At 68.5% G+C, this 56065-nt stretch carries 52 protein-coding genes (1 of these 52 cut by a window edge); 10 read left to right on the forward strand and 42 right to left on the reverse strand.

Going from position 1 to position 56065, the window contains the following annotated elements; all coding sequences use genetic code 11:
* From AVJ23_RS14365 to AVJ23_RS14400, 8 genes are all read right to left on the reverse strand, one after another.
* Window positions 1-185: FCD domain-containing protein (locus AVJ23_RS14365; RefSeq protein WP_240484657.1), on the reverse strand; the 185-nt coding region annotated here is incomplete at its 3' end.
* 517 nt (window positions 186-702) lie between these two features.
* Window positions 703-1455 carry an ABC transporter ATP-binding protein gene (locus AVJ23_RS14370; RefSeq protein WP_058862905.1) on the reverse strand — a complete coding sequence of 251 codons (753 nt, stop codon included), beginning with the start codon at window positions 1453-1455 and terminating at the stop codon, window positions 703-705.
* Window positions 1452-2318, reverse strand: a complete 867-nt coding sequence (locus AVJ23_RS14375; RefSeq protein ID WP_058862906.1) for an ABC transporter ATP-binding protein — start codon at window positions 2316-2318, stop codon at window positions 1452-1454. The genes AVJ23_RS14370 and AVJ23_RS14375 overlap by 4 nt, the downstream gene beginning before the upstream one ends.
* Window positions 2315-3229 (reverse strand): ABC transporter permease, encoded by a 915-nt coding sequence (locus tag AVJ23_RS14380; RefSeq protein WP_058862907.1) that lies wholly within the window; start codon window positions 3227-3229, stop codon window positions 2315-2317. Before AVJ23_RS14380 ends, AVJ23_RS14375 begins: the two co-directional genes overlap by 4 nt.
* The gene (locus tag AVJ23_RS14385) at window positions 3226-4287 is read right to left on the reverse strand and encodes an ABC transporter permease (protein ID WP_058862908.1); all 1062 of its coding nucleotides are present in this window, start codon (window positions 4285-4287) and stop codon (window positions 3226-3228) included. Before AVJ23_RS14385 ends, AVJ23_RS14380 begins: the two co-directional genes overlap by 4 nt.
* Window positions 4288-5883 (reverse strand): ABC transporter substrate-binding protein, encoded by a 1596-nt coding sequence (locus AVJ23_RS14390; protein WP_058862909.1) that lies wholly within the window; start codon window positions 5881-5883, stop codon window positions 4288-4290.
* 20 nt (window positions 5884-5903) lie between these two features.
* Window positions 5904-6956: a dipeptidase gene (locus AVJ23_RS14395; RefSeq protein WP_058862910.1), complete on the reverse strand. Its 1053-nt coding sequence runs from the start codon at window positions 6954-6956 to the stop codon at window positions 5904-5906.
* Window positions 6953-7420 (reverse strand): GNAT family N-acetyltransferase, encoded by a 468-nt coding sequence (locus tag AVJ23_RS14400; RefSeq protein ID WP_058862911.1) that lies wholly within the window; start codon window positions 7418-7420, stop codon window positions 6953-6955. Before AVJ23_RS14400 ends, AVJ23_RS14395 begins: the two co-directional genes overlap by 4 nt.
* Window positions 7421-7588: 168 nt before the next feature.
* On the opposite strand from AVJ23_RS14400, the gene AVJ23_RS14405 reads away from it, so the two are divergent.
* Window positions 7589-9643: a DEAD/DEAH box helicase gene (locus AVJ23_RS14405; RefSeq protein WP_058862912.1), complete on the forward strand. Its 2055-nt coding sequence runs from the start codon at window positions 7589-7591 to the stop codon at window positions 9641-9643.
* 6 nt (window positions 9644-9649) lie between these two features.
* Here AVJ23_RS14405 and AVJ23_RS14410 read toward each other — a convergent pair whose 3' ends face one another.
* The 13 genes from AVJ23_RS14410 to AVJ23_RS14470 form a co-directional block, all read right to left on the reverse strand.
* Window positions 9650-11140 (reverse strand): tripartite tricarboxylate transporter permease, encoded by a 1491-nt coding sequence (locus AVJ23_RS14410; protein ID WP_058862913.1) that lies wholly within the window; start codon window positions 11138-11140, stop codon window positions 9650-9652.
* Window positions 11137-11613, reverse strand: a complete 477-nt coding sequence (locus tag AVJ23_RS14415; protein WP_058862914.1) for a tripartite tricarboxylate transporter TctB family protein — start codon at window positions 11611-11613, stop codon at window positions 11137-11139. Before AVJ23_RS14415 ends, AVJ23_RS14410 begins: the two co-directional genes overlap by 4 nt.
* A gap of 57 nt (window positions 11614-11670) precedes the next feature.
* On the reverse strand, window positions 11671-12663 hold the full coding sequence (locus AVJ23_RS14420) for a tripartite tricarboxylate transporter substrate binding protein (protein WP_058862915.1): 993 nt from the start codon (window positions 12661-12663) through the stop codon (window positions 11671-11673).
* A gap of 208 nt (window positions 12664-12871) precedes the next feature.
* Window positions 12872-14122 (reverse strand): peptidase T, encoded by a 1251-nt coding sequence (gene pepT, locus AVJ23_RS14425; RefSeq protein WP_240484659.1) that lies wholly within the window; start codon window positions 14120-14122, stop codon window positions 12872-12874.
* Between the two features lie 22 nt (window positions 14123-14144).
* Window positions 14145-15167, reverse strand: coding sequence for an ABC transporter ATP-binding protein (locus AVJ23_RS14430; protein ID WP_058862916.1), 1023 nt, complete (start codon window positions 15165-15167; stop codon window positions 14145-14147).
* Entirely contained in the window at window positions 15164-17077 is a 1914-nt protein-coding gene (locus tag AVJ23_RS14435) for a dipeptide/oligopeptide/nickel ABC transporter permease/ATP-binding protein (protein WP_058862917.1), read from the reverse strand. The genes AVJ23_RS14430 and AVJ23_RS14435 overlap by 4 nt, the downstream gene beginning before the upstream one ends.
* Entirely contained in the window at window positions 17074-18039 is a 966-nt protein-coding gene (locus AVJ23_RS14440) for an ABC transporter permease (RefSeq protein WP_058862918.1), read from the reverse strand. The genes AVJ23_RS14435 and AVJ23_RS14440 overlap by 4 nt, the downstream gene beginning before the upstream one ends.
* A gap of 50 nt (window positions 18040-18089) precedes the next feature.
* Window positions 18090-19661 carry an ABC transporter substrate-binding protein gene (locus tag AVJ23_RS14445; protein WP_058862919.1) on the reverse strand — a complete coding sequence of 524 codons (1572 nt, stop codon included), beginning with the start codon at window positions 19659-19661 and terminating at the stop codon, window positions 18090-18092.
* Window positions 19662-19720: 59 nt separating this feature from the next.
* On the reverse strand, window positions 19721-20650 hold the full coding sequence (locus AVJ23_RS14450; RefSeq protein ID WP_058862920.1) for a 2-hydroxyacid dehydrogenase: 930 nt from the start codon (window positions 20648-20650) through the stop codon (window positions 19721-19723).
* A gap of 312 nt (window positions 20651-20962) precedes the next feature.
* Window positions 20963-22546, reverse strand: a complete 1584-nt coding sequence (locus AVJ23_RS14455; protein WP_058862921.1) for a DUF885 family protein — start codon at window positions 22544-22546, stop codon at window positions 20963-20965.
* Window positions 22543-23652 carry a Gfo/Idh/MocA family protein gene (locus AVJ23_RS14460; protein WP_058862922.1) on the reverse strand — a complete coding sequence of 370 codons (1110 nt, stop codon included), beginning with the start codon at window positions 23650-23652 and terminating at the stop codon, window positions 22543-22545. Before AVJ23_RS14460 ends, AVJ23_RS14455 begins: the two co-directional genes overlap by 4 nt.
* Complete coding sequence (locus tag AVJ23_RS14465; RefSeq protein ID WP_058862923.1) at window positions 23649-24731, reverse strand: ketopantoate reductase family protein; 1083 nt, start codon at window positions 24729-24731, stop codon at window positions 23649-23651. Before AVJ23_RS14465 ends, AVJ23_RS14460 begins: the two co-directional genes overlap by 4 nt.
* Window positions 24732-24745: 14 nt before the next feature.
* Window positions 24746-25924 carry a hypothetical protein gene (locus AVJ23_RS14470; protein WP_205626864.1) on the reverse strand — a complete coding sequence of 393 codons (1179 nt, stop codon included), beginning with the start codon at window positions 25922-25924 and terminating at the stop codon, window positions 24746-24748.
* 115 nt (window positions 25925-26039) lie between these two features.
* On the opposite strand from AVJ23_RS14470, the gene gcvA reads away from it, so the two are divergent.
* Window positions 26040-26924 (forward strand): transcriptional regulator GcvA, encoded by an 885-nt coding sequence (gene gcvA / locus AVJ23_RS14475; protein ID WP_058862925.1) that lies wholly within the window; start codon window positions 26040-26042, stop codon window positions 26922-26924.
* Here the strand turns inward: gcvA and AVJ23_RS14480 are convergent.
* The 10 genes from AVJ23_RS14480 to glpD form a co-directional block, all read right to left on the reverse strand.
* Window positions 26908-28146 carry an aminotransferase class I/II-fold pyridoxal phosphate-dependent enzyme gene (locus AVJ23_RS14480; protein ID WP_058862926.1) on the reverse strand — a complete coding sequence of 413 codons (1239 nt, stop codon included), beginning with the start codon at window positions 28144-28146 and terminating at the stop codon, window positions 26908-26910. The genes gcvA and AVJ23_RS14480 overlap by 17 nt on opposite strands.
* Before the next feature lie 146 nt (window positions 28147-28292).
* Window positions 28293-29792, reverse strand: a complete 1500-nt coding sequence (gene glpK / locus AVJ23_RS14485; RefSeq protein ID WP_058862927.1) for a glycerol kinase GlpK — start codon at window positions 29790-29792, stop codon at window positions 28293-28295.
* Between the two features lie 115 nt (window positions 29793-29907).
* The gene (locus AVJ23_RS14490; protein WP_058862928.1) at window positions 29908-31620 is read right to left on the reverse strand and encodes an ABC transporter substrate-binding protein; all 1713 of its coding nucleotides are present in this window, start codon (window positions 31618-31620) and stop codon (window positions 29908-29910) included.
* 86 nt (window positions 31621-31706) lie between these two features.
* Window positions 31707-31979 (reverse strand): DUF2160 domain-containing protein, encoded by a 273-nt coding sequence (locus AVJ23_RS14495; protein ID WP_058862929.1) that lies wholly within the window; start codon window positions 31977-31979, stop codon window positions 31707-31709.
* Window positions 31980-32113: 134 nt separating this feature from the next.
* Window positions 32114-32410 carry a GIY-YIG nuclease family protein gene (locus tag AVJ23_RS14500; protein ID WP_058862930.1) on the reverse strand — a complete coding sequence of 99 codons (297 nt, stop codon included), beginning with the start codon at window positions 32408-32410 and terminating at the stop codon, window positions 32114-32116.
* A 69-nt stretch (window positions 32411-32479) separates the two neighbouring features.
* A complete protein-coding gene (locus tag AVJ23_RS14505) occupies window positions 32480-33370 on the reverse strand; it encodes a carbohydrate ABC transporter permease (protein WP_058862931.1) in 891 nt (296 codons plus the stop codon).
* Window position 33371: 1 nt separating this feature from the next.
* Window positions 33372-34241, reverse strand: a complete 870-nt coding sequence (locus AVJ23_RS14510) for a carbohydrate ABC transporter permease (RefSeq protein ID WP_058862932.1) — start codon at window positions 34239-34241, stop codon at window positions 33372-33374.
* Between the two features lie 55 nt (window positions 34242-34296).
* Window positions 34297-35373 (reverse strand): ABC transporter ATP-binding protein, encoded by a 1077-nt coding sequence (locus tag AVJ23_RS14515; RefSeq protein ID WP_058862933.1) that lies wholly within the window; start codon window positions 35371-35373, stop codon window positions 34297-34299.
* Window positions 35374-35384: 11 nt separating this feature from the next.
* Complete coding sequence (locus AVJ23_RS14520) at window positions 35385-36473, reverse strand: ABC transporter ATP-binding protein (protein ID WP_058862934.1); 1089 nt, start codon at window positions 36471-36473, stop codon at window positions 35385-35387.
* A gap of 13 nt (window positions 36474-36486) precedes the next feature.
* Entirely contained in the window at window positions 36487-38085 is a 1599-nt protein-coding gene (gene glpD / locus AVJ23_RS14525) for a glycerol-3-phosphate dehydrogenase (protein ID WP_058862935.1), read from the reverse strand.
* A gap of 260 nt (window positions 38086-38345) precedes the next feature.
* Between glpD and AVJ23_RS14530 the strand changes: the two genes are divergently transcribed.
* Window positions 38346-39107 carry a DeoR/GlpR family DNA-binding transcription regulator gene (locus AVJ23_RS14530; protein ID WP_058862936.1) on the forward strand — a complete coding sequence of 254 codons (762 nt, stop codon included), beginning with the start codon at window positions 38346-38348 and terminating at the stop codon, window positions 39105-39107.
* Between the two features lie 9 nt (window positions 39108-39116).
* Here AVJ23_RS14530 and AVJ23_RS14535 read toward each other — a convergent pair whose 3' ends face one another.
* The 5 genes from AVJ23_RS14535 to AVJ23_RS14555 form a co-directional block, all read right to left on the reverse strand.
* Complete coding sequence (locus tag AVJ23_RS14535) at window positions 39117-40046, reverse strand: SMP-30/gluconolactonase/LRE family protein (protein ID WP_058862937.1); 930 nt, start codon at window positions 40044-40046, stop codon at window positions 39117-39119.
* A complete protein-coding gene (locus AVJ23_RS14540; RefSeq protein WP_058862938.1) occupies window positions 40043-40987 on the reverse strand; it encodes an ABC transporter permease in 945 nt (314 codons plus the stop codon). Before AVJ23_RS14540 ends, AVJ23_RS14535 begins: the two co-directional genes overlap by 4 nt.
* Window positions 40984-41913, reverse strand: a complete 930-nt coding sequence (locus AVJ23_RS14545) for an ABC transporter permease (protein WP_058862939.1) — start codon at window positions 41911-41913, stop codon at window positions 40984-40986. Before AVJ23_RS14545 ends, AVJ23_RS14540 begins: the two co-directional genes overlap by 4 nt.
* A complete protein-coding gene (locus AVJ23_RS14550; protein WP_058862940.1) occupies window positions 41910-43322 on the reverse strand; it encodes a sugar ABC transporter ATP-binding protein in 1413 nt (470 codons plus the stop codon). Before AVJ23_RS14550 ends, AVJ23_RS14545 begins: the two co-directional genes overlap by 4 nt.
* A 71-nt stretch (window positions 43323-43393) precedes the next feature.
* Entirely contained in the window at window positions 43394-44413 is a 1020-nt protein-coding gene (locus AVJ23_RS14555) for an ABC transporter substrate-binding protein (RefSeq protein WP_058862941.1), read from the reverse strand.
* Window positions 44414-44644: 231 nt separating this feature from the next.
* Here AVJ23_RS14555 and AVJ23_RS14560 point away from each other — a divergent pair, with 231 nt between their 5' ends.
* Window positions 44645-45823, forward strand: a complete 1179-nt coding sequence (locus AVJ23_RS14560; protein WP_058862942.1) for a sensor histidine kinase — start codon at window positions 44645-44647, stop codon at window positions 45821-45823.
* On the forward strand, window positions 45820-46536 hold the full coding sequence (locus AVJ23_RS14565) for a response regulator transcription factor (RefSeq protein ID WP_058862943.1): 717 nt from the start codon (window positions 45820-45822) through the stop codon (window positions 46534-46536). The genes AVJ23_RS14560 and AVJ23_RS14565 overlap by 4 nt, the downstream gene beginning before the upstream one ends.
* Before the next feature lie 15 nt (window positions 46537-46551).
* Here AVJ23_RS14565 and AVJ23_RS14570 read toward each other — a convergent pair whose 3' ends face one another.
* The 5 genes from AVJ23_RS14570 to AVJ23_RS14590 all read right to left on the reverse strand — a co-directional run bounded on the left by AVJ23_RS14570 (window position 46552) and on the right by AVJ23_RS14590 (window position 51595).
* Window positions 46552-47823, reverse strand: coding sequence for a hydroxymethylglutaryl-CoA reductase, degradative (locus AVJ23_RS14570; protein WP_058862944.1), 1272 nt, complete (start codon window positions 47821-47823; stop codon window positions 46552-46554).
* A 28-nt stretch (window positions 47824-47851) separates the two neighbouring features.
* Complete coding sequence (locus tag AVJ23_RS14575) at window positions 47852-48616, reverse strand: SDR family NAD(P)-dependent oxidoreductase (protein WP_058862945.1); 765 nt, start codon at window positions 48614-48616, stop codon at window positions 47852-47854.
* Between the two features lie 10 nt (window positions 48617-48626).
* Window positions 48627-49970 carry a TRAP transporter large permease gene (locus tag AVJ23_RS14580; RefSeq protein WP_058862946.1) on the reverse strand — a complete coding sequence of 448 codons (1344 nt, stop codon included), beginning with the start codon at window positions 49968-49970 and terminating at the stop codon, window positions 48627-48629.
* A complete protein-coding gene (locus tag AVJ23_RS14585) occupies window positions 49963-50457 on the reverse strand; it encodes a TRAP transporter small permease subunit (protein ID WP_240484661.1) in 495 nt (164 codons plus the stop codon). Before AVJ23_RS14585 ends, AVJ23_RS14580 begins: the two co-directional genes overlap by 8 nt.
* Window positions 50458-50560: 103 nt before the next feature.
* Complete coding sequence (locus AVJ23_RS14590; protein ID WP_058862948.1) at window positions 50561-51595, reverse strand: TRAP transporter substrate-binding protein; 1035 nt, start codon at window positions 51593-51595, stop codon at window positions 50561-50563.
* A 171-nt stretch (window positions 51596-51766) separates the two neighbouring features.
* On the opposite strand from AVJ23_RS14590, the gene AVJ23_RS14595 reads away from it, so the two are divergent.
* The 5 genes from AVJ23_RS14595 (at window position 51767) to AVJ23_RS14615 (ending at window position 55957) form a co-directional block, all read left to right on the forward strand.
* A complete protein-coding gene (locus tag AVJ23_RS14595; RefSeq protein WP_058862949.1) occupies window positions 51767-52483 on the forward strand; it encodes a GntR family transcriptional regulator in 717 nt (238 codons plus the stop codon).
* Between the two features lie 64 nt (window positions 52484-52547).
* Window positions 52548-53327, forward strand: a complete 780-nt coding sequence (locus AVJ23_RS14600; RefSeq protein WP_058862950.1) for an SDR family oxidoreductase — start codon at window positions 52548-52550, stop codon at window positions 53325-53327.
* Complete coding sequence (locus tag AVJ23_RS14605; protein WP_058862951.1) at window positions 53327-54271, forward strand: 3-hydroxyacyl-CoA dehydrogenase; 945 nt, start codon at window positions 53327-53329, stop codon at window positions 54269-54271. Before AVJ23_RS14600 ends, AVJ23_RS14605 begins: the two co-directional genes overlap by 1 nt.
* 20 nt (window positions 54272-54291) lie before the next feature.
* Window positions 54292-55227 carry a 3,5-dioxohexanoate:acetyl-CoA acetone transferase gene (gene kce, locus AVJ23_RS14610; protein ID WP_058862952.1) on the forward strand — a complete coding sequence of 312 codons (936 nt, stop codon included), beginning with the start codon at window positions 54292-54294 and terminating at the stop codon, window positions 55225-55227.
* A complete protein-coding gene (locus AVJ23_RS14615) occupies window positions 55214-55957 on the forward strand; it encodes an SDR family oxidoreductase (protein ID WP_058862953.1) in 744 nt (247 codons plus the stop codon). Before kce ends, AVJ23_RS14615 begins: the two co-directional genes overlap by 14 nt.
* A gap of 18 nt (window positions 55958-55975) precedes the next feature.
* Here the strand turns inward: AVJ23_RS14615 and AVJ23_RS14620 are convergent, their stop codons facing one another.
* Window positions 55976-56065: the 3' portion of an isoaspartyl peptidase/L-asparaginase family protein gene (locus AVJ23_RS14620; protein WP_058862954.1), read on the reverse strand. Its footprint extends 849 nt past the window's final position; only the last 90 of its 939 coding nucleotides appear in the window; its start codon lies off the right edge, out of view; the stop codon is at window positions 55976-55978.

Raw genomic sequence — 56065 nt, forward strand, 5'->3', positions numbered from 1 at the left:
AGGCAGGTCTCGGCGGCGTCGGGGTCGCGCATCAGGATCGCCTCGAAGATCGCCGCATGCGCCTCGTAATTGGCGCGGTTGCGGTCGGGCAGGCGCGGCATGCGCGACCATTGCGGCGCCAGCCACGTGGTATAGGCGCGGTGGATCGCCGGCAGGACCGGGTTGCTCGGGATGTCGTAGAGCACGCCGTGAAAGGCGTTGTCGGTGCCGCAAAATTCTGCGACAGGTCCATTCAACACTGACCACCCGATGGGGTCGGTTCACAGGCCAAGGTCTCGCACCCGCACATTTGTCGGCGAGAGGAGATCATGGGGCGCTTTACGTCTCAGGCTCTGGGGCAGCGGGTCCTCTCGGGATAGGGTCAGAACGCCACCAAGTTCCGGCCTAAGCGCTATCGCTTCTCCGCGGGAACATAGAACCATGGGAGGCTCGACGAGTTTGCCCCTTTGAACCGAGGATAACGCGGATCTGGCCGCCACAAAGCCTTGATGGAGGTTCGTGGCGGGCAGGGTCAAGCAAACACGTTCGGTCGAAGGGGCCTTTGTCTTGGCGCTGATCAGCGGGTGGCGCGTGCAGGGGGGCGACCCTTTGCGACTGATCCGGCAACTTGCGCGATCGCGCGAGGGGGGCGCGTCGTTGTTGTCCGTGGACGATGCGGAGCAGGGGCGCTGGCCCATGCGGACTGAAGCGATGCGCCGGCGATCAGCGGATCGAATTGATGGAGCTTTCCAGCAGGTGGCGGGTGTAGGGGGCTTCGGCCTGCTGGCGGCGCATGGCCTCGACGCTCAGCACCTCGACGAAGCGGCCTTCCTGCATGACGCCGATGCGCTCGCAGAGATGGCCGACCACGCCGAGGTCGTGGGAGACCATGACATAGGTCAGCTTGTGCTCCTGGCGCAGGTCGGTGAGCAGGTTCAGGATCTCGGCCTGCACCGAGACGTCCAGCGCCGAGGTCGGCTCGTCCAGCAGCACGATGGCCGGGTCGCAGGCGAGGGCGCGGGCGATGGCGACACGCTGGCGCTGGCCGCCCGAGAGCTGGTGCGGGTAGCGGAATCGGAAGCCTGGCCCCAGCCCCACATCGTCCAGCAGCCGGCCGATGCGCGTGTCGATGTCGCGCACGCCGTGCAGCTGCATCGCCTCGGACAGCACGCGGTCGACCGTGTGGCGCGGGTGCAGCGAGGCATAGGGGTCCTGAAAGACCATCTGCACCTTGCGATAGAAGCTCTTGCTGCGCTTGGGGCCCAGCGTCTCGCCGGCGACGGTCATCTGCCCCGACCAGGTGGGCACCAGACCGGCGATGGCGCGCAGGATGGTGGACTTTCCCGACCCGCTCTCGCCCACCAGTCCGAAGCTCTCGCCGTCGGCGACCTCGAAGCTGACATCGCGGACGGCATCGGCGCGATCGGCCCCATGGCCGAACCAGACGGTCAGGTTGCGGATGTCGATGGCGCTCATTGGCGGGCACTCACGGAAGGGGCCTCGCGCCAGGCGGGGTCGCGTTGCAGCACCTCCAGCCGGTCACGGGGATGTTCGAGATCGGGCACCGAGTTCAGCAGGCCCAGCGTGTAGGGATGGCGGGCGTGGCGCAGTTCGCTGGCCTTGCAGGTCTCGACGATGCGGCCGGCATACATGATGACGATCCGGTCGCAGAACTTGGCCACGAGGTTCAGGTCATGGCTGATGAACATCAGCCCCATGCCACGCTCGCGCACCAGCTTGTCCATGATGTCGAGCACCTGCAGCTGGACCGAGACGTCCAGCGCGCTGGTCGGCTCGTCCGCGATCAGGATCTCGGGGTCGGGCAGCAGCATCATGGCGATCATGATGCGCTGGCCCATGCCGCCCGAGACCTCGTGCGGGTAGAGGTTCAGCACCCGTTCGGGATCGCGGATCGCCACCTCGTCAAGGGTGGCCAGCGCGCGCTTACGGGCCTCGGCGCGCGAGACGGGCTCATGCGCGCGCAGCGCCTCGACCAGCTGCTGGCCAACGGTCATCACCGGGTTCAGCGAGAACTTGGGATCCTGCATGATCATCGAGACGCGCCCGCCGCGCAGCTGGCGCATGCGCTTTTCCGAGGCGGTCAGCACGTCCTCGCCATGGATCTGCAGCCGGTCGGCCTCGATCTCGCCGGGCGGTCGGATCAGGCGGAGGACGGCGCGGCCGGTCATCGACTTGCCCGAGCCGCTTTCGCCCACGATGCCCAGCCTCTCGCGGCCCAGCGTGAAGGAGATGCCGCGCACCGCGTCGAACACGCCGGTGCGGGTCTGGAAGCGCACCCAGAGGTTCTCGACATCCAGAAGCGGGGCGTCGTCGGTCATGACTGTCCTTCCTTGGGGTCCAGCACGTCGCGCAAGCCATCGCCCAGCAGGTTGAAGGCGAGGCTGATCGAGAAGATCGCGATGCCGGGAATGGTGGCCACCCACCAGCTGTCGAGGATGTACTTGCGCCCCTCCGAGATCATGGCGCCCCATTCCGGGCTGGGCGGCTGCGCGCCGAGGCCCAGAAAGCCCAGCCCCGCCGCGGTCAGGATGATGCCGGCCATGTCCAGCGTGACGCGGATCACGAGGCTGGAGATGCAGAGCGGCCAGATATGCTGGGTGACGATGCGCAGCGGGCCCGCACCCTGCAGGCGGATGGCGTGGATGTAGTCGGAATTGCGGATGGTCAGCGTCTCGGCCCGGGCGATGCGGGCATAGGGCGGCCAGGCGGTGAGCGAGATCGCCAGCACCGCGTTCTCGATCCCGGCCCCCAGCGCGGCAACGAAGGCCAGCGCAAGGATCAGACGCGGGAAGGCCAGGAAGATGTCGGTCATCCGCATCAGCAGCACGTCGATCCAGCCGCCGGCATAGCCCGCCACGGTGCCCACGATCAGCCCCACGACCGGGGCCACCATGACCACCAGCGCGACGATGTAGATCGAGATGCGCGCGCCGTAGAGCAGGCGGGAATAGATGTCGCGGCCCAAGCTGTCGGTGCCCAGCAGGTGCCCGCCCTCGCCCGGGGCCAGCAGGCGCTGGCCCAGGTCCTGGGCGAAGGGATCATGCGTGGCCAGGAGCGGCGCGAAGATCGCCGCCAGCAGCAGCACCACCAGCACCATAAGGCCCAGCATGGCCAGCGTGTTGGACCGCAAGGTCAGCCAGCCCTTGTACCACGCGGCCATGCGGGCCTGCCGCCGCGAGGTGGGCTCTTCGGTCAGTAGCCAGGCGCGCAGCCCCTGCGATGTGCTCATTTGGCCCTCGGGTCGAAGAAGCGGTAGAGAAGGTCGGAGAAAATGTTGATCCCCACGAAGATGGTGCCGATCACGATGGTGCCGCCCAGGACCGAGTTCATGTCATTGGCCAGAAGCGAGGTCGTGATGTAGCTGCCCAGCCCCGGCCAGGCGAAGATGATCTCGGTCAGGACCGACCCTTCGAGCAGGTTGGCATAGGCCAGCGCGATCACCGTCACCAGCTGGATGCGGATGTTGCGGAAGGCATGGCCCCAGATCACGTGCCGCTCGCTCAGCCCCTTGACCCGTGCGGTGGTCACGTATTCCGAGTTCAGCTGCTCCAGCATGAAGGACCGGGTCATTCGGCTGATATAGGCCAGGCTGTAATAGCCCAGCAGCGCGGCCGGCAGGATGATGTGCGAGAAGGCGTTGCGGAAGACGGTCCATTCGCCGCGCAGCGCGGCGTCGACAAGGATCATGCCGGTGATCGGCTCGACGATGCCCTGGTAGAAGATGCCCAGCCGCCCGGGCCCGGCCACCCAGCCAAGGATTCCGTAGAAGATCAGAAGGCCCACGAGGCCCAGCCAGAAGATCGGCATGGAATACCCGATCAGCCCGACGAAACGGGCAACCTGGTCGATCCAGCTGCCGCGGCGCACCGCGGCCAGCACGCCCAGCGGCACGCCCAGGATGACGCCGATCAGCGTGCCCAGTGTGGCCAGCTCCAGCGTGGCGGGGAAGACCCGCGCGATATCGGTGGTGACCTCCTGCCCGGTGCGGATCGACTTGCCGAACTCGCCCTGCAGCACGTCGCCCACGTAGATGCCGAACTGCACCAGCAGCGGCTGGTCGAGCCCCAGCTCGCGGAAGGTGGCGTCGTATTGTTCCTGTGTCGCGCGTTCGCCGATCACGGCGAGCACGGGGTCGATCGGCATCACGCGGCCGATCATGAAGGTCACGAAGAGCAGCCCCAGCAGCGTGGCGGCGACCGTCGCGACCGTGGCCAGCGATTTCCGGGCCCACAAGGGGACGGGCGGCCCAAGCCGCCCGCCCGTCTGATTGGCGTTCTGATCCGCCATTTACTTGGTGATGACCCAGTAGGAGACCGCGGTCGTGGCGCCGCCGGCGACGAAGTTCTCGACGCTGGCGCCCATGCCGTTCTGCTCGATCTGCTGGAACATGATGCCGAACGGGCTGACCTGCTGATGCTCGCGCTGCAGCTCGATATACATCTCGCGGCGCGCATCGGTGTCGTTCTCGACCACGGCGGCCAGGGTCTCCTCGCTCATCTCGGGGATGTCCCAGGCGTTGCGCCAGGCCAGCAGGCCGGTGGCGCCGGCCTCGTCGCTGTTGTCGGGATTGAAGGCGAAGGTGCCCGCGTTGGTGTTGGGGTCGGGATAGTCCGGACCCCAGGCGCCGAGATAGATGTCATGCTCGCGCGCGCGGTAGCGGTCCAGCGTCTGCGCGCCGGTGCCCACGATCAGCTCGATCTCGCAGCCCAGCTGGCCCCAGGTGTTCTGCAGCGACTGCGCGATGTCCAGACGCTCCTGCGCGTCGCGCACCGAGATCTTGATCGGCCCGCAATCGGGGTGATCGGACTCGGCCAGCGCGGCCTTGGCGGCCTCCATGTCGAAGGTGAAAGGCGTCTCGTCCAGCGCGCCGAGGAAGGTGCGCGGCAGGAAGGCCTGGTGGACCGTGTACTGGCCCTTCAGGAACGAGCCCGACATGCCCTCGTAATCGGTGGCCAGCTTCAGCGCCTCGATCACCTTGGGATCGGCCAGCATCTCCTTCTTCTGGTTGGCGGCGAAATACATCAGCCGGCCGCGCAGCTCGTCCACGATCTTGACGCCTTCGACGCCTTCCAGGCCGGCCACGTCCTCGGGCGAGAGGTTGCGCGCCACGTCGATGTCGCCGCGCTCAAGCTGCAGGCGCTGGGTGGCGCTTTCCTGGATGTGCTGCACGATCACCCGCTGCATCGCCGGCTCGTCACCGTGATAGTTGGGGTTGAGATCCATCAGCACGCTTTCGCTGGGCTTCCAGTCCACCACCTTGTAGGGGCCCGAGCCGGCGGTGTTGGTGCGCAGCCAGGCGTTGCCCATGTCGCCGTCGACCTCATTGGCCATGACGGTTTCCATGTCGACGATGCCGCCGATCGTGGCGGTCAGGCAGTTCAGCACGAAGGACAGCGCGTAGGGCTTGTCCAACGTCAGCACCAGCGTCTTGTCATCGGTGGCGACGATGGTCTCTTCGACATTTTCGGGGGTGAAGCCGAACTGGGTCAGGATGAAGGAGGGTGTCTTGTTCAGCTGCACCGCGCGGCGCAGCGAGAATTCCGCGTCCTTGGCCGTCACCGGGTTGCCCGAGGCAAAGGTGTGCCCCTCGGCCATGGTGAAGGTGATGGTCATCCCGTCTTCCGAGATCTCCCAGCTTTCGGCCAGCTGCGGCTGGTAGCCCGCCTCGAGGTCGAGCGGGTCGAAATTGACCAGCTTCTCGTAGACGTTGCGGCTGACATCGGCGCCGGCAAACTCGAAGCTCTCGGCCGGGTCGAAGGTCTTGATGTCGTCGATCCGGTTGGCGATCACCAGCATGTTGGGCGGCGTGTCGGCCTGTACGGGCGCGGTGGCCCCCATGATCATGGTTGCGGCGACGGCGGCCGCGACAAAACAGTTTTTCATAACTTAACTCCCTGTTTTCATTATAGTTCGCCCCACGTTTTCCGCAGGACGCGCATCCAGTTGCCATGCGTGATCCGGGCCATCAGCCCGTCATCCACGCCATGCGACCGCAGTGCCTCGATCAGGTTGGGAAGGCCGGCACAGTCCCCGATGCCCGCAGGCACAAGCGCCCCGTCGAAATCGGAGCCGAGGCCGACCCGGTCCTCGCCCAGCCGTTGGACCAGATGGTCAAAATGTCGTAGCATGATGTCAAGACCAAACTCGGCATCCATGCGCCCGTCGGGCCGCAGGAAGGCGCTGGCGAAGTTGATGCCCACCATTCCATCACTGTCGCGGATCATGTCCAGCTGCCGGTCGGTCAGGTTGCGCGCATGCGGGCAGACCGCCCAGGCGTTGGAATGGGTGGCGACCAGCGGCGCGTCGCTGATCGCGGCCACGTCCTCCATGCCCGCCGCATTCAGATGCGACAGGTCCACCATGATCTTCAGCCGGTTGCATTCGCGGATCAGCGCGCGGCCGGCCTCGGTCAGCCCCGGGCCGATATCGGGGTCGGACGGGTAGCGGAAGGGCACGCCATGGCCCCAGACGGTCGGCCGGCTCCAGACCGGCCCGAGCGAGCGCAGCCCGCGCGCGTGCCAGTCATGCAGCCGGGCAAACTCGCGGTCGACACCCTCGGCGCCTTCGATGTGCGCCACGGCGGCCATCCGGGGGCCGGGCAGGGCGGTCTCGATCTCGGCCACGCTGCGGCAGAGTTGCACGGCACCCGCCGCCTCCAGCGCCTCGAGCGCGTCGAACCCCCGCCCTGTCCAGTCGGCGGCCATCGCCTCGTCCACCGGCGCGGGCAGGGGGATGTCGTAGGGCGGGTGCTTCATCTCGTCGTGGCGCAGGTCCTTGTCGTCCGGGCTGGGCACGAAGATCGCGAACATGCCGCCGCCAAACCCGCCCTTCTGCGCGCGGGGCGCGTCGATATGGCCGTCATGCAGCCCCTTGGCCACGCCATCGGCCGAGACGTCGCCGCGCAGCAGCCGCAGGACAAGGTCGTTATGGCCGTCGAAGACGGGAAAGGCGGTCATGGTGTCTCCAGTGTCATCTTGTAGCCCAGATGCGTCGCCTCGAAGCCCGCACGCTCGTAGAAGCGATGCGCTGCCGGGCGCGACCGGTCTGAGGTCAGCTGCACCAGCGCGCAGCCGCGCCGGCGCGCCTCGGCCAAGGCCCAGTCCAGCAGGAGCTGGCCCAGCCCATGGCCGCGCAGGTCCGAGGCCACGCGCATGGATTCGATCTGTGCCCGCCACGCGCCGTGCCGCGACAGGCCGGGCAGGAAGGACAGCAGCAGCGTGGCGACCGCCCGGCCGTCCTGCTCGCCCACCAGAAGCATGTGGTTGGGATCGGCGTCGATCACCGCAAAGGCGGACTGGTAGGCCGGGTCGGGCGTGCCCGCCTCGCGCGTGCGGCCAAGGTCGTCATCGGCGTATAGCGCGATCAGCGCGGGCAGATCCTCGGTCCGGGCGGGGCGGATGGACAGGGCAGGGGCGGTCATGCGCCGACTGTTGGACAAACTCGCGCGGGCTGCAATGCCTTTCGTGGCACCTGACTCGACGTGCAAAGGCAAGTTCATGGTGTACTTTCACCGCGCCGGCCGCTATGTGCGCCTTTTCCTCGAATCCGGCTTGCGCCCGATTCCCCGACAACGCCCGGAGCCGATGTCATGATACCCCCCCTCGCTGCGGCGCTTGCCGACCGCGGTTTCGACACGCTGACGGCCGTGCAGGAGGCCGTCACCGATCCCGCCCTGCAGGAGGCCGACCTGCTGGTCTCGGCGCAGACCGGTTCGGGCAAGACGGTGGGCTTCGGTCTGGCCATCGCGCCGACCCTGCTGGGAACCGAAGAGCGCTTCGGCCCCGCCGCCGCGCCGCTGGCGCTGGTCGTGGCCCCCACGCGCGAGCTGGCCTTCCAGGTCATGCAGGAGCTGCGCTGGCTCTATGCCGGGACCGGTGCGCAGGTCACAGCCTGCGTCGGCGGCATGGATATTCGGCAGGAACGCCGCGCCTTGGAGCGGGGCACGCATATCGTCGTGGGCACGCCCGGGCGGCTCTGCGACCACATCCGGCGCGAGGCGCTGGATCTCGGCGAAGTGCGGGCCGTGGTGCTGGACGAGGCAGACGAGATGCTTGACCTCGGCTTCCGCGAGGACCTGGAGTTCATCCTCGCCTCGGCGCCCGAGACGCGGCGCACGCTGCTGTTCTCCGCCACCGTCTCTCCGATGATCGCGCGGCTGGCCGAGCAGTTCCAGCGCGACGCGCGGCGGATCAACACGATCGGCGCCGGCCAGCAACATGCCGATATCGCCTACAGCGCGCTGCGCGTGGCCCATGGCGACAGCGATCATGCGATCTTCAACCTGCTGCGCTACCATGCCGGCGAAAGCGCCATCGTCTTCGCCAATACCCGCGCGCAGGTCACCCATCTGGCCGCGCGGCTGAGCAATCGCGGCCTGGCGGTGGTGTCGCTCTCGGGCGAGCTGAGCCAGTCCGAGCGCGGGCAGGCCTTGCAGGCCATGCGTGACGGGCGGGCGCGGATCTGCGTGGCCACCGATGTGGCGGCGCGCGGCATCGACCTGCCGAATCTCAACCTGGTGATCCATGCCGATCTGCCCTCCAACACCGAAAGCCTGCTGCACCGCTCGGGCCGCACCGGCCGGGCCGGGCGCAAGGGCATGTCGGCGCTGATCGTGCCGCCCAAGGCGGTGAAAAAGGCCGAGCGCCTGCTGAAATGGGCCAAGATCCGGGCCGAATGGACCGTCCCGCCCTCGGCCGACGACATCCTGCGGCAGGACGAGGCGCGGCTGTTGGACGATCCGCAATGGCAGGAGGCGCCCTCCGAGACCGAGCAGGCGCTGGCTGCAAGGCTGCTGGAGGCGCACGGGGCCGAGGCGGTCGCCGCCGCGCTGGTCCGCCTGCATCTCGCCCGCGAGGGCGCGCCCGAAGAGCTGCAAAGCCCCGACCAGCCGGTCAAGCGCGCCCCGCGCGAATTCGGGCCCAGCCGCTGGGTTGCCCTGTCGGTGGGCCGCGACAAGCGGGCCGAGCCGCGCTGGCTGCTGCCCATGCTGCTGCGCGCCGGCAACCTCGACAAAACGGCGATCGGCGCGATCCGGGTGCAGGACAGCGAGACCTTCGTCGAGATCGCAGAGCCCGCCTTTGACGGGTTCCTTGCCGCGCTCGGCCCCGAGGGCGCGCTGGACGAGGGGATCGCCGCGCGCGCACTGGACGGCGTGCCCCAGACCGGCCCGCGCCCCCGCGGTCCGGCCGGGCCCGAGGGCAAGGGGCCGCGCAAGCCCTTCAGACCCGCGACCGCCGCACCGGACGATGCCGCACCGCGCCCCAAGCCCAAGCCGTTCAGAGCCGACCGCATCGACGGCGACGGACCACGTCCGAAGGCCAAGCCCTACAAGGCCGACCGGCCGACCGGTGATGACACGCGCCCGCGGGGCAAACCCTACAAGGGCGACCGCGTCGACGGGGACGGCCCCCGCCCGAAGTCCAAGCCCTACAAGGCCGACCGGTCGACCGGTGACGACACGCGCCCGCGGGGCAAGCCTTACAAGGCCAAGCCGACCGACGGCGACGGCGCGCGGGGCAAGCCCTACAAGGGCAAGCCGGCGAAACCCGGCAAGCCGCGCGCCGAGCGTCCCGGGACCGCGGGCAAGGGCAAGCGGACCGCGGGGCAGGGCGGCGACGCCCCACCGCGCCGCCCGCGCTCCTGAGCGGGCTCAGCGCCGGCGGCGGTTGCGGATCACCGGCAACTGCGAGATCAGCATGGCCAGCAGCGCCGCGCTCAGCACAGCCGAGATCGGATGGCTGACAAGGTCGTAGAGGAAGCGGCCCACATCCTGCTGCGCGGCGATCATCGCGCGGCGGTAGTTGGAATCGATCATCGGGCCCAGGATCACGCCGAGGATGATCGGCCCCACCTGGAAGCCGTAGCGCTTGAGCAGGTAGCCCGCCACGCCGAATCCCAGCGCCCAGGTGATGTGCACCGGGTTGTTCTGGATCGCGTAGGCGCCCACCGCCGACAGCACCACGATCAGCGGGATCAGGATGGCGCGCGGGCATTCGACCACCTTGGTGAAGACCCGGATCCCGGTCAGCCCGAAGACCAGCAGGAACAGGTTGGCCAGAGTCAGGTTGCCGACGATGAACCAGAACAGGTGCGGCGTGTCCGACAGCAACAGCGGGCCGGGCTTCAGCCCGTGGATGTAGAGCGCGCCGATGATGATGGCGGTCACCGCGTCGCCGGGGATGCCCAGCGTCAGCATGGGCACGAAGGCGCCGCCCACCGCGGCATTGTTGGCCGCCTCGGGCGCGATCAGCCCCTCCTTGGCGCCTTCGCCAAAGGGCACCTCGGGGTCGCGGGTGCTGCGCTTGGCCTGGTCATAGGCCAGCAGCGCCGCGATATCGCCGCCGGTGCCGGGCAGGGCGCCGATCAACGTGCCCAGCCCCGAGGATTTCAGCGCCAGCGCGAGATAGCGCCGCACATCCGCCCAGGCGGGCACGATGCGCGAGACCGCCTGTTTCACCGGCGTGGCGGCCACATGCTCCAGCTGGACCAGCGCCTCGGCCACGCCGAAGAAGCCGATCATCGCCACGACGAAGGGCACGCCCCCCATCAGGTTGATCGAGCCATAGGTGAAGCGCGTCTCGGCGGTCATCGGGTCCAGCCCGACCATGCCGATCATCACCCCCAGCGCGCCGGCAAAGGCGCCCTTGGCAAAGCTCTCGCCCGACAGGGTGCCGACCAGCAGGATGCCGATGATGCCCAGCAGCATGTATTCGCGCGAGGTGAACTTGATCGCGAATTGCGCAATCAACGGTGCGGCGAGGGCCAGCGCCAGCACGCCCAGCAACCCGCCCATCACCGACATCACGGTGGAGAGCGCGATGGCCTCGCCGGCCTGTCCTTTCTGCGCCAGCGGGTAGCCGTCCAGCGCGGTGGCGATGGCGCTTGGCGCGCCGGGAATGTTCAGCAGGATCGCGGTGCGCGCGCCGCCATAGACGCCGCCCACATAGACCCCCGCGATCAGCGCCAGCGCGGCGTTGACCTCCCACTTGAAGGTGAAGGAGATCAGGATCGAGGCCGCCATGGTCACCGACAGGCCCGGGATGGCGCCCACGTAGATGCCCGCCAGCGTCCCCAGCGCAGTCAGCCCCAGCAGGTAGGGATCCACCCAGGAGGTGGCGAAATAGCCCAGCGTCTCGATCATGACCACAGGCTCCCGCCCGGCAGGACGACCTTGAAGACCATCCGGAACAGCACGTGGATCGCGCCCACCGAGGCCAGCGCCAGCACCAGCGCGACCAGCGGCCCGCGCGTCCACAGCATCCAGATCGCCACGAAGAGCAGCCCGCCCGAGGCCACGAGGAAGCCCAGCAGCGGGATCGCCGCGCCATAGGCTGCGACCAGCGCCGCAAACAGCACCACGCGCAACGGGAACAGGTAGGCGACCAGGCCGCGCAGGCCGCGCGTCTCGGCCTGCGGGCGGCGCAGCGTGTCCGACAGGATGACCAGCGCGGTCACCACCATCACGCCCGAGGCAAGCATCGGCATCACGCCCCCCGTGGTCAGCCCCTCGAACCCCGAGATCGCATGCGATTGGTGGAACGCGAAGCCGGCAAAGAGCACGAGAAGCAGGGCGAACAGCCGTTCACCGGGGCGCAGCGGGGCAGGGGAGGGCATGGGGGAAATCTTCGGGGTTGGCCCGCCCGCTTCTGGCGCGGGCAGGCCGGTGTCATGTCAGGGGCGTTCGATGCCCAGCTCCTCGGGGCTGACCTTGGCGGCGCCGGTATCCTGCAGCGCCCAGGTTGTGACCTGCTGCCACTTGGCCAGGAAATCCACGGCCTCCTGCCCGGTCATGTTCATCACCACGTTGCCGCGGTTGGCCATCAGGTCCAGAAAGGTCTCGTCCTCGGCGGCGGTCGCGAAGGCGTCGGTCAGGGTCTGCTTGACGTCATCGGGCACGTCGGCGCGCACGAAGACGCCGTAGAACGGCCCCCAGGGCAGGAAGCGCGCCATCTCGGGCAGGGTGTCGGTGATCGCGGGCACGTCGGGCAGCGTGTCCACCGGCTCGGGGTTGACCACGGCCAGCGCGCGCATCGTGCCGGCCTTGACCTGCTCGGCCGCGGCCGAAATGCCGGTGGGCATGAAATCGACCTCGCCGCCCAGCATGGCGGTCAGGCCCGGGCCCTCGCCGTCGAAGGGGATCGCGGTCACGTCGAACTCGGTGGCGTTCGAGATCAGCGCCCCGATGGTCGAGGGCAGGCCGCCCGGCCCGGTCGAGCCCATCTTGACTGCGCCCGGGTTCGCCTGGATGGCGTCCAGCAGGTCGGACAGGGTCTGGTACTCGCTCTCGGCCGGCACCGCGATCACGGCCACGCCGCGGCCGAGGATGTTGATCGGGTACATGTCGCCGTAATCGATGTCCGACACGCCCATCACGCCGTGCAGCTGCGGGTTCTCGGCGCCGTAGAGGAAGGTATAGCCATCCGCCGGCGCGGCATTGACGAAGGCGGTCGAGATCGCGCCCGCGCCGCCGGACTTGTTGAGCACCACGATCTGCGTGCCAAGCGCCTCTTCGGCGGCGGGGTTGATCGCGCGCGCCACCGTGTCGGTCGCGCCGCCGGCACCCCACATGACCACGCCCAGCACCTCGCGCTCGGGATATTCGGCCAGTGCCGGCGCCGCCGACAGCGCCAGCGCCGCGACGGCCAGCTTGATGGATTTCAGCATCTTGTCCTCCCAGGGGCCTTGCCGGCCTCGTTTCCGTTGATGGCGCCAGAATTTACAATTCGCCCGACAGGGTCAACGCCCGTTTTGTGCCCCGGCTGCGGACGGTGCGTTAATTGAATTACCATAATGTTGATTCTCGGAGTCAGTACCATCGTCGCGCCCCTCAAAGGCTCCGGCGTCGTCACGGACGACGCCGGGCCCTTTCACGTCAGTCGGCGGATCCCGCCGCGTCCAAGATGGCCAGGCAGACCTGGGTGGCGGCGGTCATGTCCTGGACCGAGATCCATTCCAGCGGGCCGTGGATCTCCTGCATGCCGGTGAACAGGTTCGGCGTGGGCAGGCCCAGTTCGGTCAGGCGCGATCCGTCGGTCCCGCCGCGCAGCGGCTCCGAGCGCGCCTCAATCCCCAGCCCCGCCATCGCGTCGCGCGCCAGTGTCACCGGGGTCATGTCGCTGTCCAGCGCGTAGCGCATGTTGCGGTACTGCTTGCGGATCTCGCAGGTGATGCGGGCGCGCGGCTCGGTCGCCTGCACGGCGTCGCAGACGGCGCGCACGATGCGGCCCTTCTCCTCCAGCCCGTCCATCTCGAAATCGCGCAGGATCAGCGAGATCTTCATCTCGGCCGCGTTGCCGCTCATCTCGGTGGCGTGGATGAAGCCCTCGTGCCCCTCGGTCAGCTCGGGCGTCATGCCGCCCTGCGGCAGCGTCGTCATGATCCGCGAGGCCAGCGTGATGGCGCTGACCAGCTTGCCCTTGGCCTTGCCCGGATGGACCGAGACGCCGGTCACGGTGATCTCGGCAGCATCGGCCGAGAAGCTGTCATAATCGATGCGCCCGATCTCGCCCCCGTCCAGCGTATAGCCGAAATCGGCGCCAAGATCGCCCGGCAGGTCGGGATGCACGCCGCGGCCGATCTCTTCATCCGGGGTGAAGGCGATGCGCAGCGGCGGGTGCGACAGGTCCGGCGTTTCCAGCAGGTGGCGCAGGACGGTCATGATGATCGCCACGCCCGCCTTGTCATCGGCGCCCAGCAGCGTGGTGCCCGAGGCGGTGATGATGTCGTCACCCGCCTTGGTGCCCAGGTAAGCGTTGTGGGCGGGCGACAGCACCAGGTCGGGCGCGTCGGGAAAGCGGATCTCGCCCCCGTCGTAATTGCGTAGGACGCGCGGCTTGACGCCCGAGGCGGCGAATTGCTCGGTCGTGTCGACATGGGCCAGCAGCGCGATGGTCGGGCCGGGCACGGTGCCCGGCACGCCGGCCAGAACCGTGCCGTAGCCGGTCAGGGTCACGTCCGCCGCACCCATCGCGGTCAGCTCCTCGACCAGCAGGTTGAGCATGTCGAACTGGACATCGGTGCTGGGCGTCGTGTCGGAGCCGGAATCGCTCTGGCTGTCGATGGCGGTGTAACGCAGCAGGCGCTCTTCAAGCTCGGCGGACAGGCGGGCGGGATCGGTGGTCACGTGGGTCGGTCCTTCTTTGGCGTCAGGCGGGCACGGCAAGCCCGTGGCGCCCGACCTCTTCGGCAAAATGGCAGGCGGCCACCTGCCCCGCGCCGACCGGCGCCAGGGCGGGGGCCGTCTCGCGGCAAACGGGCTGCGCCAGCGGGCAGCGCGGGTGAAAGCGGCAGCCCGAGGGCAGACCCGCCTGCGAGGCGGCGTCGCCCGGCAGGCGGATGCGCGTGCGGCGGGTCTTGCCGGCGCGGTGCTCCGGCGCGGCCCGGATCAGCAGCCGCGTATAGGGATGGGCGGCGCCGGTGACCAGCGTCTCGACCGGTCCTTCCTCGAGCACGGCGCCCAGGTACATCACCGCGATCCGGTCGGCCATGTAGCGCGCCACGGACAGGTCATGCGTGATGTAGAGATAGGTCACCCCGGTGTCGCGCTGCAGCCCGCGCATCAGGTTCATCACGCCCGAGCGGATCGACACGTCCAGCATCGAGACCGGCTCGTCCGCGATCACCACGCGCGGCTTGATGATCAGCGCGCGCGCGATGGCGATTCGCTGCAGCTGGCCGCCGGACAGTTCCGACGGAAAGGCATCGGCAAAGCTGGCCGCGGGGCGCAGTTCGACCGCCTCCAGCATCTCCAGCACCGCGGCGCGCAGCCCCGTGCGCGGCACCAGCCGGTGCAGCGTCAGCGGCTCGGCCAGCGACTGGCCCACCGTCATGCGCGGGTTGAGCGCATCATAGGGGTTCTGGAAGATCATCTGCACCTTGGCGCGGAACGCCTTGAGCGCGGCGCCGGTCAGCCCGGTCACATCCCTGCCCTCGAACAGCACCCGCCCCGCGGTGGGCCGTTCCTGCAGCGTGGCGATGCGCCCCGCCGTGGTCTTGCCCGAGCCGCTTTCCCCCACTACGGCGAGCGTCTGGCCGGGATGGAGCTTCAGGGTGACGTCATCGGCGGCGATCACCGGCGGGTCGGCGCGGCCGGTCAGCCGGGCGAGGATGCCGGGATCGGTGTTGTAGACCATGCGCAGCGTGTCGAGTTCGAGGATCGGCTGGGTCATGCCCGCACCTCTCTTGGTTCGGCGGCAAAGCTGGTGGCGTAGTGGCATTCCGAGATGTGCCCGTCGCCCAGCGGGACGGCGGGGGGCACCTTGGCGCGGCACAGGTCGGTGGCCGCCGGGCAGGCATGGGCAAAGCGGCAGCCCTGCGCCGCGGCCACGGCGGCGCTGTCGGTGGCGGGCAGGCTTTCCAGCTCTTCCAGCGGGCCGGTCAGGCTGGGCAGCGCGCCGATCAGCGTGCGGGTATAGGGATGCGCGGGGTTGTCGAAGATCTGCCGCGTGGGCGCGATCTCGACGATGCGGCCGGCATACATCACCGCCACCACGTCGCAGCTTTCGGCCACGGCGCCCATGTCATGCGAGACGAGGATCAGCGACAGGTTCAGCCGCGCGCGCAGATCGGCGATCTCGCCCAGGATCTGGTCCTGGATCAGCATGTCCAGCGCGGTTGTGGGCTCGTCGGCGATGACCAGCTCGGGCTCCAAGATCAGGCTGAGCGCGATCATCGCGCGCTGCCGCATCCCCCCGGACAGCTGGTGCGGATAGGCGTTCATCCGGCTGCGCGGGATGCCGATCAGGCCGAACACCTCGCCGATGCGGGCCGTGGCCTCGGCGCGGGTGATGCCGGGGCGGTGCAGGCGCAGCGCATCGGTCATCTGGCGGCGCACCGTGGTGACCGGGTTGAGCGCGTTCATCGCGCTCTGGAAGATCGTGGCGATGCGCGTCCAGCGCAGCGCGTCGATGCGCGCGCGGCCCTTCTCGACCACGCCTTTCCCGTCCAGAACTATGGCGCGCCCGTCATAGCGGATGGTGCCGCCGGTCAGCGCCGCATTGTTAGGCATGGTCTGCAGCAGGGCCGAGCCGAGGCTGGACTTGCCGCAGCCGGATTCGCCCACGATCCCCAGCGCCTCGCCGCGCCGCAGGGTGAAGGACACCCCGTCCACCGCCGCGATCCGCCGCGCGCCGACGCTGTAGACCAGCCGCAGGTCCTCGACCTCCAGGATCGGGGTGTCCGTGGTGGCCGCGGGCTCGTTCGCGGGCGGGGCCACGGTGGGGCGCTTCTTCGGCGCGCCGCCGCGGGTCCGCAGCTGCGGGTTCATGGCAAAGGTGATACTGTCGCCCAAGAGGTTCAGGCTGGCCACCAGCAGCAGCAAGGCCACGCCCGGCGCGATGGACATCCAGGGCGCCAGCCGCAGGTGGCGCTGACCCTCGAAGATCATGCCGCCCCAGCTGACAAGGTTCTGATCGCCGAGGCCGAGAAAGCTCAAACCCGCCTCGGTCAGGATCGCCATGCCCATCAGGATCGTGCCGTCGGTGATGATCGGGGCGATGCCGTTGGGGATGACATGGCGCAGGATCACCAGCCAGTGCGGCGCGCCCGCGGCCAGCGCCGCCTGCACGTAGACCCGCGATTTCAGCGTCAGCACCTGGCTGCGCATCAACCGGGCCGAACGTGGCCATGTGGTCAGCGCAATGGCGATGATGGTCAGCGGCAGGCTGGCGCCGAACAGCGCGACGATCAGCAGGATCAGGAAGAAGGTCGGGATCAGCAGGAAGATGTCGAAGACCCGGCTGAGCAGCCCGTCGACCCAGCCGCCGAAATAGCCCGCCACCGCGCCCAGCACCGAACCGATCAGGATCGACAGCAGCGCCGCCCCGATCGCCACCATCAGCGCCACCCGCGCGCCCCAGACCACGCGGGCAAAGATGTCGCGGCCGAAATTGTCGGTGCCCAGCCAATGCTCGGCGCTGGGGGGCTGGTAGAGGGCGAACTCCATCTCGGCCGGGTCGGGCAGGCCCAGAACGGGCGCCAACAACGCAGCGGCGGTGATGATCGCCAACACCACGAGGCTGAGCGCGCCGGGCACGCTGCGCAGCGTGCCGCGAAGGGTCTTGGTCAGGGTCGGTGTCATAGGCGCACCCGCGGATCAAGAGCGGCATAGACGAGGTCGGTCAGCAGCGCCGCCAGCATCACCGTGAAGGACATGATCAGGAAGGCCCCCATGATGACGGGCGTGTCGCGCGACAGGATCGCCTCGTAGATCAACCGCCCCAGCCCCGGCCAGCTGAACACCGTCTCGGTCAGCACCGCGCCGGTCAGCAGCAAGCCCAGCTCCAGCCCCAGCACGGTGACGATGGGCAGCATCGCGTTGCGCAGGGCAAAGCGCGTCATCACCCGCCGCTCGGGAAAGCCGATGGCGCGGGCGGTGGTGACATAGGGCTCGGCCAGCGTCTCGGACACCGCGGCGCGCGACAGGCGCACGTACTGGCCCAGCCAGATCGCGGCCAGCGAAAGAACCGGCAGCACCATGTGCCGCGCCACGTCCAGCGCATAGCCGATCCCCTCGCGCGGGCCCGCGATCGAGGCCATGCCGCTGGAGGGCAGCCAGCGCAGGGTGACGGCAAAGAGCAGGATCAGCATCAGCCCCAGCCAGAAGACGGGGATGGAGAAGAGCGAGATCGACAGCGTGGTGACGGCCGTGTCCAGCGCCGAGCCGGGCCGGCGGGCCATCACCGCGCCGATCGCCACGCCCAGCACCGAGGCCAGCACCAGCGCCGTGCCGGCCAGCAGCAGCGTTGCCGGGATGCGTTCGGCGATGATGCCGATCACCGGCTCGCGCGTGCGGAAGGACAGCCCCAGGTCGCCCTGCAAAAGCTGGCCGATATAGGCGCCCAGCTGCTGGTAGAGCGGCAGGTTCAGCCCGTAGCGTTCGCGCACCTGCTCCATGTATTCGGGGTCGGCCCCCTCGCCCGCCAGCAGGATCGAGACGTCACCGGGGGCCATGTGGATCAGCGCAAAGTTGATGACCACGATGAACAAGGCGATCGGAAACATTTGCAGCAGCCGGTAGAAGAGGTAGCGCAGGAGTTTCATGGTCGATCGCCTCGTCCTGTGTTGCGTGGGTCCGGTCGGTCCGGCTCAGGTCACTCGGCGTCGTCGGGGCCCGAGACGCCGTAGACGCCGAACCAGCTGATCGACTTGTTGAAGCCGCCCGGCATCACCGCGAACCCGGTCCAGCCCGGCCGCACGAGGCTCATCTTCTGCTCTTCGAAGACATTGATATAGGGCATGTCGCGCACCACGATCTCCTGGATGCGGCCATACATCTCCTTGCGGGTCTCCTCGTCGCGGATCGTGTTGGCCTCGGCGGCCAGCTGATCCAGCTCGGCATCCGAGTAGCTCATGAAGTTGCGCGCGCCATCGGTCGAGAAATGCTCGCGGTAGGCGTCCGGGTCGGGCCCGTAGCGGCCGAAATAGCACGAGATGTCGAACTGCTTTTCCTGGATGCGGCTGAACCATGTGGACTGGTCGAACCGGTCCAGCTCCGCCTCGATGCCCACGTCGCGCAGCTGGCGCACGAGGATCTCGGTGATCGCCGAGCAGTCCGAGATGTTCGGGCCCGTCACCTTGACCGAGAAGCGCCAGCCATCCTCGCCGCGCGGAAAGCCGGCCTCGTCCAGCAGCGCCTCGGCCTTTTCGGCATCATGCTCGGGGAAACGCGCGTCCTCGTTGATCCATTTCTGCAGGCTGCTGACGCCCGCGTAATAGCCCGGCGTCCAGGAGTTGTTGAAGGCCAGCCGGTTCATCTGCTCGCGGTCCATGGCATAGGCGATGGCCTCGCGCACCTTGGGGTTCCCCAGCGCCTCGTGGTTGAGGTTCAGCTGCAGGTCGCGGCTGAAATGCGAGGGCGTGTAGACCACGTTGATGTCGGGATCGGCCTCGAAGATCGGCGCCTCGGCCAGCGGCGGGGCGTAGTTGAACGGCAGGTAGGGGAACTGGCCGGCCTCGAACTCGGCCCGCGCCACATTGGCATCGGGGATGGTGCGGAAGATCAGCGTGTCCACCGCGGGCGGGCCGCGGAAGTAATCCTCGTTCGCCTCCAGCACCACGGCGGTGCCGCGATCCCAGCGCACGAACTTGAACGGGCCCGAGCCCACAGGCTCGTTCACGTAGGGCCCGGTGTCGAACCCGTCCTGGTCGGCCCAGAGGTGCTCGGGATAGATCTTGCCGGTCCATTGCGCGCCCTGCGCCATCATCGGCAGGAAGGCCATGTTGGGCTTGTTCAGCGTGATGACCACCGTGTCGTCATCCGGCGTTTCGATGGATTTCACGTCGCGCAGGAAGGAGGAGAAGGTATAGCCCTTTTCCATGATCCGCTCGTAGGTGAACTTGACGTCCTCCGAGGTCACGTCCTCGCCGTCATGCCAGCGCGCATCGGTGTTGAGGTGGAAGGTATAGGTGGTCGCGTCTTCGGACACCTCCCAGCTGTCGGCCAGGTCGCCATAGGCGGCCACGCCCTCGACGATGCCCCAGTCCATCACCACGAGGTGGCTGTAGATGTTCGAGGTCGGCCCGTGCCCGCCGGTATCCGAGGACGGCGCCGGCGTCAGCGTGCGGGGCTCGTCCTGTTGCGGCATGATCAGCGTGGTCTCGGCCAGCGCCAGCGCGGGGGCCAGCACGGCCGTCGCGAGGATCGTGGATGTCCAAAGTCTCATGGTGCCGTCGTCCTTTCTTTACCCTGTTGGAGGTCTGCGGTCTTGTCGGTCTTGTCGTCTCAGTAGCCGCGCGCGGGATCGGCGATCTCGGTGATGGGATCGCCGTTCATGTGGCGGCGGATGTTCTCGGCCATGATGCGCACGGCCGAGCCGGGCTGCGTCGGCGCGGCGACATGTGGCGTCACCAGGATGCCGGGATGGGTCCAGAGCGGATCCTCGGGCGGCAGCGGCTCGGTGCGGAACACGTCCAGCGCGGCGGCGCCGATCTGGCCGCTGTCCAGCGCGGCGATCAGGTCGGCATCGACCAGGTGCTGGCCGCGCCCGGCGCTGGCCACCAGCCCGCCCCGGTTCATCCGGGCAAAGAGCGCCGCATCCAGCACGTCGCGCGTGGCGTCGGTCAGGGGCAGCAGGTTGACGACGGCATCGGCGCCGGTGGTGGCCTCGACCAGCCCCTCGGGGCCGGCAAAGGCGCGGGCGCCCTCGACGGCGCGGCCCGTGCGGCTCCAGACCCGCGTGTCGAAACCGATCGCGGCCAGCAGGCGGGCGACACGGCTGCCAAGCGCACCGGCGCCCAGCACCGTCACCACGCGGTCGCGCGACAGCACCTCGGTGCGGCGGGTCCACTCGGTATCGGCACGGTAGAGCGGCAGGTTGCGGTGCCAGGACAGCACCACCGCAAGGCACCAGTCCGACATGCCCTCGGTCATGGCCGGGTCGACCAGCCGGACGATGGGCACGCCCTCGGGCACCTCTCCGGGCGCCAGCAGATGCTCGATCCCGGCATTGAGGCTCAGCACCAGTTCCAGCCCGGGCACCGCGGCGATGGTGCCGGGATCGGGCTTGCCGGCCACCACGTAGGGCACGGGCGTGCCGTCCAGCGCCGCCGGGTCGGTCAGGATCTCGGCCTGCGGGAATTCCTGCCGGAAGCCCTGGGCCAGGGCCTCGGGCTTGCCCTTGGAGGCGATGAGGATGCGGATCTGCTCTGTCATGACACCGAGGCTATTGAAGGAGGGTGAGGGAACAACGTGCCAAATTCTCGGACTGGCAGTGCGAAAAACTCATGTTGCGCACGGCCTGGCCCGGTTCGGGCGCATGCGCCGCGCGGGGTATGCCCCGGGCCGGGACACGCGCGGGCGGGCGGGTTTGCGCAGCGCCGCAAAAACCGGCGAAATGCATGGAAAACACGCCTGGAATCGTCCCCCTCGTTGCCCGTAGCCCGGCCATGGCGGCGGCGCGCGGCGGCGTGGCGGGCGCGGCCTGCGCCCTGCCCCCGGGTTCGGGATCGCATGCCGAAAAACTCATCATGCCAGCTCTCCGGCGGCTTGCATCTCGGCCTCGACCAGGTGCAGCGGCACATGGCCCTGCGACAGCAGCCGGTCGTGGAACGCCTGCGTGCTGCCGGTCCAGCGGCGGCGCAGCGCGCGGATCCCCTCGACCCCCAGCCAGTAGGTCGCGCGCGAGGCCGGGAACATGGAGTTGCGCACCACCTCGCCATGCACGCGCGCCGGCGCAAAGCCGGCCTCTTCGGCGTAAAAGCGTTCGCACTCGGCCATCGACCAATGCCCCATGTGCAGGTTCAGGTCGACCAGCACCGAGGCGGCGTTGCGCCGTTCGAAGGATTTCAGCAGCAGCGTCTCGGTCGGGGTATAGAAGCCGCGGGCCTCCATCATCAGGTCCTCGACATGGCAGGCCCAGCCCTCGACCAGCGTCAGCGCCCCCTGGAAGGCCAGCCCCATGCTGCAATCGGTGGCCGCGATCCGGCCCAGCCGCGACGGCGCCTGCCGCGCGCGGGCGTTCTGCGTGTGATGCCCGACCGAGCCGTGATGGACCGCGTGGATCGCCTTGACCATGGCGGTGCTGTGGGCCGACAGCTCCGCCCCCGGCATCACCCAGTAGACGCTGCCCTGCCCCGGGTTCAGGCCCGGTGGCGAGCGGTAGAACAGGAAGTAGAGCGGCCCGGCCACGCGGTGGAAACAGGGCGGCAGCAGGCGATAGTCCAGCCCGTAGGCGCGGTCGGGCGTGACCAGCCCGTGGCTCTCGGCGGCGCTGCGCGCCGCGGCATCCCAGTGGCGATAGCTGTCGGGCACTTCGTCAAGGCTCTCGGGATGAATCTGCGACAGCGCGGCGATCTGCGCTTGCCAGGGCGTGTCGGGGTCGATGGCGCGGGCCATCTCCTCCAGCTCGGTGCCGCAGCGGTCGAAGGCCGCGCGTGCCGCCGCCAGCGGGTCCTCCGGTGACAGGGACAGCCCGTGCAGCTCCTTCATCACCAGCGTAAGATGCGCGGCGCCGCAGGCCGGGTCGGCATCCGGCAGCCCGTCCAGCGAAGTCGCGAAGCGCTCGAACGCCTCGGCGGCGGCGATGGCGGGCGCGGCCCAGGCATCCTGCCAGCCCTCGTGCAGGGCCATGTCCTCGCGCAGGAACAGCGCCAGCGCCGCGGACTCGTCCCGCGCGCGGCCGACCCAGCCGGCGGGCACGGGGCGGTCGCCGATCAGGGCGCGCCCGGCATCGAGGAAGCCGGGGATCGCGGCCAGCCGCGCGGCAATCGCCTCGCCCCGCCAGGGCGCCGATTGCGGCAGCAGCAGCGAGATCACCCCGAACCCGGCCTCGCCCGTCAGCCAGGCGGGGTTGTGCTGGCGCGGCCGCTCCTTCTGGCGGGCCTGCTCGACGCGCAGCTCGGTGCCGATCATCGCGCGGTCATGCGGATGGGCCTCGCTGTCCTGCGCGGTCCAGTCCAGCAGGATGCGGATCTCGTCCAGCTCGGCCTCGATGCAGCCCGGGCCCAAGGGCGGCAGCCGGTGGTCATGCCCCTCGGCGCCCATGAAGGTGGCATCCACCGGGCGCCACTTGAACCGGTGCGCCAGGTAGTCGTCCACCAGCCCGGTCACGTGTCCAGCTCCACCCAGCGGCGTTCGCGATGCGCCAGGATCATGGCATCGACGATCTGCTGGCTCTTGGCGCCATCGAAGAAGGTGCAGTCCTGCGGGCGATCCTGCAGGATCTCGTCGACGAAATGACGCACGAGGTTGCGGTAGTAGAGCTCGGGCCAGGGCGTGGCCAGCGTGGTGCCGGGCGGCAGCGCGGCCTCGGTCAACTCGAAGGGCACGAATTCCACCGCGTCCGGGCGGGCATGCATCAGCGTCTCGGCCACGTCGAATTCCGAGACCAGCCGCGCGATCGCCGCGCCTTTCGAGCCGTAGACCCGGATCTCGACGCCGGGGTAGTTGCCCACGGTGACATAGCTGGTCTGCAGCGTGCCGATCGTGCCGCGGGCGAACTCCACCAGCCCGACCGTGCCGTCGTCGATCATGATCTTCTGGCGGCCCTCTTCCCCGCGCACAACCCGTTCGGGGACGAAGTTGCGCATGGTCGAGGCCACGGCCGAGACCTCGCCCCCCAGCCAGCGCATCAGGTCGATCAGGTGCGAGCCGTAGCCCACGATCGAGGCCGGGATGAGCTGGTTGCGATCGGCATCGGGCGGCACCTGGCGCAGCGGCTCGTCGGGGTGCAGCCATTGCTGGTTCTGCTCGAACCCGTTGATGTGGAAGATCTCGCCCAGCGTGCCGTCCTCGATCCATTCCTTGAGCTGCCGGATCGCGGGAGAGTAGCGGAAGGTGAAGCCCAGCTTGGTACGCACGCCCTGCGCGTCCGCGCGGACGGCGGCGTCGAAGGCGGGCCCAGCCTCGGTGTGCAGGGGCTTTTCCGACAGCACGTGCTTGCCGGCGGCGATCGCCGCCAGGCTCAGCGGCAGGTGCGTGTGGGTGGGCGTGCAGACATCGACCATCTGCACCTCGGGATCGGCGATCATCGCGTCGGCATCGGTATAGACCTTGCGCGCGCCGAACTCTTCGGCCGCGGCACGGGCCCGGCCCTCGTCCACGTCGCAGACCGCGACCAGATCGACCTGCGGATGCGCCACGTAGCCCGGCAGATGCGCCTTGTTGGCCCAGGCATGGGTGCCGATCACGCCGACGCCGAGTTTATCGCCGCTCATGGCAGGGCCTTCCCGCACGCGGCCACATAGGCCTCGAGCTCGTCGTAATTGTGAAAGCCCAGCTCGCGCTTGCCGTCCTCGATCTCGTAGATCATGTCGAAGAGCTTGGCGTTCAGCCGCGTATCGGCGCCGGCCGCGCGGCCGTACTCGATCAGCTTGCCCGAGGAGGAGCGCGTCTCGGAGGGGCGCTTGCGATAGACGATGTCCCACCAGATGCCCGAGCCCTTCTTCTTGAAGTCGTGGCTGGGCTTGGTCTCCTGGTCCTTCTTGAGCAGCCAGATCGCGTGGTTGATGTTGTCCAAGAGCTTGCGGGTGTCATCGGCCGTCTTCACCCGGTAATTGGCCGGGTCGAAGAAATCGAAGGCCTGCACGTCGATGCCGCTGGCATCGGCGATCTCCAGCGCCTCCTTCACGATGGCGCCGGCGATGCGGGCATAGCGTTCCACGCCCAGCGTGTTGCGGATGCGGTCATCGACCAGCGCCGAGAACACGACCTGGCTGGCATAGACCTCCTTGGCCCAGATCTGGCCCCAGATATTGTCCGACAGCTGCACCTCGGTCAGCGCGCCAAGCGCTTCGGCCAGCGTGGTCAGGCGTTCGGTGGTGCTGCCATCCATCTCGCCCAGCTGGATCGGGCCCTCGTGGACGTATTCGATATAGCCGGGATCGACCAGCGCGCCGCCGTAATTCGGGATCGCGCCGATCACCATCGCCTTGCCCGGCAGGCCGGCGGCGTCCAGCGCCTCGATCAGCGCGGGTTCGTTGAAGCCGTTCTGGAAGGACACCACCCCGGTCTCGGGCGTCATCAGCGGCACCAGCTGCTGCACCGCCTCGACCGCGTGCTGCGACTTGGTGGCGATCAGCACCATGTCCAGCGGCGCCTGCAACTCATGCGGGTGCTTGGCCGTGACCGGGATCGTCATCTCGCCGCGCACGCCGTCGATGAACAGCCCCTTGGCCTTCATCGCCTCGACATGGTCCGCCCAGCGGTCGGTCAGGGTGACATCGTGACCGGCACGGGACATGTACGCACCGGCGAGCCCGCCGATGGCGCCGGCGCCAACTATCGTGATTTTCATGTAGTTCTCCGGGGTTAACTCGCCTGGAACATCTCAAGGCTCTGCGGGCTGTGGGCCCGTCCGTACAAATATCGGATGAAGTCGGGGCGATGCGCGTCCGAGACACGCTCGCGGACGCGGCGGACGACCTCGTTGCCGGTCCAGAACGAGGCCGCGAAGGGCCCCTTGAACGGGTGCGCCGCCGAGCGCAGCCGCCCGCGCACCCAGGCGTCCTGTCCCAGCGCGGTCTCGCGCAGGTATTGCACCGTCTGCTCGGCCGGCTGGCCCTCGGCCATGTAGGCCCATGTCGCGCTGGTCTGGCAGGCCGAGCGAAGCCCGCGCAGCTCGGCGGTCAGCGCGTCGTCCTCGTCCTCCATCCAGTCGATCAGGTAGATGCCCTGGTCGCCGATGCCCTCCTGCACGCATCCGGTCACCGCGTTGGCCGAAATCAGCAGCGCATCCACGGTCGAGCGGCCGGCCACCACCTCGGCATGGGCGTAAAGCGCCTGGGTCGCGTGGCCGGGAAAGATATTGTGGCAGATCAGGTGCTTGAGCACGGCGCGTGACAGCAACAGGTCGACGTTCAGATCCACCCGCCGCTCGGCAAAGCCGCATTTTGCCGGGTAGGGCACGTCGCGCACCGGGCAGATCTCCATGGCGAAATCGCCGGTATCGAAGATCATCGCGTCGGTGCGCCGCTTGGCCTCGGCCACCAGCTCGGCCAGGGCCGCGTCCAGCTTGTGATCGGGGATGGCGCGGGCGTCCTCCCAGTTGCGCACCCGGTCGGCCAGCGAGCCGCGCACGAAGCCCAGCCGCGTCAGCAGCCGGTCGATCCGGTCGCGGCAGGCGGCGATCATGCCGGCATCCTCGTGGCCGCGCGAGGCCCCGACGAGGCCCACCACCTTCTGCTCGTAGGTCGGGCTGCCGCCCGAGAACAGCCGCAGCGCCAGCCGGAGCGAGCCGATCATTCCCTCAAGGAATGTGCGCCGCTCGCCGGGGGCGATGCTCTCCAGCGCGGCCTCCAGCTCGGACAGGTCGCGCTTGATGGTGTCCCAGTCGCTATAGCGGCGCGGCGTGACAAGGTCGCCGCCGGTGTAGATCGGGACCAGCCCCTCGCCATCCAGCAGGCTGTGCCCGTCGTTCCGTTCCCGTTCAAGGGCATGCAGCCCCATGGTCACGGCGGTCAGGTCATATGAGATCTTGCTGAGTGTCACGTTCTGTCCCGAAGGCGCCTGCATGGGCGGTTGCGTCGAGGAAAGCATCCTCCGGAATTGACTTTCGGCTCAACCTGCAAAATTCTGCCGCTCGAATGAGTTTTTGGAATGTTCGATGAGCCGATCCCTGCCCTCGCTGAACGCGCTGCGCACCTTCGAGGCGGTGTCGCGCCATGGCAGCTTCACCAGCGCCGCCGAAGAGCTGAACGTGACGCAAAGCGCGGTCAGCCGCATGGTAAAGGGGCTTGAAGAGCATCTTGAGCTGAAGCTGTTCGAGCGCGCCGGCCGGCTGATCAAGCTGACCGAGGACGGGATCTACTACTCGGGCAAGATCTCCAAGGCGATGGACATTCTCGAGGTCGCCTCGCGCGAACTGGTGGACACCCGCGCCGGGCGCGGCACGCTCAGCATCGGGATGCTGCCCACCTTCGGGACGAAATGGCTGCTGCCACGGCTCAGCGCCTTCATGCAGCTCAACCCGGAGCTGACGGTGGACATCTCCAGCAGCGACGGCGATCTCGACTTCTCGACCGAGCGGATCGACGTGGCGATTCGCTTCGGCTATGGCAACTGGCCCGGCGCCCGGGCCGAGCCGCTGATGTCCGAGGAGCTGCAGGTGGTGTGCAGCCCGCGCATCATGGACGGCCCCTACCCGCTGACCGATTACGACCAGCTGCGCCGGCACAGTCTGATCGCGCATTCCTCGCGCCCCGGCACTTGGTCGCACTGGCTGCAGGCGGTGGGGGTCAGCACCGAGGGCTATGACAAGACCCTGCGGCTGGAGCATTTCTACATGGTGCTGCAGGCCGCGAAATCGGGGCTGGGGATCGGGCTGCTGCCCAGCTACCTGGCCGCCGACGACATCGCCACCGGCAGCCTCGTGGCGCCCTTCCCGGTGCGGGTGGTCAGCCCGGGCGGCTATTACCTCGTCACGCCTTGGGACAAGACCGACCTGCCCCGCGTGCAGGCCTTCCGCGCCTGGGTCATGGACCAGGTCTGAGGCGCATCCCGTCCAGCACGTCGACCATGCGATCCATCGCCGTGGCCCAGCCGCGCGGCTCGCGTGCATAACAGATGCGGAAATGCCCCGCCGATCCCGGCCCGAACTGGTAGCCGGGGCTGATCAGCATGCCGGCCTCGCGCGCCAGCGCGGTGCCGATCTCGAGATCGCTGCGCCCCAGCGCGCGCACATCTGCCCAGAGATAGGCCGTGCCGTCCTGCGGGTGGAGCGTCATCCAGTCCAGCCCCGACAGCCGCGCAATGGTCTGGCGGCGCAGCGCGCTGAACTGTGCCAACCGGTCGCGCAGCCAGTTTGCGTCGGGCCCCAGCCAGCCGGGCAGCAGGTGCTGGGCATAGGCGGGCGCGCGCAGCGCGGTCACCGACAGCACGTTTTCCACCCCGCGCAGCAGCGTCTCGGGGCCCACGACCACACCCAGCCGGTAGCCCGAGAGCGATTCCGTCTTGCTGGGGCCAAGCAGCGTGGCGGTCAGCTCGAACGCGCCCTCCTCGGCGGCGATATGGGCAAAGGGCGTGTCGTCATGGATCAGCCGGGAATAGAGCTCGTCGGCGACGATCCCCACCCCGTAGCGCACCGCCAGCCGGGCCAGCGCGCGGATGATCTCGGGGCCGTAGACCGCGCCGGTGGGGTTGTTGGGATGCGAGAAGACCAGCTGCGTGGCGCCCCGGTCGCGGAACTCGGTCTCGATCAGGTCCAGATCGGGCACGTATTTGCCATCCTGCAGGATCAGCGGCGCATAGGCGACCTCGGCCCCCAGAAAGCGGAAGATCCGCGCCGTGAACAGGTAGTCGGGATCCATCACCACGACGCGGTCGCCGGGATCGACCCGCGCGGCCAGCACGCAGAACAAGGCCGCCTGCGTGCCCGGCGTCAGCGCGATATTGCGATCGGCCTCGACCGGCACGCCGAGGAAGCTGGAGACATTGGACGCCACCGCGCGCAGCACCCCGGCATGGCCGGAATAGCCGGTATAGGCCAGCGCGCCATCACGCGCCGCCGCGGCGAAACGCTCGAGCGCCCAGTCCGGCGGCGGGAAATGCGCGGTGTCGAAATGGGTGGTGTCGAGATAGCCCTCGGGCGCGGCGGCGAGGATGGCAAGATCCGCCTCGCGGACGCTGGGCGGCGCGATATCCGCGCGCTCGGGCAGTTCCAGCGCCGCGACGCGGGCACTGCGGGCCTTGGGGCTGTGACGGTAGGTGTCCATGATCGGGCCTTCTCCTCGGGGTCTCCTCCCGAAGAGCTACGACCCGGCCCGGCTCGCTCAAACCGCCATAATTGTCCGGCCTGCCCAAGAAAAAGTCATGGATTGGCCCGCTTGTGCGCAGGGGGCCGATAACCTGTCCCGCCCTGTCAGAAGCGCATGGTGGCGTCGACGGCGCGTTGCCAGGCGGCGTATTTGGTGGCGCGGGTGGCCTCGTCCATGGCGGGGGCAAAGCTCTTGTCCAGCGCCCAGGTCTCGGCGAACTCGGCCTGCGCGGGATAGACGCCGGCGCGCTGGCCCGCCAGCCAGGCCGCGCCAAGCGCCGTGGTCTCGAGCACCTTGGGCCGGTCGACTCGCGCGCCGATGATGTCGGCAAGGAACTGCATGGCGAATTCCGAGGCGCTCATCCCGCCATCAACGCGCAGCGTGGCCTTGGCCGAGGCGCCCTCGGCCCCGCCGCCGGCGGCCATGTCGGCCTGCATCGCGGCCAGCAGGTCGCGGGTCTGGTAGCCGACGCTTTCCAGCGCGGCGCGGGCGAACTCCTCGGGGCCCGAGCCGCGGGTCAGCCCGAACACCGCGCCGCGGCAATCGGCGTTCCAATAGGGGGCGCCCAGCCCGGTGAAGGCGGGCACCAGCACGAGGTCCTGTGCCGGGTCGGCCTGTTCGGCCAGCGGCTGCGCCTCGCGCGCGTTGCGGATGATGCGCAGCCCGTCGCGCAGCCATTGCACCACGGCGCCGGCGATGAAGATCGACCCTTCCAGCGCATAGGTCGGCTGGCCGTCCAGCTGGTAGGCGATGGTGGTCAGGAGCCGGTTGGACGAGCGCACCGGCGTCGTCCCGGTATTGATCAGCGCGAAACAGCCCGTGCCATAGGTGGATTTCAGCATGCCCGGCTCGAAACAGGCTTGCCCCACCGTGGCGGCCTGCTGGTCGCCGGCGATGCCCAGGATCGGGATCGGGCGGCCGAAGAGGTCGGGACGCGTCTCGCCGAAATCGGCGGCGCAGTCGCGCACCTCGGGCAGCATCGACATGGGAATGCCCAGCCGGTCGCAGATGGTCTTGGACCAGCGGCCCTTGCGGATGTCGTACAGCATGGTGCGCGCGGCATTGGTGGCGTCGGTGACATGCACCGCGCCGCCGGTCAGGTTCCAGACCAGCCAGGTGTCGACCGTGCCGAAGACCAGTTCGCCGGCCTCGGCCCGGGCGCGTGCGCCCTCGACGTTCTCCAGCAGCCAGGCCAGTTTCGTGCCCGAGAAATACGGGTCGAGCAGCAGGCCGGTGCGGTCGGTCACCGTCTCCTCGAACCCCTCGGCCTTGAGCTTCTGGCACATGGCAGAGGTGCGGCGGTCCTGCCAGACGATGGCGTTGTGGATCGGCTTGCCGGTCTTGCGGTCCCAGACCAGGGTCGTCTCGCGCTGGTTGGTGATGCCGATGGCGGCGATCTGCGCACCGCCGGATTTCTCGATCGCGGCGCGGCAGGTGGCGGCCGTCGTGGCCCAGAGATCGCCCGCGTCATGTTCCACCCAGCCGCTTTGCGGGAAATGCTGGGTGAATTCCTCCTGCGCCGAGGCGACAGCGTTCATCGCACCGTCAAACAGGATGGCACGGGTCGAGGTCGTGCCCTGATCGATGGCCAGGATATGTGTCATGCCCGCGTCTCCTCTTGCGTGGTTGGATGCGTGCCGGATCGGCAGGGGCGTCCGGGCGCGGAAAAGGGGTAACGGCAAGACCGGGGCCCCCGCAAGGGCCCCGGCCGGAAGAGGTTTACTTCCAGGAGGCGATCAGCTCGTCATAGCTGACGGTCTTCGGCTCCTCGTCCTCGTTCTCGAGCGGCGGATAGGGGGCGCCGGGCTGGTCGAACCAGTACTGCGCGTCCCGCTCCTCGTTCATCTTGGGACCGATATCACCCTGGATGCCGGCCCGCTCGAGACGCTCGAGCACGCGCTCCTGGTCTTCGCAGAGCGCATCCAGCGCTTCCTGGGCGGTCTTGGCACCGGACATGGCGTCACCGATGTTCTGCCACCACAGCTGTGCCAGCTTGGGGTAGTCGGGCACGTTGGTGCCGGTGGGCGACCACTGGACACGGGCCGGCGAGCGGTAGAATTCCACCAGGCCGCCCAGCTTGTCGGCGCGCTCGGTGAAGCTGTCATGCTGCACGGTCGACTCGCGGATGAAGGTCAGGCCCACGTGGGACTTCTTCACGTCCACGGTCTTGGAGGTGACGAACTGGGCATAGAGCCAGGCCGCCTGGGCGCGGTCGACCGGGGTCGACTTCATCAGCGTCCACGAACCGGCATCCTGGTATCCGACCTTCTGGCCTTCCTTCCAGTAGACGCCGTGCGGGGACGGCGCCATGCGCCACTTGGGCGTGCCGTCCTCGTTCATCACCGGCAGGCCCGGCTTGACGGTGTCCGCGGTGAAGGCGGTGTACCAGAACATCTGCTGGGCGATGTTGCCCTGCGCCGGGATCGGGCCGGCCTCGGAGAAGGTCATGCCGGCTGCGGCCGGGGGCGTGTACTTCTCCAGCCACTCGATCGCCTTCTCGACGGCATAGACCGCCGCGGGCGAGTTGGTGGCGCCGCCACGGTCGACGCAGGAGCCGACGGGCTGCGAGTTCTCGTTCACCCGGATGCCCCATTCGTCGACCGGCAGGCCGTTGGGTTCACCCGCGTCGCCCATGCCGGCCATGGACATCCAAGCATCGGTGTAGCGCCAGCCAAGGCTGGGGTCCTTCTTGCCGTAATCCATGTTGCCGAAGACTTCGCCCTCGACGCCCATGTGGCTGAGGTCGCGGCCGGTGAAGAACTCGGCGATGTCCTCGTAGGCGGACCAGTTCACCGGCACGCCCAGCTCATAGCCGAACTGCTCCTGGAAATCGGCCTTGTTCTTCTCGTCGTTGAACCAGTCGTAGCGGAACCAGTAGAGGTTCGCGAATTGCTGGGTCGGCAGCTGGTAGACCTTGCCATCCGGGCCGGTGGTGAAGCTGAGCCCGATGAAATCGTCGAGGTCCAGCGTCGGCAGGGTGACGGCGGCGCCCTCGCCCTCGATCCAGTCGGTCAGGTTGCGCACCTGCTGATAGCGCCAGTGCGTGCCGATCAGGTCGCTGTCGTTGATATAGGCGTCGTAGATATTCTCGCCCGACTGCATCTGCGTCTGCAGCTTCTCGACGACGTCGCCCTCGCCGATCAGGTCATGGGTGACCTCGATGCCGGTGATCGCGGTGAAGGCGGGCGCCAGCACCTGCGACTCGTACTCGTGCGTGGTGATCGTCTCGGAGACGACCTTGATGTCCATGCCGCGGAAGGGCTCGGCCGCGTCGATGAAGAACTGCATCTCGGCTTCCTGCTCGGCGCGGGTCAGCGAGGACATGTCCCCGATTTCCGCGTCCAGGAAGGCGCGAGCCGCCTCCATGTCGGCAAAGGCCGGTCCGGCAAGGACCAGCAGCGCCGCCGTGGTTGATCTGAGCTTGAGGTTCATACTTGGTTTCCTCCCGTTTGAACCGTTGAGCGAGGATATGTGATGCGTGCCCGGGTCTCCTCCGTCCCCGGTCACGTTGTCCGGGCCTAGACCCAGCGGAACACCGCCGCGGCATAGACCAGGCAGACGATCAGGGCGTAGGGTTGATGCGCCCCGATGATCCCGAGCCAGGCCAGGTTGATGAAGGCCGAGCCCAGAAGGGTGATGAAGAGCCGGTCGCCGCGCGTGGTCTCGATGCGCAGGATCCCCGTGCGCGGCGTTTCGGGAAACTTGATCGCGAGGATCGTGAAAGTGATCAGCAGCGCCGCGATGACCATGAAGAAGATCGCGGTCGGCCAGGTCCATGCCATCCAGTCCATCGGTCAGACCTCCTGAGGGAAACGGTTGAACGTTGCGGGGTCATCCTCGGGCCTGACCCGAGGACCTCTGGACGTCGCCCCACATCCGGGGCTGCAGAGCCCGCGGAGGACGGACTGCCGCTTCAACCGTGCGGCTAGGGCCCCGCGATCTGCGCCCACAAATCCCGCCATGCCGGGTTGTGCGCCTCCACCAGCTCGATTTTCCATTGCCGTCGCCACCGTTTGAGCGATTTCTCGCGCTGGATGGCCGTCCCGGGACGGTCGTGCGCTTCGAACCAGACCAGGTGTTCCAGGTTGTAGCGGTCGGTGAATCCCGGCATGGCGTGGCTGCGATGTTCCCAGACCCGTCGCACGAGGTTGCCGGTCACTCCGACGTAAAGGGTGCCGCGCGGGCGGTTCGTCATGATGTAGACGGTCGGGCGGGCAGGCATGTCGCAGGCGTCCGGAGGTCCTCGGGTCAAGCCCGAGGATGACGGTGCGATGGTTAACGTTTCGTTGCATCACACCCTCCCCAGGGCAAAGCCCTTGGCGATGTAGTTGCGCACGAAGTAGATCACCAGCGCGCCCGGCACGATGGTCAGGATGCCTGCCGCGGCCAGCACGCCCCAGTCGATGCCCGAGGCACCTTGGGTGCGCGTCATGATCGCGGCGATGGGCTTGGCGTCCACCGTGGTCAGCGTGCGCGACAAGAGCAGCTCCACCCAGGAGAACATGAAGCAGAAGAAGGCCGCGACGCCGATCCCGCTGGCGATGAGCGGCATGAAGATCTTCACGAAGAAGGCGCCGAAGCTGTAGCCGTCGATATAGGCGGTCTCGTCGATCTCCTTGGGCACGCCGCGCATGAAGCCCTCGAGGATCCAGACCGCCAGCGGCACGTTGAACAGGCAATGCGCCAGCGCCACCGCGATATGCGTGTCGAACAGCCCGACGCTGGAATAGAGCTGGAAGAAGGGCAGCGCGAAGACGGCCGGCGGCGCCATGCGGTTGGTCAGCAGCCAGAAGAACAGGTGCTTGTCGCCCATGAAATGGTAGCGCGAAAAGGCATAGGCCGCCGGCAGCGCCACTGCGAGGCTGATCGCGGTGTTCATCACCACGTAGATCAGCGAGTTCACGTAGCCCATGTACCAGGCCGGATCGGTCAGGATCGTGGCATAATTGGCCAGCGTCAGGTTGCGCGGCCAGAGCGTGAACTCGTTCAGGATCTCCGTGTTGGTCTTCAGGCTCATGTTCAGCAGCCAGTAGATCGGCAGTAGCAGGAACAGAAGGTACAACCCCATCACGATCGCCGAGCCCTTGGGCCGCGGGAACTTGCGGGTCTTCACCGCAGAGCCCGAGGCCGTCACGTCGCCGGGAAGGGAGGTCGCGCCGGGCGCGGAGGTGGTATCGGTCATCTCACATCCCCTTCTTGTCGAGGTTGACCATCACCGTGTAGAACACCCAGCTGATCAGCAGGATCACCAGGAAATACATCAGCGAGAAGGCCGCCGCGGGGCCGAGGTCGAACTGTCCCAGCGCCATCTTGACAAGGTCGATCGACAGCAGCGTGGTGGCGTTGCCGGGGCCCCCGCCGGTGACCACGAACGGCTCGGTATAGATCATGAAACTGTCCATGAAGCGCAAGAGGATGGCGATCATCAGCACGCCCATCATCTTGGGCAGCTCGATGTAGCGGAACACCTTCCAGCGGCTGGCCTGGTCGATCTTGGCCGCCTGGTAGTAGGCATCGGGGATCGACTTGAGCCCGGCATAGGCCAGAAGGGCCACCAGCGAGGTCCAGTGCCAGACATCCATCACGATGATGGTGATCCAGGCCGCGATCGTGTCCTGGGTGTAGTTGTAATTCACCCCCAGCGCGTCCAGCGTATAGCCCAGCAGGCCGATATCGACGCGACCAAAGATCTGCCAGATCGTGCCCACCACGTTCCACGGGATCAGCAGCGGCAGCGACATCAGGACGAGGCAGAACGAGGCCCAGAACCCGCTCTTGGGCATGTTCAGCGCGACGAAGATGCCCAGCGGGATCTCGATCGCCAGGATGATGCCCGAGAACATCAGCTGGCGCCCCAGCGCATCCCACATCCGGTCCGAGCGCAGCATCTCCTCAAACCATTCCAGCCCGGCCCAGAAGAACTGGTTCTGGCCGAACGTGTCCTGCACAGAGTAGTTGACCACCGTCATCAGCGGAATTACCGCCGAGAAGGCCACGAGCACCAGCACCGGCAGGACCAGGAACCATGCCTTCTGGTTGACCGTCTTTTCCATCAGGCTCCTCCCCCGTGGATCTGCATTGCGGCGCGGCCGGCGGTGCGGGCCGCCATCACGCGGCCTCCCCCGGCACGCGCCAGTCGTCGGCATAGACGTTGACATGGGCCGCATCGAAGGTGACGCGGTTCATGTCGGCGCTGATGTGGTCGTCCTCGCCGGCGATGATGTTGATGTCATGACCGAAGAACTCGGCCCGGATGATCTTGTGCCGGCCCACATCCTCGACCCGGCGCACGGTGACGGGCAGCCCTTCGGATTGCGAGAGCCGCGCGAATTCCGGGCGCACGCCGATCTCGACCTTGCCGTCGAGCGGGCGATAGCCGCGGCCCAGCTCCAGCGCCGTGCCGTCGATATAGGCGCGGCGGCCATCCACCTTGGCGGGAAAGACGTTCATGCCGGGCGAGCCGATGAAATAGCCCACGAAGGTGTGCTCGGGCCGCTCGAACAGCTCTTCGGGCGTGCCGATCTGCACGACGCGGCCGTCATACATCACCACCACCTTGTCGGCAAAGGTCAGCGCCTCGGTCTGGTCATGGGTGACATAGATCATCGTGTGGCCGAAATCGTGGTGCAGCTTCTTCAGCTGGGTGCGCAGCTCCCATTTCATGTGCGGGTCGATCACGGTCAGCGGCTCGTCGAAGAGCAGCGCGTTCACGTCCTTGCGCACCATGCCACGGCCAAGGCTGATCTTCTGCTTGGCATCCGCGGTCAGCCCGCGCGCCTTGCGTCGCAGCATGTCCTCCATGCCGATCATGCGGGCGATCTCGTTCACGCGCTCGGCGACATAGGCCTCGTCCCGGCCACGGTTGCGCAGCGGGAAGGCCAGGTTGTCGTGCACGCTCATCGTGTCGTAAACCACCGGGAACTGGAAGACCTGCGCGATGTTGCGCTCGGCCGTCGGCGCGTGGGTCACGTCCTTGCCGTCGAACAGGATACGGCCCTGGCTGGGATGCAGCAGCCCCGAGATGATGTTGAGCAGCGTGGATTTCCCGCAGCCCGAGGAGCCCAAGAGCGCGTAGGCCGCGCCGTCATCCCAGTCGTGGTTGAGCTCCTTGAGCGCGAAATCCTCCTCCGAGGTCGGTTTCGGCAGGTAGGAATGCGCGAGATTGTCGAGCGTGATCTTGGCCATGATGTCCCCCCTCAGGCCGCCAGCGCGTAGGCGGCGGGCGCGACCAGCGTGCCGTCCTCGCCGAAGATGTAGACATGGCGCGGGTCCAGCCAGACGCTCAGCCCCGCGCCGATCTCGAGATCGTGTACGCCGTGGATCAGCCCGACCCAGCGCTCGCCGTGATGGTCGAGATGCACGAAGGTCTCGGAGCCGGTCAGCTCGGTCACGCTCAGCGTGGCGCGGAACTCCATCGCGTCGGGCGCGTGCTGCCCGATCTCCAGATGGTTGGGCCGGAAACCGGCGGTGTAGCGGCCATCGTCCAGAGCCGCCAGCTGTCCCGCGGCGGGCGCGCTCTGCCCGTCCCCGAACGAGATCCGGTCGCCCGACTTGGTGATCTTCAGGAAGTTCATCGGCGGATCGCTGAACACGCGTGCCGTGGTGGCGTCGACCGGCTGGCGATAGACCGAGGGCGTGGGCCCGAACTGGGTGATCCGACCCTCCCACAGGCAGGCGACATTGCCGCCCAGCAGAAGCGCCTCTTCGGGTTCGGTCGTGGCATAGACGAAGATGCTGCCCGAGGCCTCGAAGATCTTGGGGATCTCGACGCGCAGCTCCTCGCGCAACTTGTAGTCGAGGTTCGCCAGCGGCTCGTCCAGCAGCACGAGCCCCGCATTCTTGACCAGCGCACGCGCCAGCGCGCAGCGCTGCTGTTGGCCACCCGACAGCTCCAGCGGTTTGCGTTCCAGCATCGGGGTCAGCTTCATCAGCTCGGCCGTCTCGCGCACACGGCGGTCGATCTCGGCCTTGTCCACGCCCAGAAGCTTCATGGGCGAGGCGATGTTGTCATAGACGGTCATTGACGGGTAGTTGATGAACTGCTGGTAGACCATGGCCACCTTGCGGTCCTGCACGCGCTGGCCGGTCACGTCCTCGCCGTTCCAGATCACTTGGCCCGTGGCGGGCGCGTCCAGCCCGGCCATCAGCCGCATCAGCGAGGTCTTGCCCGACAGGGTCGGGCCCAGCAGCACGTTCATCGTGCCCTTGTCCAGGGTCAGGTCCGTCGGGTGGATATGGGTCTGCCCGTCCACCACCTTGGACACGCCTTTCAGCTCCAGCGTCATGCCGGGGTCCTCCTCATTCCGCCGCGGCGGAGATTGTCGGGCGATGCCGCGCCATCCAGTCGTCCAGCGTGGCGACCTGTTCTTCCGTCAGCCGCAGGCCCAGCTTGTTGCGCCGCCAGACCACGTCCTCGGCCGTGCGCGCGTATTCGTACCGCATCAGCCAGTCGACCTCGGCCGCGGTCAGCGTGGCGCCGAAATCCTCGCCCAGGTCCTCGGCCGTCGCGGCGATGCCCAGGATGCCCTCGGCCTCGGTGCCATAGGCCCGCACAAGGCGCAGCGCCCAGAATTCGGTCAGGAAGGGGAAGCGGCCGCGCAGGTCGTCAACCATGCGCTGCACCCCGTCCACCGGGAAATCGCCGCCGGGCAGTGGCACGCCCGCGGTCCACGGCCCCTTGGAGACGCCCAGCGTCTCGGAGATCTTCTCCAGCGCGCTTTCGGCCAGCCGGCGATAGGTGGTGATCTTGCCGCCGAAGACGTTGAGCACCGGCGCGCCGGCGCTGGTATCCACTTTCAGCGTGTAGTCGCGCGTCGCCGCCGTGGCGCTGGTGGCGCCGTCATCATAGAGCGGGCGCACGCCGGAATAGGTCCAGACCACGTCGTCGCGGGTCAGGTCCTGCTTGAAATACTGGCTGGCGAAATTCAGCAGGTAATCCTGTTCCTCGGGCGTACAGACGGGTTTCTTCGATGGATCGTCATGCTCGGCATCGGTGGTGCCGATCAGGGTGAAATCGGTCTCGTAGGGGATCGCGAAGATGATCCGCCCGTCGGTGCCCTGGAAGAAGTAGCACTTGTCGTGGTCATAGAGCTTGCGGGTCACGATATGGCTGCCGCGCACCAGCCGCACGCCCTCGCGCGAGTTCAGCCGCACCTTGGTCTGGATGATGTCGCCCACCCAGGGCCCGCCGGCATTGACCAGCATCCGGGCGTGAAAGGTCTGGCGCGTGTCGTTTTCGGTATTGCGCGTTTCGATGCGCCACAGGCCGTTCTCGCTGGTGGCGCTGAGCACCTCGGTGCGCGTCATGATTTGCGCGCCGCGCGCCTCGGCGTCGCGGGCGTTCAGCACGACCAGCCGCGAATCCTCGACCCAGCAATCGGAATATTCATAGGCCTTGGCAAAGCGGTCCTGCAGCGGCGCGCCTTCCTTCGACCCCTTCAGGTCGACGGTCGAGGTGCCGGGCAGGATCTTGCGACCGCCCAGGTGGTCATACATGAACAGGCCCAAACGGATCAGCCAGGCCGGCCGCCGCCCCTTCATCCAGGGCATCACCAGCCCCAGCAACTTGGAGGTCGGCGTGTCGGATTCGAACCGCATATCCTTATGATAAGGAAGGACAAATCGCATGGGCCAGCTGATATGCGGCATCGCCTTCAGCAGCACCTCGCGCTCGATCAGCGCCTCGCGCACCAGCCGGAACTCGAAATATTCGAGGTAGCGCAGACCGCCATGGAACAGCTTGGTCGAGGATGACGAGGTCGCCGAAGCGAGGTCGTTCATCTCGGCCAGCGCGACCGACAGGCCGCGCCCCGTGGCGTCGCGGGCGATGCCGCAGCCATTGATGCCGCCGCCGATGACGAACAGGTCGACCGGCGCTGTGTCCGATGGGTGTTCCACGCGATTCTCCTCCAGGCGCGTCGATGCGTGATTTATGTCGTGCCGCCGCGCCCATTGCAAGAATTGTTTTCGTTCGTTTTCGTATGGCGCGGTATGCGCCGGGATCTCGCCAAAAACCGAACGCGCGCCCGCGCGCCCGCGGGCGAAACCTGCGCGAATCCGCGTTTTTGATTGCCTTTGCGTTCGCTTCCGGCCCAAGATGCGAAAGGAACCGCGCCGCAAGACGCAGCCGCCGGCGCGCCAGACCGAAAGGCCGCCGCATGTCGCAGACTTTCCGCCATCCCGAGATCCTCGAGATCGCGCGCCGCGAGGGCAAGGTCACGGTCGAGAAGCTGGCCGAGCATTTCGGGGTCACGTTGCAGACCATCCGCCGCGACCTGACCGACCTCTCCGAGGCCGGCCGGCTGGAGCGGGTGCATGGCGGCGCGGTGCTGCCCTCGGGCACCACGAATATCGGCTACGAGGAACGCCGCTCGCTGAAATCGGCCGCCAAGAGCGCCATCGCGCGCGCCTGCGCCGCCGAAATCCCGGCCAACATCTCGCTGTTTCTCAGCATCGGCACCTCGACCGAGGCGGTCGCCAAGGAGCTGTTGCACCATGAAAGCCTGATGGTGGTGACCAACAACATGAACGTGGCCAACATCCTGGCGGCCAATGCCAGCTGCGACGTGATCCTGACCGGCGGGCAGCTGCGCCGCGCCGATGGCGGGCTGGTCGGCAACCTCGCGACCGAGACGATCATGCAGTTCAAGTTCGACCTCGCGGTGATCGGCTGCTCGGCGCTCGACCACGAGGGCGACCTGCTGGATTTCGACATCCAGGAGGTCGGCGTCAGCAAGGCGATCCTGCGCCAGTCGCGCCAGACCTTCCTTGTGGCGGACCAGACCAAGCTGACCCGCAGCGCGCCGGCGCGCATCGCCTCGCTGGCAGATGTCGACGCCTTCTTCACCGACATGGCCCTGCCCCCGGACCTGGCCGCGCTCTGCCGGTCCTGGGGCACCAAGGTCTCGGTCGCCGAATAGGCGCGGGGGTCAGTCCAGGTGGCCGCGGGTCCAGGGCTCGGCCCCGATGGCATCGACGAAGACGCGGTAGACCGAGGTCGTGGCGGTGATGAACATCCGGTGCCCGTCCGGCCCGCCGAAACAGAGGTTCGAGACGATTTCGGACACCAGGATCTTGCCCAACAGCGTGCCGTCGGGGGCAAAGCAATGCACCCCGTCAGCGGCCGAGGACCACAGGTTGCCGTGGGTGTCGCAGCGCATCCCGTCGGGCAGGCCGGTGTCGATCGTGGCAAAGACGCCGCGATCCTCCAGCCGACCGCCGTCGACGCCAAAGACCCGGATCACGGAGGGCACGGAATCGTCATGGCTCGACCCGCTTTCGGCGATGTAGAGCAGCGACTCGTCGGGCGAAAAGCACAGCCCGTTGGGCTGGGTGAAATCATCGACCACCACGCTCAGGTCACCCTCGGGCGAGAGGCGAAAGACATTGCGCGCGGCCTGTTCGGGCTCGGCGCGATAGCCCTCGAAATCCGAGATGATGCCGTAGGTGGGGTCGGTGAACCAGACCGCCCCGTCGGCGCTGACCACCACGTCATTGGGCGAGTTCAGGCGCTTCCCCTCGAAACGGTCGGCCAGCACGGTCAGCCGTCCGTCGGGCTCGGTCCGCACCACGTCGCGCGCGCCGTGGCGGCAGCCCACCAGCCGGCCCTGCCGGTCGCGGGTGTTGCCGTTGTTGAAGCCGCTCTCGGCGCGGTAGGTGCTGGTGCCGGTCGCCTCGGACCAGCTCAGGATCCGGCGCGAGGGGATGTCCGAGAACAGCAGGCAGTCGCGGTCGCCGAACCAGACCGGCCCCTCGGTCCAGGTGAAGCCCTCGGCGATGCGGTCGAGCCGGGACATCGGGTGCACGAGCGCCCGGAACCGGTCGTCGCGGATGTCCAGATGCGGCGGGGGGGTAATCATGCTCCGGGCCTCCTCGTGCTGGCGGCGATGACGATTGCGATGATGATGGTGCCGGTCAGGACGTTGCGCACGCCTGCCCCAGCGCCGTAGCTGTTGAGCATCGAGACGACGAGGAACATGAACAGCGCCGCGCCCCAGACGCCGGGCACGTTGGAATTGCCCCCCGCGATCGAGGTGCCGCCGATCACCACCACGGCGATGGACATCAGCAGGTATTCCTGCCCCATGTTCAGCGCCGCCCCCCCCGAGAAGCTGGCCAGAAGATAGCCCGCCAGCGCGGCAAAGACGGCGACGGTGACATAGGCCGCGGCGCGCACCGCCTCGACCGGCATGCCGGCCAGCCGCGCGGCGCGCAGGTTCTGCCCCGCCGCCAGCAGCCAGCGCCCCCAGACCGAGCGTTCCAGCACGACCCAGACGATGAGTGCCAGCGCCAGCCCGACCCAGGCCACGTTGGGCAGGCCCAGGAAGCGGCCGGTGGCGAAATCGGCCAACCCGGGCGGCGGCTTGATGCGCAGGCCACGGTTCGACCAGATGGCCAGGCTCTGGTAGATCAGCGACGCGGCCAGCGTGGCGATGATCGGCGGCAGGCGCAGCAGGAAGATCAGCGCGAAATTGGCCAGCCCCGTGCCAAGGCCCACGGCCAGCGCCACGCCCAGCCCCAGCAGCGCGGTGCCGGGATCGGTGCTCATGACCTTCAGCGCCAGCGTGGCGGCCAGCGTCATGGTGGCCGGGATCGACAGGTCGACATTGCCCGGCCCCAGCGTGATGACCAGCATCTGGCCCATGCCGACGATGGCGGCGAAGGCGCCGAAGCTGAGCGCGGCATAGGCCAGCTCGCCCGCGCCGCGCCCCGAGGTCAGCCCCAGCGTGGCGGCAAAGGCCAGCGCGGCCGCCAGCCAGGCCCAGATCCAGGGCCGTGAAAGACGTTGCAGCAGGGTCATGCCGCACCTCCGCGCCGCGCAAAGACCAGCCGGGCGGTCAGCACCAGGATCAGGATCGCGCCCTGCGCGCCGATCTGCCAGTCGGGCGACAGGCGCATGAAGGACAGGAACGAGGCCGCCAGCGTCAGGGTCAGCGCGCCGATCACCGCGCCGGTCGGGCTGACCTTGCCGCCGGTGAACTCGCCGCCGCCCAGGATCACCCCGGCGATCGACAGAAGCGTGTAGCGCAGCGCGATATTGGCATCGGCCGAGGTGGTCAGCCCCACCAGCGCCATGCCCGCCAGCACGCCGAACAGCCCCGCCAGCCCGTAGGCCAGCGCCTTGAGCGCGGTCACGTTCCAGCCCGCCCGCGCGACAGATCGGCTGTTGCCCCCCACCCCGCGCAGCACCGTGCCGATGCCCGAGCGGATCACCAGCAGGTGGGTGACCGCAGCGATCAGGATGGCGGCCACCACCGCCATGGGCATGACCGGCGGCTTGACCGTCATCAGCGTGCGCAGCCAGCCCGGCGCGGCCCCGCCCGGTGTGGGCAGGATGAACAGCGCCAGCCCGCCCCAGACGAAGGACATGCCCAGCGTCACCACGATGGCCGGCAGCGCCAGCGCGTGGATCACAGCACCCATCGCGGCATAGGACAGGATCAGCGCCGCCAGGATCAGCAGCCCCAGCAGCGGCGCATCGTTGAGGAAGGTGGCGGTGACGCAAGCCACCAGGCTGACGAAGGCGCCCACCGACAGGTCGATGTCGTTGACCATGATGATCATCATCTGCGCGATGGTGGCCAGCGCGATCGGCACGGCCAGGTTGAACAGCAGGTTCAGGCCGAAATAGCTCATCGCGCGGGGCTGCATCCAGAAGGTCAGCGCCAGCAGCACCGCCAGCGAGACCACGGGCAGCACGATGCGGTGCCGGGCGAGAAAGCTCATGACGCCTCCTGCATCTCGAACGAGGCCTGCAGGATGCGTTCCTCGGTGATCTGGTCGCCCGCCAGCTCGGCGCTGATAGCGTGGTTGCGGAAGACGAAGACCCGGTCGCACTGGCAGACCTCCTCGGTCTCGGTCGAGTACCACAGGAAGGTGCGCCCGGCGGCGGCCTCGGCGCGGATCATGGCATAGACATCCTGTTTCGTGCCCACGTCGACGCCGCGCATGGGATCGTCCATCACCACCACCGGCGCGTCCGAGGCCAGCGCGCGGGCGAAGAGCACCTTCTGCTGGTTGCCGCCCGACAGCGACAGGATCGGGTTGGACAGGTCATCGGTGCGGATGCCGATGCGGCGCTTCCACTCCTCGGCGACGGTGCGTTCGCGGTCTCGGTCGACCATGCCCCGGCGTGCGTCGCGCGGCAGAATCGAGGCGGTTATGTTGCGCAGGATCGACCAAAGCGGCAGCACCCCGTCGCGCGGACGGTCCCCGGCGACGAAGACCGCGCGCGGCGCGCGGCCTGCCCGCCAGTCCGAGCTTTGCGACAGGTAGAGCCGCGCCAGCGCCGCCGCCTGCCCGTGCCCGGCCAGCCCCGACAGCCCGACGATCTCGCCACGCCGCGCTTCGATCCCCTCGGCGGCAATCACCACCGCGCCGGGCGGCGGGCGGCTCTCGGCCTCGCGCGCGGCCTCTTCGGTGGCGACATGGCCCATGGCATCGACCAGCCCCTGCCGGGTAAAGCCCGCGGCCGGGCGCTCGGCCACGATGCGGCCATCCTTGAGCACCACGATCCGTGTGGCGACCTCGAAGATCTCGCCCAGCATGTGCGAGATGAAGATCACCGCGCCACCCTGTGCGCAGAAGCGTTTCACATGCGCCAGCAGCTGGTCGGCGATGCCGGCATCCAGCGCGCTGGTCGGCTCGTCGAGGATCACCAGCCGGGCCTGCCCGCCGCGCGGGGCAAAGCCGATGGCGATCTCGACCATCTGGCGCTCGGCGATGGACAGCGTGTCGACCTCGGCATCGGCCGCGATGCCGTGGCCGGGAAAGACCGCGTCCAGCGCGGCGCATATTTCGGCCCGGGCGGGGCGACGCCAGCCGGGGCCCTTCAGCCCGGGATGCGAGATGCGCAGGTTCTCGGCCACCGTCAGATTGGGGCAGAGCGACAGCTCCTGGAAGACCGAGCGCACGCCCGCGGCGCCGCCCGGAAAGGCGACCTGCCCCGAGCTGGGGGCGAAACTGCCGTTGATCAGGTTGACCAGCGTGGATTTTCCCGCGCCGTTATGGCCCACCAGCCCGACGCAGTCGCCGGGCGCCACGGACAGGTCGACCCCGTCCAGCGCGCGGACCGCGCCGAAATGCTTGGCCGCCTCGGTCAGGGTCACGACCGGGGCGTTTGCGTTCTGCGTCATGTCCGCCTCGTCTGCTCGCAGGGCGCCCCGCGCGCGCCGGTGGGCGACGCGCACGGGGCCAGGCCGGGGCCTTACTTGGCCGCGGCGATCACCTCTTGCGCGTCTTCCAGCGCATAGGACACGTTCGCCACCGATCCCTCGGGCGTGCTGGCCAGCGCCTCGTCCAGCGTGTCCTGCGTGATCTTCAGGAAGGGCACGGTCAGGTCCTTGGGCACCTCTTCGCCCGCCAGCACCTGCTGGGCGACCCAGAAGGCCAGCGAGGCCACGCCCGGCGCGATGGACAGCGACAGCGTCTCGTAGCCGTTGGCGTCGCGCTGCTCGGCCCACCATTGCAGCTCGTCCTGGCGGTTGCCCAGCACGATCAGCGGCGTCGGCCGGCCGGCCGCGTCAAAGGCCTGCGCCGCGCCATAGCCGTCGCCGCCCTGCGTCACCACGCCCGCGATCTCGGGCAGCGAGGGCAGGATGCCGGCCACGGCCTTCTGCGCCACGTCCTGCGCCCAGTCGCCATGCACCGAACCGACAATCTCGAACTGGTCATGCTCGGCCACGCCCTCGTGGATGCCCTTGGAGATCTCGTCATCGACGAAGACCCCGGCCAGCCCGCGGATTTCCAGCAGGTTGCCGCCCTCGGGCAGGCGCGTGGCGAGGTAGTCGACCTCTTCCTTGCCCATGGCGGCGAAATCCACCGCGATGCGCCAGGCGCAGGGCTCGGTCACGATGCCGTCGAAGCTGACCACGGTGACGCCGGCATCGCAGGCCTCTTTCACCGCGCCATTCAGCGCCGTGGGCGAGGCGGCATTCAGCACGATCGCGTCATAGCCTTGCAGGATCATGTTCTGGATCTGCGCGGCCTGCTCGGTCGCCTGGTTCTCGGAGGTGGTATAGGCGTCGGCGGCGGCCACCACGCCATCGGCCACCGCCTGTTCGGCGGTCTCTTCCCAGGTCGCCAGCATCGCCTGGCGCCAGGAATTGCCGGCATAGTTGTTGGACAGCGCGATGCGCTTGTCGGAGGTGTCCTGCAGATGCGATCCCGCCTGCGCGGCACCCGTCATCAGGGCCAGCGTCGCCGCGCCCAGAAAAAGCCGTTTCATGATGTCTCCTCCCTCGCGCGTCGCCGCGCTCTCCTGGTGTCGCGGGCGGTTGGCCGCTCCGGACTGGGCGAATGGTGATACGGGCCGGGGCTCCCTGTAAAGGCAGCCGACCGCAGAAATGATGCGGGAACCCGCAACAGAGCTGCGGGTGAGGGTGTTTCCTTTCCTGCAAAGCGCGGGCAGAGTTGCAGGGACGCGCAAGGCGGGGCGCCGCGCGTCGCCGGAGGAGCCATGCCCGACACCCTGACCCACGCGTCGCCCGACGACGTCTATGACCGCATCTCGGCGCGGCTGGCCGCGCGCACGGATGTCACCCGCGCGCTCGAGGCGGTGGCCGGCGAGATCGCCAGCGTCATCCCCTTCACCCATGCCGATCTGTGCCTGCTGGACCGGCCCGGCTGGGTGGTCAGCTACGAGGTGGGGATCCGCACGCGCTGGTCGCGCGCCTCGGGGCGGGTCGATCATGCGCCGATCCGCGACCTGCTGCTGGGCCGCTGCGACCACATGCTGACCGATGATGCGACCTGCGATCCGCGTTACACCTATCCCGGCGCCTCCTGCGAGCCGATCCTGAACCACGCGCTGCGCAGCCGGGTCAACGTGCTGATGTGCGTCGCGGGGCGCACCATCGGCACGCTCAACGTCTCGCATTCCGAGCGCGGGCTCTATGACACGGACACCGTGGCGCGCGCCCAGCGGATCGCCGACCGGCTGGCGCCGCATGTGCACGCGCTGCACCTGGCCGAACGGACACGGCGCAGCGCGCGGGTCAGCGAGGCCGGACAGGCCGGCGAGGAGGGGCTGCGCCGCGGCGCGCTGGAGCTGACCCAGGCGCTGGAGCAGGAACGCCAGCGCGTCGGCATGGACCTGCATGACCAGACCCTGGCCGACCTGTCGCGCCTGCTGCGCGAAGCGACCGGCGACACCCCCCTGCCCCGGGACGACCTGGCCCGGCGGCTGCGCCAGACCATCGACGACCTGCGCCGCATCATCGACACTGCCGTGCCCACGCTGCTGGAGCTGTTCGGCTTTGCCCACGCGGTGCGGGTGCATCTGGACCGGGCCGCCGGCGGGGCCGAGATCGCGCTGTCGGTCGAGGATGGCACGCAGGGCGCGCCGGACCGGCTGGACCCGACCGTGCGCACCGCGCTGTTCCGCATCACGCAGGAGGCGATCAACAATGCCGTGCGCCATGCCGGGGCGACGCGCATCGCGGTCACCGTCGCGGCGCCCGCGCCGGGCGAGCTTTGCGTGACGATCCGGGACGACGGGCGCGGCATCCCGCTGAACCCCGCGCGGCAATCGGGGCTGGCCCACATGCGCACCCGGGCGCGGCTGATCTCGGCCGCGCTCGAGGTGACGGGCGGTGGCGGCACGACGGTGCGGGTCGCGCTGGAGGGCGCGCCATGAAGGTGCTTCTGGTCGAGGATGACCAGTTCCACGCCTCCTACATGGAGGACACGCTGGCCGAGGCGCTGCCCGAGGTAACCGAGATCTACCACGCGTTGCGCGGCGACGAGGCCGAGAAGGAGGCCCGCGCCATCGGCATCGAGGCGGTGGTGATGGACCTGCGCATGGCGCATCGCAACGGCATCGAGGCCGCCCGCACCCTGTGGACCGAGCGGCCCGAGACGCGCATCCTGTTCTGGTCGAACTATGCCGACGAGGCCTACCTGCGGGGCATCGCGGGCATCGTGCCCGAGGACAGCGCCTATGGCTACGTGCTCAAGACCGCGCCGCGCGACCGGCTGAAACTGGCCCTGCGCGCCGTGCTGGTCGAGGGGCAGATCATGGTCGACCGCGAGATCCACCGCCTGCAGAAACGCAGTGCCAGCCCGCGCACGGCGCTGGATGACAGCGAATACGCCGTGCTGCTGGACCTTGCCATCGGGCTTCAGGACCGGCTGATCGCCGAGCGCCGCGGCATGTCGCTGCGCACCGTGCAGAACCGGCTGCTGGCGCTTTACGACAAGCTGGGCGTGGATGACGAGACCGCCGAAGGCGTGGCGCTGAACAAGCGGGTGCGCGCGCTCAACCGGGCGCTGGTCACGCGCACGCTCAACATCGAGACGCTGGAAGCCGCGCAGCGCGATTTCGAGCGCTGGCAGGCCGGGCGGAGCTGAGGCCCGGCCCGGGGCTCAACCCTGCCGCAGCGCCGCCAGCGCCTTGCGCGCCTCGGCTTCGGAGACGCGGCCATGGGTGCGCAGCGTGGCGGCGACCTGTTCGATCTCGTCGCCCGTGGCGCCGGCGGTGATGGCCACGTTCTGCGCGTGCAGCGCCATGTGGCCCTTCTGGATGCCGTCGGTCGCCAGCGCCCGCAGCGCGCCGAAATTCTGCGCCAGCCCGACCGCCGCGGTGATCCGCGACAGCCGCTCGGCGCTGTCGGCGCCAAGGATCTTGAGGCAGAGCTGCGCCACCGGGTGCACCCGTGTCGCGCCGCCCACGATGCCCAGCGACAGCGGCAGCTCGATCGTGCCGGCCAGATCGCCTGCGGCGGTGCACTCCCAATGGGTGAGCGGGCCGTATTGGCCCGATTGCGCGGCAAAGGCATGGGCGCCGGCCTCGATGGCGCGGGTGTCGTTGCCGGTGGCCAGCACCACGGCCGAGACGCCGTTCATGATGCCCTTGTTGTGGGTCGCGGCGCGGTAGGGATCGGCCTCGGCCAGCTCGGCGCCCAGCAGCATCGCCTCGACCACCTCCGGCCCGCCGATCTGCTCGGCCGGCCAGACGGCGCGCGCCCGGGTCAGCCGCCGGTCGGCGAGGTTGGACAGGATGCGCAGCAGGGGCCGCGCGCCGGTCCATTCGGCCAGCACCGGGGCGACGCGTTCGGCCATGGTGTTGACGGCATTGGCGCCCATCGCGTCCAGCGTGTCCACCACCAGATGCACCACCACCATTGTGCCCGAGCGCGCCGGCACCAGACGCACTTCGATCTCGCGCAGGCCCCCGCCCAGCTCGGTCAGCTGCGGGTCTGTCTCGTCGCAGATGGCGCGGATCTCGTCCTCGCGGCCAAGGATCTGCGCGCGGGCATTGCGCGGATCGCTCAGCCCGCAGAGCTGCACCTGCGCGATGGTCAGCGAGCCGGCATAGGAGGTGTGAAATCCGCCGGTGTCGCGGCAGCGCTTGGCCGAGTTGCAGACCGCCGCGATGACCGAGCTTTCCTCGGTCGCCATCGGCACCAGCATCTCGTCACCATCGACGATCATGTTGGTGGCCAGGCCCAGCGGCACCGGCATCACGCCGATGGCGTTCTCGATCAGCCGGTCGACAAGGCCCGGGTCAATCGGGCCGGGCTGGTCCAGCAGGCTCAGCGCCTCGGCATTGCCGCCCAGCCGGTCGGCGAGGATCCCCAGCCGCTCGGCGCGGCTGGCCTGTGCGAAACCCGGCAGGCGGGAGCTGTGGTCGGTCATGTCTGTGTCTTCCCTGTTGCGCGCGGGCCTAGCCGCGCATCAGATAGCCGCCATCCACGGGGATCGCGGCACCGGTCACGAAACGCGAGGCCGGCGCGGCAAGGAACAGCACCGTGCCAGCCATCTCCTCCGGCGTGCCCCAGCGGCCCAGCGGCGTGCGCCCGGTCACCCGGTCGTCCAGCCCCGGAATGTCCTGCCGGGCCTGCCGGGTCAGCGGCGTGTCGATCCAGCCGGGCAGCAGGCTGTTGGCCCGGATCCCGTCCGGCGCCCAGGACACCGCCAGGCTGCGGGTGAACTGCACCACCCCGCCCTTGGCCGCGGCATAGGCGCTGCTGGCCTCGTTCGCCAGCACCGACATCATCGAGCCGACGGTGATGATGCGCCCGTCGCCGCCCTCCTTCAGCAGGGGGTAGAGCGCGCGGCAGGTCAGGAAGACCGATTTCAGGTTGGCATCCTGCACCGCGTCCCAGTCGGCGACGCTGAGGTCCTGCGGCGCCATGCGCCGGTTGGTGCCCGCCGCGCAGACCAGCACGTCGAGCCCGCCCAGCCGCTCGGTCACCGCCATCTCGAGCCGCGCGGCATCCTCCTCGGAGCCGGCATCGCCCTGCACGAAATGCACCTCGCCCAAAGGGGCCAGCGCCGTGGCGGCCTCGGCCCCGCGCGTCTCGGAGCGGCCAGTGATGATCACCCGCGCGCCGGCCTCCAGGAAGGCGCGCGCGATGGCTTGGCCGATGCCGCTGGTGCCGCCGGTGACGGTGACCCGGCGGCCCTGCAGGTCGAAGAGATCGGACATGGGCTCTCCCTCAGTTGGCGATGGCGGTGGGCAGCCAGAGCACCAGCGCCGGGAACAGGATGCACAGGCCCAACCCCGTGATCTGGATCAGCACGAAGGGGATGATGCCACGATAGATGTCGGTGATGCGCAGCTCGGGCGGGGCGATGCCGCGCAGATAGAACAGCGCATAGCCGAACGGTGGCGTCAGGAAGGAGGTCTGCAGGTTCACCGCCACCAGAACCGCGAACCAGGTCAGGGTGATGCCGGAATTGCCCAGCCCGAAATCCAGCCCCGCGATGATCGGCGCGAAGAGCGGCAGCACCACGTAGGAGATCTCGATCCATTCCAGGAAGAAGCCCAGCACGAAGATCAGCGCCATGATCAGGAACAGGGTCTGGTAGGGCCCCGAGGCGATGGCCAGCACCGCGTCCTCGATCATGTAATCGCCGCCCACCCGCTTGAAGATCGCGGAAAAGACGGTGGCGCCGATGGCGACGGACAGGATCATGGCGCTGGTCAGCGCGGTTTCCTGCACGCATTCCACAAGGTTCTTGCGGGTCAGCTGGCCCATCACGGCGGCCAGCACCGTGGCCCCCAGCGCGCCGATGGCCGCGGCCTCGGTCGGCGTGGCGACGCCCGCCACGATCGAGCCCAGCACGCCCAGGATCAGCAGCACCGGCGCCACGAGATGTTTCAGCAGGGTGAACATCAGCTCGCCGGTCGGCACCGGGTCGGCCTTCTGCGCGGGCGGCGCCTTGGACGGGTCGAGCCAGGTCGAGATCAGGATATAGGCGGCATAGAGCCCGCCCAGCACCACGCCGGGCAGGATCGCGCCCATGAACAGGTCGCCGATCGAGATCGACAGGATGTCGCCCACCAGCACCAGCATGATCGAGGGCGGGATCAGGATGCCCAGCGTCCCGGCCGAGCAGATCGTGCCCGCGGCCAGCGGCATCGAGTAGTTCTGCTTGATCATCACCGGCAGCGCCATCAGGCCCAGCATGACGACCGAGGCGCCGATGATGCCGGTCGAGGCCGCCATGACGACGCCCACGATGGTCACCGACAGGGCCAGCCCGCCGGGGCGCTGCGCGAACATCTTCTCCAGCGACAGAAGGAGGTTCTTGGCGATGTTGGATTTCTCCAGCATCAGCCCCATGAAGACGAAGAGCGGCACGGCCAGCATCAGCCAGTTGGTCAGCGTGCCGGTGAAGATCCGCGACGAGACGGTGTTGAGGAACACCAGCGGCACGTCGCCGATGAAGGTGAAGAGAATGCCGACCCCGGCCAGCACGAAGGCGACCGGGTAGCCGGTGAAGATCCCTAGGATCAGCACCGCGACCATCGACAGCGGCAGTGCGTATTCAGCCATTTGGGGTCTCCTTGGCGGCGGCGGGGGACAGGATCCGGCCGATATGGACAAGGATGCGCCCGATGCCGGTGATCCCGAGGAAGACGAAGCCGATCGGCAGGAAGGCCTTGACCAGGTAGCGGTCGACGAGCCCGCCGTAATCGGATTTCTCGCCCGTGTTGTACGAGAACTCGACGAAGCTCAGGCTGAGCCAGCCGATGATGACGCAGAAGGGCAGCAGGAAGACCACGTCTCCCAGAAGGTCCAGCACCGCGCGGGTGCGCGGCCCGAGATGGCTGTAGATCATGTCGACGCGGACATGCTTGTCCTGCGCCAGGGCATAGGACATGCCCAGCATGATGATGATGGCCAGCAGGTGCCATTGCAGCTCGGCCAGCCCGTTCAGGGTCAGCTCGTCGCCGAACAGCGGCAGATCGGTCTGCCATGTGGCGATCTGGCCGACCTGGAGCACCGAGCCGATCACGGCGGCCAGCACCAGCGCGATCATCGGCAGCAGGAGCCAGGCCGCGGCGCGTCCTGGCCATGCGCCCGCCGCAACGAGCGCATGACCGACGCGCTCCAGTGAGGAACGCGAAGTCTGCATGGGACTATCAGTCGCCCGACGGGATTTGCTGGAGATCGTCCCAGATCTCGGCCTTGGCCATGTAGGCCTTGATCGACTCGTAGGCCTCGCCGGCGATCGGGTCGTTCGCGGCCGCTTCCTCGAGCACTTCGACCGAGGCCTCGCGCAGCGCGTCAAGCACCTCGTCGGGGAAGCGCTTGGTCTCGACGCCCTGTGCCCGGAATTCGTCGATGATGGCGCCCTGCGGTTCCGGCGCGGCGGCCAGCGACCAGGTCACGGTGGCCTTGCAGGCGGCCATGATCTGGTCCTGCACCTCTTCGCCGAAGCCGTCCCAGACATCCATGTTGATGATCAGCGTGTTCCAGCTGGCCGGCTGGTGCCAACCGGGGAAGTAGTAGTACTTGGCGATCTCGGCAAAGCCCAGCGACTTGTCCACCACGGGCAGCGAGAACTCGGTCGCGTCGATGCGGCCGCGTTCCAGCGCCACGTAGAGCTCGCCGCCGGGGATCAGCTGGGTCGAGGCGCCAAGCTTGTTGAGCACCTGGCCGCCCATGCCCGAGATCCGCATGCGCAGGCCCTGCAGGTCCTCGACCGAGTTGATCTCGGTGTTGAACCAGCCGCCCGGTTCCGGCGCGGTGACGTGGCAGGGCAGCATCTTGATGTTCAGCGGCGTGTAGGCCTGCTGGACGATCTCCATGCCGCCGCCTTCCCACATCCAGCCGGTGAACAGGTCCGGGCCCGGGCCGAAGGGCATGGCGCCGGCCAGACCCGCGACGGGGATCGTGCCGCCCCAGTAGCCCATGAAGTCCCAGCCCGCCGGGATCGCGCCCGAGCTGACCTGGTTGAGCACTTCCAGCGCCGGCACAAGATCGCCCGCGCCGTGCACGCGCAGCTCGACCTCGCCGCCCGTGGCGGTGGCGATGTTCTCGGCCAGGACCTCGGCGCCCTCGCCCAGGAACGGCATGTTCTTGGGGAAGGTGCTGGCAACATCCAGCGTCTCGGCCTGCGCCAGGCTGGTGGTGGCCAGCGCGAAGGCCGTCGAAAGGGTCGCTACGGTTTTCAAATCTGATCCTCCCAGATTGCCCGCGCGGGGCCTGTCTGCCCGCCGGACGGTTTGATTCGTGCCCCCGGACCGGGGGCCGGTTGCGATGGCTGGCGCCGTGGCTGGCTTGACTCCTCGGCCTGCCGGGCGCAAACTGCGATCGCAGATCAACGATAACTGAAGGGCGTGGCAATGCAAGGTGATTCTGTTACCGGTCCGGCAACCGGCGCAGCGCCCCTGAAACGCGACAGCCTGCAGCAGCAGATCTATGACCGTGTGTTCGACGGGCTGGTCTCGGGGTCCTACCTGCCGGGACAGGTGCTCTCGACCCGCGGCATGGCGCAGGAGCTGGGTGTCAGCGCGATGCCCGTGCGCGAGGCGCTGACCCGGCTGACCGCCGAGGGCGCGCTGGAGCTGACCAGCAGCCGCACCCTGCGCGTCCGCGTGCTGACGCCCGAGGATTTCGACGAGATCACCGCGATCCGCGTCAACCTCGAGGGCATGGCGGGCGAGCGCGCCGCCCAGCAGGTGACCGAGCCAGACCTCGACCGCGTGCGCACCCTGCATGCCGAGCTGACCACCGCCGCGCAGGGCGTCGAGACCGACCGCTACCTTGCCGCCAATGCCGCCTTTCACGACGGAATCTACCGCGCCGCGCAATGGCCGCTGCTGCTCAGCATGATCCGGCGGCTGTGGCTGACCGTGGGCCCGGCGATCCGCAACAGCGTGCCCGACCACCAGCACATGGCGACCTCGATGGGCTACCATGACGACGCGCTGCAGGCGCTGGCCGCGCGCAACGCGGCCGGGCTGCGCGCCGCCATCGTGGGCGATATCGAAACCGCCGCCCAGGGCATCCGCGCCCGGTTGGCGGAACCGCCCGAAACACCGCGCCCGCGCACCGGCTGACGGGCCGCACCAGACGATCGGCCGGGATCCGGCCGGACCAAGACCAGAGGGAGGAGACCACCCCATGAGCATCCTTGCGTCCCTGACGCCCCCCAAGGGACTGCGCGTCCTGATCACCGCCGGGGCCGGCGGCATCGGGCAGGCCATCGCCCGCGGCTTTGCCGAGACCGGCGCCCGGGTCCATATCTCGGACGTGGATGCCGAGGCGGTGAAATCCGTCACCGGCGGCGCGATCACCGGCAGCGTGGCCGATGCCTCGGACGAGGCTCAGACCCATGCGCTGTTCGACGCCGCACGCGAGCATCTGGGCGGGCTGGACGTGGTGATCGCCAATGCCGGCGTCGCCGGGCCCACCGCCAATGTCGGCCAGATCAGCCAGGCCGAGTGGGACCAGTGCCTCGAGGTGAACCTGCGCGGCGCCTACCTGGCCGCCCGCTTCGGCGAGGCCGAGCTGAAGGCCAGCCGTGGCAGCTTCATCGCCATGGCCTCGGTCGCGGGGCGTCTGCCCTATGCCTTCCGCACGCCCTATGCCGCCTCGAAATGGGGCGTGGTGGGGCTGGCCAAGAGCCTCGCGGCCGAGCTGGGCCCCGAGGGCGTGCGCGCCAATGCCATCCTGCCCGGCATCGTCAAGGGCCCGCGCATCGACCGCGTGATCCAGGCCCGGGCCGACCAGGTTGGCGTCTCCTTCGAGGAAATGCGCGAGCAGTACCTCGCCAAGGTCTCGCTGCGCCGCATGGTGACGGCCGAGGACATCGCCGCCACCTGCCTGTTCCTCGCCAGCCCGGGCGGGGCCAACATCTCGGGCCAGGCGCTCAGCGTCTGCGGCAACGTGGAGACCCTGTGATGGCGACGACAAGGATTGCCATCGTCGGCAGCGGGTTGATCGGCTGCGCCTGGGCGGTGTCCTTCGCCCGCGGCGGCTGTGACGTGGCGATGTATGACGCCACGCCCGGCGTGGCCGAGGCCGCCCCCGCCCGCATCCGCGAGATGGCCGAAGAGATGCACGGCGTGGACATGCTGCTGGGCGCCACGCCCGAGGACGTGACCGGCCGCATCCGCGTCGCCACGGACCTTGCCGATGCGCTGGACGGCGTGGCCCATGTGCAGGAGAACGTGCCCGAGCGGCTCGAGATCAAGCTGCCGGTCTGGGCCGAGCTCGACGCGCTGGCGCCCGCCGACGCGGTGCTGGCCAGTTCGACCTCGGCGCTGCTGCCCTCGAAATTCACCGAGGAGCTGAAAGGCCGGCATCGCTGCGTCGTGGCGCATCCGATCAACCCGCCCAGCCTGATCCCCGCAGTCGAGGTGGTGCCCGCGCCCTGGACCGACGCGCAGGTGGTCGAACGCACCGCGACCCTGATGGAGCGCATCGGCCAGACCCCGATCCGCATGCAGCGCGAGGTGGACGGCTTCCTGATGAACCGCCTGCAGGGCGCGCTGCTGCAGGAGGCCTTCCGGCTGGTCGAGCAGGGCATCGCCTCGCCCGAGGACGTGGATATCGGCATCCGCGAGGGGCTGGCCCCCCGCTGGGCGCTGATGGGCCCGTTCGAGACCATCGACCTGAACGCCCCCGGCGGCGTGCGCGACTACGTCACCCGCTATGCCGGCATCTACGAGACCATGGCCCCCAGCCAGCGCGACCCCGCCGACTGGACCGGGCCGGCGCTGGAACGAGTCGAGGCAGACCGCCGCGCGGCGCTGCCGCTGGACGAGATCCCGCAGGCCCAGGCCCGGCGCGACTCTCGCCTGATGGCGCTCATGCAATTCCTGCGCGGCAAGGCCCGCCAATAAACCTGATTGGAGACACGACCATGGCGAAACCCACCCGCAAGGTCATCATCAGCTGCGCTGTCACCGGCGCCATCCACACGCCATCCATGTCGCCCCACCTGCCCGTCACCCCGCAGGAGATCATTGCCGACAGCCTGGCCGCGGCCGAGGCCGGCGCCACGATCCTGCACCTGCACGCGCGCGACCCCGAGACCGGCAAGCCGACGCAGGATCCCGACCGCTTCCGCGCCTTCCTGCCGCAGCTCAAGCAGGCCACCGGGGCGGTGCTGAACCTGACCACCGGCGGCTCGCCGCATATGAGCGTCGAGGAACGGATGCGCCCGGCGGCCGAGCTCAAGCCCGAGGTCGCCTCGCTCAACATGGGCTCGATGAATTTCGGGCTCTACCCGATGCTGAACCGCTTCACCGAGTTCACGCATGACTGGGAGCGCCAGCATCTCGAGAACAGCCGCGACCTGGTATTCAAGAACACGTTCAACGACATCCAGCACATCCTCGAGACCGGCAATGCCAATGGCACGCGGTTCGAGTTCGAGTGCTACGACACCTCGCATCTCTACAACCTGGCGCATTTCGTCGACCGGGGCCTGGCCAAGCCGCCCTTCCTTGTCCAGACGGTCTTTGGCCTTCTGGGCGGGATCGGCGCCCATCCCGAGGACGTGGCCCACATGAAGCGCACCGCCGACCGGCTGTTCGGCGACGACTATGTCTGGTCGGTGCTGGGCGCGGGGCGCAACCAGATGAACGTGGCCGCGCAGGCCGCGGCACAGGGCGGCAACGTGCGCGTCGGGCTGGAGGATTCGCTCTGGATCTCGCCGGGCAAGCTGGCCGAGAGCAATGCCGACCAGGTGCGCAAGGCGCGCGAGCTGCTGCAGGGGCTCAGCCTCGAGGTGGCCACGCCGGACGAGGCGCGCCAGATGCTGGACCTGAAAGGGGCCGAGAATGTCGCGTTCTGAGACCTTCCCGGTCGTCGTCACCGGCGGCAGCCGGGGCATCGGCGCGGCCACGGTCGCGCTCATGGCCGGGCGCGGCCACCCGGTGGTCTTCTCCTACGGCTCGGACGACGCTGCGGCCGAGGATCTGGTCGCGCGCGTCTCTGCGGATGGCGGTCAGGCCCTGGCCTGCAAGGGTGACGCCGCCGATCCGGACGCCATCGCCGCACTGTTCGACACATGCGTTCAGCGCTTCGGCGCGCCGGGCGGCGTCTTCGTCAATGCCGGGATCACCGGCCCGGCCTGCACCCTGTCCGAGCTGGCGCCGGCGGATCTGCGCCGCGTGCTGGAGGTCAACGTGGCGGGCAGTTTCCTGACCGCGCAGACGGCGCTGGCCGTCCTGCCGCAGGGCGGCGCCATCGTGCTGATGTCCAGCCGGGCCGCCAAGCTGGGCGGCGGCGGCGAGTGGATCCACTACGCCGCCAGCAAGGGGGCGGTGGACACGCTCTGCATCGGACTGGCACGCGAGGCCGGGCCGCAGGGCATCCGCGTCAACGCCGTGGCGCCGGGTTTGATCGAGACCGGGCTGCACGCCGCGGCCGGCCGGGGCGAGCGGTTGAAGACCGCGGGCACCGCCGTGCCGCTGGGCCGCACCGGCACCCCCGAGGAGGTCGCGCGCACCGTCGCCTGGCTGATGTCGGACGAAGCGGCCTATGTCTCGGGCACCATCGTCGAGATCAGCGGCGGGCGCTGACGCGCCCCCCTGCCCCGCTCAGCTCTCCTCGTAGATCGCCGTCAGCGGGGCCGCGCCCTCGCGCACGCTGGCGCGGTACATGCCCTCGCAGTTGAAGGGCAGCGACAG

Source organism: Pseudoponticoccus marisrubri, from assembly GCF_001482405.1.
Lineage (GTDB): Bacteria > Pseudomonadota > Alphaproteobacteria > Rhodobacterales > Rhodobacteraceae > Pseudoponticoccus > Pseudoponticoccus marisrubri.

What these genes read in the sequence shown, in the direction of transcription:
- AVJ23_RS14370 (WP_058862905.1), bottom strand. Translation starts at nt 1,455, where the DNA reads ATGAGCGCCATCGACATCCGCAACCTGACCGTCTGGTTCGGCCATGGG.
- AVJ23_RS14375 (WP_058862906.1), bottom strand. Translation starts at nt 2,318, where the DNA reads ATGACCGACGACGCCCCGCTTCTGGATGTCGAGAACCTCTGGGTGCGC.
- AVJ23_RS14380 (WP_058862907.1), bottom strand. Translation starts at nt 3,229, where the DNA reads ATGAGCACATCGCAGGGGCTGCGCGCCTGGCTACTGACCGAAGAGCCC.
- AVJ23_RS14385 (WP_058862908.1), bottom strand. Translation starts at nt 4,287, where the DNA reads ATGGCGGATCAGAACGCCAATCAGACGGGCGGGCGGCTTGGGCCGCCC.
- AVJ23_RS14390 (WP_058862909.1), bottom strand. Translation starts at nt 5,883, where the DNA reads ATGAAAAACTGTTTTGTCGCGGCCGCCGTCGCCGCAACCATGATCATG.
- AVJ23_RS14395 (WP_058862910.1), bottom strand. Translation starts at nt 6,956, where the DNA reads ATGACCGCCTTTCCCGTCTTCGACGGCCATAACGACCTTGTCCTGCGG.
- AVJ23_RS14400 (WP_058862911.1), bottom strand. Translation starts at nt 7,420, where the DNA reads ATGACCGCCCCTGCCCTGTCCATCCGCCCCGCCCGGACCGAGGATCTG.
- AVJ23_RS14405 (WP_058862912.1), top strand. Translation starts at nt 7,589, where the DNA reads ATGATACCCCCCCTCGCTGCGGCGCTTGCCGACCGCGGTTTCGACACG.
- AVJ23_RS14410 (WP_058862913.1), bottom strand. Translation starts at nt 11,140, where the DNA reads ATGATCGAGACGCTGGGCTATTTCGCCACCTCCTGGGTGGATCCCTAC.
- AVJ23_RS14415 (WP_058862914.1), bottom strand. Translation starts at nt 11,613, where the DNA reads ATGCCCTCCCCTGCCCCGCTGCGCCCCGGTGAACGGCTGTTCGCCCTG.
- AVJ23_RS14420 (WP_058862915.1), bottom strand. Translation starts at nt 12,663, where the DNA reads ATGCTGAAATCCATCAAGCTGGCCGTCGCGGCGCTGGCGCTGTCGGCG.
- AVJ23_RS14430 (WP_058862916.1), bottom strand. Translation starts at nt 15,167, where the DNA reads ATGACCCAGCCGATCCTCGAACTCGACACGCTGCGCATGGTCTACAAC.
- AVJ23_RS14435 (WP_058862917.1), bottom strand. Translation starts at nt 17,077, where the DNA reads ATGACACCGACCCTGACCAAGACCCTTCGCGGCACGCTGCGCAGCGTG.
- AVJ23_RS14440 (WP_058862918.1), bottom strand. Translation starts at nt 18,039, where the DNA reads ATGAAACTCCTGCGCTACCTCTTCTACCGGCTGCTGCAAATGTTTCCG.
- AVJ23_RS14445 (WP_058862919.1), bottom strand. Translation starts at nt 19,661, where the DNA reads ATGAGACTTTGGACATCCACGATCCTCGCGACGGCCGTGCTGGCCCCC.
- AVJ23_RS14450 (WP_058862920.1), bottom strand. Translation starts at nt 20,650, where the DNA reads ATGACAGAGCAGATCCGCATCCTCATCGCCTCCAAGGGCAAGCCCGAG.
- AVJ23_RS14460 (WP_058862922.1), bottom strand. Translation starts at nt 23,652, where the DNA reads ATGAGCGGCGATAAACTCGGCGTCGGCGTGATCGGCACCCATGCCTGG.
- AVJ23_RS14465 (WP_058862923.1), bottom strand. Translation starts at nt 24,731, where the DNA reads ATGAAAATCACGATAGTTGGCGCCGGCGCCATCGGCGGGCTCGCCGGT.
- gcvA (WP_058862925.1), top strand. Translation starts at nt 26,040, where the DNA reads ATGAGCCGATCCCTGCCCTCGCTGAACGCGCTGCGCACCTTCGAGGCG.
- AVJ23_RS14480 (WP_058862926.1), bottom strand. Translation starts at nt 28,146, where the DNA reads ATGGACACCTACCGTCACAGCCCCAAGGCCCGCAGTGCCCGCGTCGCG.
- glpK (WP_058862927.1), bottom strand. Translation starts at nt 29,792, where the DNA reads ATGACACATATCCTGGCCATCGATCAGGGCACGACCTCGACCCGTGCC.
- AVJ23_RS14490 (WP_058862928.1), bottom strand. Translation starts at nt 31,620, where the DNA reads ATGAACCTCAAGCTCAGATCAACCACGGCGGCGCTGCTGGTCCTTGCC.
- AVJ23_RS14495 (WP_058862929.1), bottom strand. Translation starts at nt 31,979, where the DNA reads ATGGACTGGATGGCATGGACCTGGCCGACCGCGATCTTCTTCATGGTC.
- AVJ23_RS14500 (WP_058862930.1), bottom strand. Translation starts at nt 32,410, where the DNA reads ATGCCTGCCCGCCCGACCGTCTACATCATGACGAACCGCCCGCGCGGC.
- AVJ23_RS14505 (WP_058862931.1), bottom strand. Translation starts at nt 33,370, where the DNA reads ATGACCGATACCACCTCCGCGCCCGGCGCGACCTCCCTTCCCGGCGAC.
- AVJ23_RS14510 (WP_058862932.1), bottom strand. Translation starts at nt 34,241, where the DNA reads ATGGAAAAGACGGTCAACCAGAAGGCATGGTTCCTGGTCCTGCCGGTG.
- AVJ23_RS14515 (WP_058862933.1), bottom strand. Translation starts at nt 35,373, where the DNA reads ATGGCCAAGATCACGCTCGACAATCTCGCGCATTCCTACCTGCCGAAA.
- AVJ23_RS14520 (WP_058862934.1), bottom strand. Translation starts at nt 36,473, where the DNA reads ATGACGCTGGAGCTGAAAGGCGTGTCCAAGGTGGTGGACGGGCAGACC.
- AVJ23_RS14530 (WP_058862936.1), top strand. Translation starts at nt 38,346, where the DNA reads ATGTCGCAGACTTTCCGCCATCCCGAGATCCTCGAGATCGCGCGCCGC.
- AVJ23_RS14535 (WP_058862937.1), bottom strand. Translation starts at nt 40,046, where the DNA reads ATGATTACCCCCCCGCCGCATCTGGACATCCGCGACGACCGGTTCCGG.
- AVJ23_RS14540 (WP_058862938.1), bottom strand. Translation starts at nt 40,987, where the DNA reads ATGACCCTGCTGCAACGTCTTTCACGGCCCTGGATCTGGGCCTGGCTG.
- AVJ23_RS14545 (WP_058862939.1), bottom strand. Translation starts at nt 41,913, where the DNA reads ATGAGCTTTCTCGCCCGGCACCGCATCGTGCTGCCCGTGGTCTCGCTG.
- AVJ23_RS14550 (WP_058862940.1), bottom strand. Translation starts at nt 43,322, where the DNA reads ATGACGCAGAACGCAAACGCCCCGGTCGTGACCCTGACCGAGGCGGCC.
- AVJ23_RS14555 (WP_058862941.1), bottom strand. Translation starts at nt 44,413, where the DNA reads ATGAAACGGCTTTTTCTGGGCGCGGCGACGCTGGCCCTGATGACGGGT.
- AVJ23_RS14560 (WP_058862942.1), top strand. Translation starts at nt 44,645, where the DNA reads ATGCCCGACACCCTGACCCACGCGTCGCCCGACGACGTCTATGACCGC.
- AVJ23_RS14565 (WP_058862943.1), top strand. Translation starts at nt 45,820, where the DNA reads ATGAAGGTGCTTCTGGTCGAGGATGACCAGTTCCACGCCTCCTACATG.
- AVJ23_RS14570 (WP_058862944.1), bottom strand. Translation starts at nt 47,823, where the DNA reads ATGACCGACCACAGCTCCCGCCTGCCGGGTTTCGCACAGGCCAGCCGC.
- AVJ23_RS14575 (WP_058862945.1), bottom strand. Translation starts at nt 48,616, where the DNA reads ATGTCCGATCTCTTCGACCTGCAGGGCCGCCGGGTCACCGTCACCGGC.
- AVJ23_RS14580 (WP_058862946.1), bottom strand. Translation starts at nt 49,970, where the DNA reads ATGGCTGAATACGCACTGCCGCTGTCGATGGTCGCGGTGCTGATCCTA.
- AVJ23_RS14585 (WP_240484661.1), bottom strand. Translation starts at nt 50,457, where the DNA reads ATGATCGCGCTGGTGCTGGCCGCCGTGATCGGCTCGGTGCTCCAGGTC.
- AVJ23_RS14595 (WP_058862949.1), top strand. Translation starts at nt 51,767, where the DNA reads ATGCAAGGTGATTCTGTTACCGGTCCGGCAACCGGCGCAGCGCCCCTG.
- AVJ23_RS14600 (WP_058862950.1), top strand. Translation starts at nt 52,548, where the DNA reads ATGAGCATCCTTGCGTCCCTGACGCCCCCCAAGGGACTGCGCGTCCTG.
- AVJ23_RS14605 (WP_058862951.1), top strand. Translation starts at nt 53,327, where the DNA reads ATGGCGACGACAAGGATTGCCATCGTCGGCAGCGGGTTGATCGGCTGC.
- kce (WP_058862952.1), top strand. Translation starts at nt 54,292, where the DNA reads ATGGCGAAACCCACCCGCAAGGTCATCATCAGCTGCGCTGTCACCGGC.
- AVJ23_RS14615 (WP_058862953.1), top strand. Translation starts at nt 55,214, where the DNA reads ATGTCGCGTTCTGAGACCTTCCCGGTCGTCGTCACCGGCGGCAGCCGG.